Origin of the sequence: Comamonas sp. MYb396 (genome assembly GCF_037479555.1) — a bacterium.
GTDB lineage: Bacteria > Pseudomonadota > Gammaproteobacteria > Burkholderiales > Burkholderiaceae_C > Comamonas.
On sequence record NZ_JBBGYU010000004.1, the window covers coordinates 326,596 to 369,968 of the forward strand.

General features: G+C 62.7%; 42 protein-coding genes (1 of these 42 running past the window's edge). 20 read left to right on the forward strand and 22 right to left on the reverse strand.

Going from position 1 to position 43,373, the window contains the following annotated elements; translation table 11 throughout:
• From prmB to WH265_RS11795, 9 genes are all read right to left on the reverse strand, one after another.
• A protein-coding gene (gene prmB / locus WH265_RS11755) for a 50S ribosomal protein L3 N(5)-glutamine methyltransferase (RefSeq protein ID WP_339558383.1) crosses the window boundary here: on the reverse strand, window positions 1-491 show its 5' portion. It extends 421 nt beyond the left edge of the window; 491 of the gene's 912 nt are visible here — the first part of the coding sequence; it begins with the start codon at window positions 489-491; its stop codon lies beyond the left edge, outside the window.
• A 98-nt stretch (window positions 492-589) separates the two neighbouring features.
• The gene (gene dapE / locus WH265_RS11760) at window positions 590-1,738 is read right to left on the reverse strand and encodes a succinyl-diaminopimelate desuccinylase (RefSeq protein WP_339558384.1); all 1,149 of its coding nucleotides are present in this window, start codon (window positions 1,736-1,738) and stop codon (window positions 590-592) included.
• Window positions 1,739-2,014: 276 nt separating this feature from the next.
• Complete coding sequence (locus WH265_RS11765; RefSeq protein WP_021028493.1) at window positions 2,015-3,175, reverse strand: PilT/PilU family type 4a pilus ATPase; 1,161 nt, start codon at window positions 3,173-3,175, stop codon at window positions 2,015-2,017.
• 158 nt (window positions 3,176-3,333) lie between these two features.
• Complete coding sequence (gene dapD / locus WH265_RS11770) at window positions 3,334-4,158, reverse strand: 2,3,4,5-tetrahydropyridine-2,6-dicarboxylate N-succinyltransferase (RefSeq protein WP_339518024.1); 825 nt, start codon at window positions 4,156-4,158, stop codon at window positions 3,334-3,336.
• A 3-nt stretch (window positions 4,159-4,161) separates the two neighbouring features.
• On the reverse strand, window positions 4,162-5,370 hold the full coding sequence (gene dapC, locus WH265_RS11775; RefSeq protein WP_339558385.1) for a succinyldiaminopimelate transaminase: 1,209 nt from the start codon (window positions 5,368-5,370) through the stop codon (window positions 4,162-4,164).
• 115 nt (window positions 5,371-5,485) lie between these two features.
• Complete coding sequence (locus WH265_RS11780) at window positions 5,486-6,256, reverse strand: RnfABCDGE type electron transport complex subunit B (RefSeq protein WP_339558499.1); 771 nt, start codon at window positions 6,254-6,256, stop codon at window positions 5,486-5,488.
• Window positions 6,256-7,587 (reverse strand): polyhydroxyalkanoate depolymerase, encoded by a 1,332-nt coding sequence (locus WH265_RS11785; RefSeq protein ID WP_021028490.1) that lies wholly within the window; start codon window positions 7,585-7,587, stop codon window positions 6,256-6,258. The genes WH265_RS11780 and WH265_RS11785 overlap by 1 nt, the downstream gene beginning before the upstream one ends.
• Before the next feature lie 528 nt (window positions 7,588-8,115).
• Window positions 8,116-9,186, reverse strand: coding sequence for a GTP pyrophosphokinase (locus WH265_RS11790; RefSeq protein WP_021028489.1), 1,071 nt, complete (start codon window positions 9,184-9,186; stop codon window positions 8,116-8,118).
• 53 nt (window positions 9,187-9,239) lie between these two features.
• Window positions 9,240-10,325, reverse strand: coding sequence for an AI-2E family transporter (locus WH265_RS11795; protein ID WP_339558386.1), 1,086 nt, complete (start codon window positions 10,323-10,325; stop codon window positions 9,240-9,242).
• A 248-nt stretch (window positions 10,326-10,573) separates the two neighbouring features.
• On the opposite strand from WH265_RS11795, the gene WH265_RS11800 reads away from it, so the two are divergent.
• From WH265_RS11800 to WH265_RS11840, 9 genes are all read left to right on the forward strand, one after another.
• Window positions 10,574-13,453: a 2-oxoglutarate dehydrogenase E1 component gene (locus WH265_RS11800; protein ID WP_312987576.1), complete on the forward strand. Its 2,880-nt coding sequence runs from the start codon at window positions 10,574-10,576 to the stop codon at window positions 13,451-13,453.
• Window positions 13,454-13,492: 39 nt separating this feature from the next.
• Window positions 13,493-14,755, forward strand: coding sequence for a 2-oxoglutarate dehydrogenase complex dihydrolipoyllysine-residue succinyltransferase (gene odhB, locus WH265_RS11805; RefSeq protein ID WP_312987577.1), 1,263 nt, complete (start codon window positions 13,493-13,495; stop codon window positions 14,753-14,755).
• Between the two features lie 33 nt (window positions 14,756-14,788).
• Window positions 14,789-15,283 carry a hypothetical protein gene (locus WH265_RS11810; protein WP_339558387.1) on the forward strand — a complete coding sequence of 165 codons (495 nt, stop codon included), beginning with the start codon at window positions 14,789-14,791 and terminating at the stop codon, window positions 15,281-15,283.
• A gap of 2 nt (window positions 15,284-15,285) precedes the next feature.
• Window positions 15,286-16,713, forward strand: coding sequence for a dihydrolipoyl dehydrogenase (lpdA, locus tag WH265_RS11815; RefSeq protein WP_339558388.1), 1,428 nt, complete (start codon window positions 15,286-15,288; stop codon window positions 16,711-16,713).
• A gap of 91 nt (window positions 16,714-16,804) precedes the next feature.
• Window positions 16,805-17,908, forward strand: a complete 1,104-nt coding sequence (gene zapE / locus WH265_RS11820; protein WP_021028483.1) for a cell division protein ZapE — start codon at window positions 16,805-16,807, stop codon at window positions 17,906-17,908.
• Window positions 17,909-17,922: 14 nt separating this feature from the next.
• Window positions 17,923-18,630: a hypothetical protein gene (locus tag WH265_RS11825; RefSeq protein ID WP_339558389.1), complete on the forward strand. Its 708-nt coding sequence runs from the start codon at window positions 17,923-17,925 to the stop codon at window positions 18,628-18,630.
• A 142-nt stretch (window positions 18,631-18,772) separates the two neighbouring features.
• Complete coding sequence (alaS, locus tag WH265_RS11830; RefSeq protein WP_339558390.1) at window positions 18,773-21,397, forward strand: alanine--tRNA ligase; 2,625 nt, start codon at window positions 18,773-18,775, stop codon at window positions 21,395-21,397.
• 195 nt (window positions 21,398-21,592) lie between these two features.
• Window positions 21,593-23,011 carry a short-chain fatty acid transporter gene (locus WH265_RS11835; RefSeq protein ID WP_021028480.1) on the forward strand — a complete coding sequence of 473 codons (1,419 nt, stop codon included), beginning with the start codon at window positions 21,593-21,595 and terminating at the stop codon, window positions 23,009-23,011.
• 133 nt (window positions 23,012-23,144) lie between these two features.
• Window positions 23,145-23,885, forward strand: coding sequence for a DUF3011 domain-containing protein (locus WH265_RS11840; protein ID WP_021028479.1), 741 nt, complete (start codon window positions 23,145-23,147; stop codon window positions 23,883-23,885).
• 30 nt (window positions 23,886-23,915) lie between these two features.
• Here WH265_RS11840 and WH265_RS11845 read toward each other — a convergent pair whose 3' ends face one another.
• Complete coding sequence (locus tag WH265_RS11845; RefSeq protein ID WP_339558391.1) at window positions 23,916-25,334, reverse strand: glycerate kinase type-2 family protein; 1,419 nt, start codon at window positions 25,332-25,334, stop codon at window positions 23,916-23,918.
• Window positions 25,335-25,479: 145 nt separating this feature from the next.
• Between WH265_RS11845 and rlmB the strand changes: the two genes are divergently transcribed.
• Window positions 25,480-26,241, forward strand: a complete 762-nt coding sequence (gene rlmB, locus WH265_RS11850; protein WP_116925577.1) for a 23S rRNA (guanosine(2251)-2'-O)-methyltransferase RlmB — start codon at window positions 25,480-25,482, stop codon at window positions 26,239-26,241.
• A 93-nt stretch (window positions 26,242-26,334) separates the two neighbouring features.
• On the opposite strand, the gene WH265_RS11855 is transcribed toward rlmB, so the two are convergent.
• Window positions 26,335-26,985, reverse strand: a complete 651-nt coding sequence (locus WH265_RS11855; protein ID WP_339558392.1) for a PepSY domain-containing protein — start codon at window positions 26,983-26,985, stop codon at window positions 26,335-26,337.
• Window positions 26,986-27,126: 141 nt separating this feature from the next.
• On the opposite strand from WH265_RS11855, the gene WH265_RS11860 reads away from it, so the two are divergent.
• From WH265_RS11860 to WH265_RS11870, 3 genes are read left to right on the forward strand one after another with little or no spacing between them, the layout of a single operon-like run.
• Complete coding sequence (locus tag WH265_RS11860) at window positions 27,127-27,867, forward strand: PepSY domain-containing protein (RefSeq protein WP_339558393.1); 741 nt, start codon at window positions 27,127-27,129, stop codon at window positions 27,865-27,867.
• Window positions 27,868-27,873: 6 nt separating this feature from the next.
• Window positions 27,874-28,539, forward strand: a complete 666-nt coding sequence (locus WH265_RS11865; protein ID WP_312987589.1) for a response regulator transcription factor — start codon at window positions 27,874-27,876, stop codon at window positions 28,537-28,539.
• 23 nt (window positions 28,540-28,562) lie between these two features.
• Complete coding sequence (locus WH265_RS11870; RefSeq protein WP_339558394.1) at window positions 28,563-30,011, forward strand: sensor histidine kinase; 1,449 nt, start codon at window positions 28,563-28,565, stop codon at window positions 30,009-30,011.
• 56 nt (window positions 30,012-30,067) lie between these two features.
• On the opposite strand, the gene WH265_RS11875 is transcribed toward WH265_RS11870, so the two are convergent.
• From WH265_RS11875 to WH265_RS11885, 3 genes are all read right to left on the reverse strand, one after another.
• Window positions 30,068-30,430, reverse strand: a complete 363-nt coding sequence (locus WH265_RS11875; RefSeq protein WP_339518040.1) for a DUF1428 domain-containing protein — start codon at window positions 30,428-30,430, stop codon at window positions 30,068-30,070.
• A gap of 67 nt (window positions 30,431-30,497) precedes the next feature.
• Entirely contained in the window at window positions 30,498-30,965 is a 468-nt protein-coding gene (locus tag WH265_RS11880; protein WP_339518042.1) for an SRPBCC family protein, read from the reverse strand.
• A gap of 51 nt (window positions 30,966-31,016) precedes the next feature.
• Window positions 31,017-31,475 carry a VOC family protein gene (locus WH265_RS11885; protein ID WP_339518043.1) on the reverse strand — a complete coding sequence of 153 codons (459 nt, stop codon included), beginning with the start codon at window positions 31,473-31,475 and terminating at the stop codon, window positions 31,017-31,019.
• A 184-nt stretch (window positions 31,476-31,659) separates the two neighbouring features.
• Here WH265_RS11885 and WH265_RS11890 point away from each other — a divergent pair, with 184 nt between their 5' ends.
• A complete protein-coding gene (locus WH265_RS11890) occupies window positions 31,660-32,433 on the forward strand; it encodes an SIR2 family NAD-dependent protein deacylase (RefSeq protein ID WP_339558395.1) in 774 nt (257 codons plus the stop codon).
• Window positions 32,434-32,452: 19 nt separating this feature from the next.
• Here the strand turns inward: WH265_RS11890 and WH265_RS11895 are convergent, their stop codons facing one another.
• A complete protein-coding gene (locus WH265_RS11895) occupies window positions 32,453-33,415 on the reverse strand; it encodes an aldo/keto reductase (protein WP_339558396.1) in 963 nt (320 codons plus the stop codon).
• Window positions 33,416-33,609: 194 nt separating this feature from the next.
• Between WH265_RS11895 and WH265_RS11900 the strand changes: the two genes are divergently transcribed.
• Both WH265_RS11900 and WH265_RS11905 read left to right on the forward strand, forming a co-directional pair.
• On the forward strand, window positions 33,610-34,047 hold the full coding sequence (locus WH265_RS11900) for a universal stress protein (protein WP_021028467.1): 438 nt from the start codon (window positions 33,610-33,612) through the stop codon (window positions 34,045-34,047).
• 138 nt (window positions 34,048-34,185) lie between these two features.
• Window positions 34,186-34,935, forward strand: coding sequence for a 2OG-Fe dioxygenase family protein (locus tag WH265_RS11905; protein WP_339535071.1), 750 nt, complete (start codon window positions 34,186-34,188; stop codon window positions 34,933-34,935).
• Between the two features lie 92 nt (window positions 34,936-35,027).
• On the opposite strand, the gene WH265_RS11910 is transcribed toward WH265_RS11905, so the two are convergent.
• Window positions 35,028-36,014 carry a Bug family tripartite tricarboxylate transporter substrate binding protein gene (locus WH265_RS11910; protein WP_339558397.1) on the reverse strand — a complete coding sequence of 329 codons (987 nt, stop codon included), beginning with the start codon at window positions 36,012-36,014 and terminating at the stop codon, window positions 35,028-35,030.
• 220 nt (window positions 36,015-36,234) lie between these two features.
• Between WH265_RS11910 and WH265_RS11915 the strand changes: the two genes are divergently transcribed.
• Both WH265_RS11915 and WH265_RS11920 read left to right on the forward strand, forming a co-directional pair.
• The gene (locus WH265_RS11915) at window positions 36,235-36,792 is read left to right on the forward strand and encodes a peroxiredoxin (RefSeq protein ID WP_445228519.1); all 558 of its coding nucleotides are present in this window, start codon (window positions 36,235-36,237) and stop codon (window positions 36,790-36,792) included.
• A 93-nt stretch (window positions 36,793-36,885) separates the two neighbouring features.
• A complete protein-coding gene (locus WH265_RS11920; RefSeq protein ID WP_027011264.1) occupies window positions 36,886-37,701 on the forward strand; it encodes an MlaE family ABC transporter permease in 816 nt (271 codons plus the stop codon).
• A gap of 75 nt (window positions 37,702-37,776) precedes the next feature.
• On the opposite strand, the gene WH265_RS11925 is transcribed toward WH265_RS11920, so the two are convergent.
• From WH265_RS11925 to WH265_RS11940, 4 genes are all read right to left on the reverse strand, one after another.
• Window positions 37,777-38,352: an immunity 22 family protein gene (locus WH265_RS11925; RefSeq protein ID WP_339558398.1), complete on the reverse strand. Its 576-nt coding sequence runs from the start codon at window positions 38,350-38,352 to the stop codon at window positions 37,777-37,779.
• Between the two features lie 447 nt (window positions 38,353-38,799).
• Window positions 38,800-39,078, reverse strand: a complete 279-nt coding sequence (locus WH265_RS11930; RefSeq protein WP_239812139.1) for a pyocin activator PrtN family protein — start codon at window positions 39,076-39,078, stop codon at window positions 38,800-38,802.
• A gap of 97 nt (window positions 39,079-39,175) precedes the next feature.
• Window positions 39,176-39,955, reverse strand: a complete 780-nt coding sequence (locus tag WH265_RS11935) for a YoaK family protein (protein ID WP_339558399.1) — start codon at window positions 39,953-39,955, stop codon at window positions 39,176-39,178.
• A 105-nt stretch (window positions 39,956-40,060) separates the two neighbouring features.
• Window positions 40,061-40,300 carry an ASCH domain-containing protein gene (locus WH265_RS11940; RefSeq protein ID WP_339558400.1) on the reverse strand — a complete coding sequence of 80 codons (240 nt, stop codon included), beginning with the start codon at window positions 40,298-40,300 and terminating at the stop codon, window positions 40,061-40,063.
• 106 nt (window positions 40,301-40,406) lie between these two features.
• Here WH265_RS11940 and WH265_RS11945 point away from each other — a divergent pair, with 106 nt between their 5' ends.
• A complete protein-coding gene (locus WH265_RS11945; protein WP_339558401.1) occupies window positions 40,407-40,808 on the forward strand; it encodes a BLUF domain-containing protein in 402 nt (133 codons plus the stop codon).
• Here the strand turns inward: WH265_RS11945 and WH265_RS11950 are convergent.
• Window positions 40,786-41,622 (reverse strand): hypothetical protein, encoded by an 837-nt coding sequence (locus WH265_RS11950; protein ID WP_339558402.1) that lies wholly within the window; start codon window positions 41,620-41,622, stop codon window positions 40,786-40,788. The genes WH265_RS11945 and WH265_RS11950 overlap by 23 nt on opposite strands.
• 76 nt (window positions 41,623-41,698) lie before the next feature.
• Here WH265_RS11950 and WH265_RS11955 point away from each other — a divergent pair, with 76 nt between their 5' ends.
• Complete coding sequence (locus tag WH265_RS11955) at window positions 41,699-42,334, forward strand: hypothetical protein (protein WP_339558403.1); 636 nt, start codon at window positions 41,699-41,701, stop codon at window positions 42,332-42,334.
• Window positions 42,335-42,352: 18 nt separating this feature from the next.
• Here the strand turns inward: WH265_RS11955 and WH265_RS11960 are convergent, their stop codons facing one another.
• Complete coding sequence (locus WH265_RS11960; RefSeq protein ID WP_339558404.1) at window positions 42,353-43,276, reverse strand: recombination-associated protein RdgC; 924 nt, start codon at window positions 43,274-43,276, stop codon at window positions 42,353-42,355.
• Window positions 43,277-43,373: the final 97 nt, after the last annotated feature.

Sequence of the window (43,373 nt, forward strand, 5' to 3'; positions counted from 1 at the left end):
AGCGCATCGGCCGACAGATCGGCGCCGGTGACCTGCACATCGGGGTAGGCCATGGCGGCCAGGCATGCGAGGCTGCCATTGCCGGTACACAGGTCCAGCACCTGGCGGGTCTTGTCGCTCAGCCAGTCGTCAATGCTGCCATCGGCCAGCAGCTCGGCAATCAGGCTGCGCGGCACGATGGAGCGCTCGTCGATGTAGAAGGGCACGCCTTGCAGCCAGGCCTGCTGGGTCAGGTAGGCGGCGGGCTTGCGGCTGCGGATGCGCTCGGCCACAAGCGCTTCGAGCTTTTGGCGCTGTTCATCGCCGACGGTTTGGTTCGCCACCGATTCAGCGCCATCCGGGCTGGTGTCGCTGTCCACCGGCAGGCCCAGTGACCACAGCACCAGCCAGCTCGCTTCGTCCTGCGCATTGGTCGTTCCATGGCCAAAATGCACACCAGCAGCGCTGAGCGCTGCTGCGCTGTCATCAATCAGGGTGCGGATGGTGGTCATGGCTCAACTCAGGCAAAAATCAAAGACCGCCATTGTAGGCTTGATGACAGCCGCACGGCGCCAGGCAAGGCTGGCGCCAGGGCTATCTGGGTACTGGCTTAGCGCGCCAGGTTTTCCAGAATGCGGCGGTAGATGTTTTTCAGCGGCTCGATATCGGCCACGGCCACGCACTCGTCGATCTTGTGGATGGTGGCGTTCGACGGGCCGATCTCGATGACTTCCGGGCAGATATCGGCGACAAAACGGCCGTCGCTCGTGCCGCCGGTGGTCGACAAGGTGGTCTCGAGCCCCACTTCGTCGCGGATCGCCTGCTGCACGGCGGTGACCAGCACGCCGGGTGTGGTCAGGAAGGGCTTGCCGCCCAGGGTCCACTTCAGGTCGTACTCGAGCGCATGGCGCTCCAGGGTGGACTTGACGCGGGCCTTGAGGTTCTCGGCCGTCGATTCGGTGCTGAAGCGGAAGTTGAAGTCCACCACCATCTGGCCCGGGATCACATTGCCCGCGCCCGTGCCCGCATGGATATTGCTCATCTGGAAGCTGGTGGGCGGGAAGAAGGCATTGCCCTCGTCCCACACGGTGCTGGCCAGCTCGCCCAGCGCGCCCAGGCCCTGGTGGATGGGGTTGCGGGCCAGCTGCGGGTAGGCGATATGGCCTTGCACACCATGGACGGTGAGCTTGCCCGTCAGGCTGCCGCGCCGGCCGTTCTTGACCATGTCGCCGAGCTTTTGCACGGCGGTGGGTTCGCCCACCAGGCAGTAGTCCAGCACCTGGCCGCGCTGGCGCAACTGCTCGACGACGACGGCAGTGCCGTCCACGCTCGGGCCTTCTTCGTCACTGGTCAGCAAAAGCGCGATATCCAGCGGCGCTGCAGCGTTCTGGGCGACAAACTCCTCGGCGGCCACGACAAAGGCGGCGATCGAGGTCTTCATGTCGCTGGCGCCACGGCCATACAGCTTGCCATCGCGGTGCGAGGGGGTGAAGGGGTGCGAGTTCCACTGCTCCAGCGGACCGGTGGGCACCACATCGGTGTGGCCGACAAAGACCACGGTCTTGGCACCGGCCACGCCGCTGCGGCGCAGCGCCCAGAGGTTGCTCACCCGAAAGCTGTCGGGGCCGCTGTCCATGCGCTCGCAGGCAAAACCCAGCGGCTGGAGCAGGTCGGAAACCATGTCCAGACAGCCTTCGTCATGGGGCGTCACGGAAGGACGGGCGATCAGTTGCTCGGTCAGTTGCAGGGTGCGGGACATGGCGTCTAAAGGGTGGGGCGGAGAGGTCAACAACAATGCGGCCCGCAGGCCGCATTCAGGGCATATGGCCACGGCGTCGTGGCGCGCTGCCCTAGGGACCTCTGCAAAACTCCCTGCCGTGGTCTGAACGCGGGCTCGGGCGATCCGCTGCGTTGTCTTCCTTGTCAATAGCTACGGCTATTGACTGCAAAAGACGCCTTGCGGCTCATCCCGATCCACGTCCATCCCGCTTGGCGAGGGTTTTGCAGAGCATCCCTAGGGGCAACGGCCGCTATCTTACTCTTGGTTCACGTCGAGCACGATTTCGGTGAACGAGGCCGCGTCGTCGAGCTCGGGCTTGGCCGCGACCTGGGCCTTGGCGGCATTGGCCGCCATCTGGAAGTCGTTTTGCAGGCGCCACATCAGGTTGGTTGGCGAGTCGGAGTTGGCCAGGCCTTCTTCGCGGCTGATCTTGCCGCTGTGGATGAGTGCGGCCAGCGCCCCTTCAAAGGTGACCGAGCCTTCGGCCATCGACTTTTCCATCGCCTCGCGCACCGCAGAGAAGTTGCCTTGCTCGATCATCTCGCCCACCAGCTTGGTGTTGAGCATCACCTCGATGGCAGCGGTGCGTTTGCCCGAGACCGTCTTGACCAGGCGCTGCGAGACCACGGCACGCAGCGCTGATGACAAGTCGCCCAGCATCGTGGGGCGCACCTCGACCGGGTAGAAGCTCAGGATCCGGTTGAGCGCGTGGTAGCTGTTGTTGCCGTGCAAGGTGGCCAGGCACAGGTGGCCGGATTGCGCGTAGGCAATGGCCGCCGACATGGTTTCGCGGTCGCGGATTTCGCCAATCATGATCACATCGGGCGCCTGGCGCAGCGCGTTCTTCAGCGCGGTCTGCAGCGAGGCGGTGTCGCTGCCGACTTCGCGCTGGTTGATGATGGAGCGGCGGTTGGAGAACTGGTACTCGATCGGGTCTTCCACCGTCAGGATATGGCCGCTTTGCTGGCCGTTGCGGTGGTCGATCATTGCGGCGAGCGACGTGCTCTTGCCCGAGCCGGTGGCGCCGACAAACAGCACCAGGCCGCGCCGGGCCATGATGAGGTCCTGGAAGATCTCGGGCAGCTCCAGCTGCTCCAGGCTGGGGATGTCCTGGGGCACATAGCGGATGACCACGGCGCAGCTGCCGCGCTGGTGCATGGCGCTGACGCGGAAGCGGCCCACGCCTTCGAGCGGCACGCCGATGTTGAGCTCACCGGTTTCGTCCAACTCTTCGATGCGCTCGGGCGGCACGATCTCGGCGAGCAGGGTGCGCGGCGCATCCGGCGTCAAGGTCTGGTTGTTGAGGGGGATGCATTCGCCCTGGATCTTGACCAGCGCGGGCGCATTGGCTGACAGATAGACATCCGAGGCTTTGTTGTCCGCCATCAGGCGCAAGATTCGCTCCATGGTTCCCATGTCAGTTCCCTCTGTTAATTTGTGCAGAGATTGTAGGCTTAGCTACGCAGTCAATAAACGATGTTGCGTCCTCGCAGCAGCCCAACGTGGCGCAAGCGGCCAGAAAAAAGCCCTGCAGCGCAAGGCTTGCAGGGCTTGTGGATCGCCTAGACGGCAGATCAGTCGCGCAGCAGGTCGTTGATGCTGGTCTTGGCGCGGGTCTCGGGCGTCACTTGCTTGACGATCACCGCGCAGTACAGGCTGTGGCTGCCGTCCTTGGCAGGCATGGAGCCGCTGACCACCACCGAACCCGAAGGCACGCGGCCGTAAGTGACTTCGCCGGTCATGCGGTTGTAGATCTTGGTGGACTGGCTGATGTAGACGCCCATCGAGATGACCGAGTTTTCTTCGACGATCACGCCTTCGACGATTTCGGAGCGGGCGCCGATAAAGCAGTTGTCTTCAATGATCGTGGGGTTGGCTTGCAGCGGTTCGAGCACGCCGCCCAGGCCTACGCCGCCCGAGAGGTGGACGTTCTTGCCCACTTGTGCGCAGGAGCCCACGGTCGCCCAGGTGTCGACCATGGTGCCTTCGCCCACATAGGCGCCGATGTTGACGTAGGAAGGCATCAGGATGGCGCCCTTGGCCACAAAGCTGCCGCGGCGGGCCACAGCGGGCGGCACCACGCGCACGCCGGTGGCAGCGATATCGGCCTCGGACATGCCGGCGTACTTGGTGGGCACCTTGTCGTAGAAGTTCAGGTCGCCGGCTTGCACCAGCGCGTTGTCCTTCAAGCGGAACGACAGCAGCACGGCCTTCTTGATCCACTGGTGCACGGTCCACTGGCCCACGCCTTCACGCGTGGCCACGCGCAGCTCGCCCTTGTCCAGGGCGTTGATCACATGGTCGACCGCATCGACGATTTCTTTGGGTGCCGAGGCAGGCGAGAGCGTCGTGCGGGCTTCCCAGGCGGATTCGATGATGGTTTGCAGTTGTTGCGTCATGGTTTAGGCTTTTTTCCAGGATTGAATGAATTGGGCAATGCGCTGTGCGGCTTCCAGGCATTCGGCGGTCTGGGCCACCAGGGCCATGCGGATGCGGCCAGCGCCTGGGTTGCTGCCGTTGAAGTCACGGGCCAGATAGCTGCCTGGCACAACCGTGACATTGTATTGGGCATAGAGTTCGCGCGCGAACTCGGTGTCGGACAAGCCCATCTCTGGGGGCACGCCGGCCCAGAGGTAGAAGCTGGCGTCTGGCAGCTGCACATCCATCACGGCCGACAGCACGGGCGTGACTTCGGCAAACTTGCGGCGGTATTGCTCGCGGTTGTCTTCGACATGGCGCTCATCGCCCCAGGCCGCAATGCTGGCCGCCTGCACCGGCGGGCTCATCGCGCCGCCCTGGTAGGTGCGGTAGAGCGTGAAGGCCTTGATCAGCTCGGCGTCGCCCGCGACAAAACCGCTGCGCAGGCCCGGCACATTGCTGCGCTTGGACAGGCTGGTGAAGGACACCAGGCGGCGAAAATCGCTGCGGCCCAGTTGCGCCGCTGCCTGCATGCCGCCCAGAGGCGGCTCGTCGCGGAAGTAGATTTCGCTGTAGCACTCGTCAGACGCAATGACAAAGCCATAGCGGTCGGACAGCTCAAACAGCTTTTTCCACTCGTCAAGCGGCATCACGGCGCCGGTGGGGTTGCCCGGCGAGCAGACAAAGATCAGCTGGGTGCGCTGCCAGATGTCCTCGGGCACGCTGGCCCAGTCGACGGCAAAGTTCTTGCTGGCGATGCTGGGCACGTAGTAGGGCGTGGCGCCTGCAAGCAGGGCCGCGCCTTCGTAAATTTGGTAGAACGGGTTGGGGCAGAGCACGACCGGGCCTGGCTTGCTGCTGTCAACCACCGTCTGCGTGAACGCAAACAGTGCTTCGCGGCTGCCATTGACCGGCAAGGTATGCTTTTGCCCATCCACCTGCAGGCCGTAGCGCGTGGACAGCCAGGCGGCAAAAGCCTCGCGCAGGGCGGGCGCGCCGGCGGTGGCGGGGTAGACCGAGAGGCCGGCCAGGTTGTCCGAGAGCGCCTGCTCGATAAAGGCGGGCGTGGGGTGGCGGGGCTCGCCGATACCCAGGCTGATGGGCGACTTGTCTGCGGGTGGCGTGACACCGGCAAACAACTGGCGCAGGCGCTCAAACGGGTAGGGCTGCAGTTTCTGGAGCAAGGGGTTCATAAGCCAGCCATTATGGTGCAGCAGCACCGGTTTTTTTGTGCCGTTCTGTCATACCCGGTAGCGGCTTGGCGGCCTTTTGGCGGTCTTTTAGCGGCCCCCAGGCGCTGCGCAGCCATTAAGACGACGGCTTGCCGCCTTGTTGCTGCTTGGCTTTGGCCAAAATGGCGGCCAGGATTGCCTTTTTGTCGGCCGCGGCCGGCGCCGCCAATGTGGCCTTGCTGGCCGCGTTATTTTGCGATGCCGCTGCACTGACGGCGGCAGCCTGGGCCGCTTGGGCGCTGAGCCCTGCGGGAGCTGCGCGAGGCGCACTGGTTGCGCTTGCAGCCGGGGCGGATGCCTGCGGGCGGTGGGCGCCGTCCAGGCGCTGCTGGTGCCTGTGGTAGCGCAGCCGCGCCTCATCGGCTTGCGCCGGGCTCCAGGCGGCCCAGCCGGTGGCCTCGCCGCTGGCGTTGTCCAGTTCGATGCAATCGACCGGGCAGACCGGCAGGCACAGCTCGCAGCCGGTGCAGGCTTCGGTAATGACGGTGTGCATGCGCTTGTTCGCGCCCAGGATGGCATCGGTCGGGCAGGCCTTGATGCACAAGGTGCAGCCGATGCACCAGTTCTCATCGATACGGGCAACAACGCGCACGGCTTCGAGGCCGTTGTCCGGGTTCAGCGGCAGCGCAGGCTGGCCGGTGATGGCCGCCAGCCGTGCTACGCCTTCCTGGCCGCCGGGCGGGCATTGGTTGATCTGCGCCTCGCCCTGCGCAATGGCCTGGGCATAGTGGCGGCAGTCGGGGTAGCCGCAGCGCGTGCACTGGGTCTGCGGCAAGGCCGCATCAATGGCGCCAATGAAAACAGCCAGCGCTGAGGCTGGCTGGTCGCTGGTTTTGGGGGTATCAATCACACCGTGTGCAAAGTATTCTGCTTGGAAGTGGCCGATTTTACGCTGCCTGCAGGGCGGTCCTCGATGCGGTTGTTGGCGAGGATGAAATCCTTGAGCATCGGGTAGACCATGGTGCGCCAGCGCTTGCCGCTGAAGATGCCGTAGTGGCCCGCGCCCTTGACTTCGAAGTGCCGGGTGTCGACCGCCTTGAGGCCGGTGCACAGGTCATGCGCGGCCTGGGTCTGGCCCGAGCCCGAGATGTCATCGAGCTCGCCTTCGACCGTCAGCAGCGCGCTGTGGCGGATGTCCTGCGGCTTGACCAGCTCCAGGTTGCCTTCGGGCGAGCGCACCTCCCAGGTGCCCTTGACCAGCGCAAAGTCCTGGAACACGGTCTTGATGGTTTCCAGGTAGTAGGCGGCATCCATGTCGAGCACGGCGTTGTACTCGTCGTAGAACTTGCGGTGGTGCTCGGCGCTGTCTTCGTTGCCCTTGAGCAGGTCCTTGAAGTAGTCGTAGTGGCTCATCGCATGGCGGTCAGGGTTCATGCTGACAAAGCCCATGTGCTGCAAAAAGCCGGGGTAGACCAGGCGGCCGGCACCGGGGAAGTTGCCGGGCACCGAATGGATCACATTCGACTCGAACCACTGCAGATCGTGCGTGGTGGCCAGGTTGTTCACCGTGGTGGGTGACTTGCGCGCATCGATGGGGCCACCCATCATGGTCATCGACAGCGGGGTCTTCTCGCCGCGGCTGGCCATCAGCGAGACGGCTGCGAGCACCGGGACGGTGGGCTGGCAGACGCTCACCACATGGCAGTTGCCATAGATGCCCTGGATGTGGCGGATGAACTCCTGCACATAGTTGACGTAGTCATCGAGGTGGAACACACCTTCGGTCTGCGGCACCAGGCGCGCATTGGTCCAGTCGGTGATGTAGACCTTGTGGTCGGCCAGCATGGTGCGCACGGTCTCGCGCAGCAAGGTGGCGTAGTGGCCCGACAGCGGCGCCACCACCAGCACCACGGGCTGCTGCTTCATCGCCGCCAGGCTGGTCTGGTCGTCGGAGAAGCGCTTGAAGCGGCGCAGTTCGCAAAAGGGCTTGGTCAGCTCGACACGCTCGTGGATCGCGATCTCATGGCCATTGGCCTCGATGGTGTTGATGCCAAAGGCGGGCTTTTCATAGTCCTTGCCCAGCCGGTAGAACAGGTCAAAGCCCGCCGAGGCGCGCTGGGCAGTGTTCGTCTGGCTGATCGGCCACAGCGGATTGCTCAGCATCTTCGAGGTGGCGTGGGCGTATTCTGCAAAGGGCTCCATCAGGGCCCGCTGGGTTTCATACAGTTGGTACAGCATCAAAACTCCGTGATTGTTGCAATGCAATATAGCAGCAGCGCGTGTCAGAAAGTGGGGCCAGGCATGCTCGTAAACACGGGGAGGGGGCGTAACGCGAGGTTAGCGCGCCGCTCCGCACTGTGTTACACCCGCCTGCAACCCGCATGCCCGCTGCAATCGAGCCTGGCGGGCGGTGCGTGTTACAAGCATTGATTTTAACTAATGGTTGATAGGCTTGCTCGAATATTTTGGGCTGGGGCTATCCCTTAGAACCTGTTCAAAGTCTCCTCGCGCCGCGACAGTGTCTTTGCGGGATGGGATGCTAGGCGCAACACCGCAGCAATAGCCCAGCTATTGCGAGGATTTGCAACAACGCAGACCGCCCCTGCCCGGGCGGCCGCAAAGCCACTGTCCCTACGGGTTGGAGTGAAATCGGGCGATTTATGCGCGCTGGCCCTTGCTTGCACCCCGGTGCAAGCTACGTTCCATCCCTTCGAACTCATCCCGATTGCACTCCAACGCGGCTGCGTAGAGACTTTGAACAGGTTCTTAGTCTTCGCTGGTGCTGTTGGCTGGCTGGCGCTGCAGCCATTCCTCAAAGGCCTCGCGGGCCGAGTTGCGCAGCGTTTTGCGAAAACGCTGCTTGTCCTCCAGGTAGAGGCAGTGGCGCATCACCGTGAAGGGGTTGAAGCTGCTCGACGGGTAGCGGTGCTGGAAATCGGCCTTGTAGTGGCGCACGGTGGTGACATGCTTTTGCACCACGGCAAACAGCCAGCCTGCGTGGCGCACGGCAAAGTCGTGCAGCAGCTCGTCGAGGAAGAACTCGACCTTTTGCGGATCGAACTCATAGCCGGGAAAGTGCTTGTGGCCAAAGGCGACGAAGCTGAAGGCATCGAGCGGCTCGTTGCTGTCGCCCAGGCCATCGCCAAAGGGGCCGTCGATCTCGTCTTCGGCGCGCGAGAGCGCCAGCGCCTGGCTGGTCTCATTGCGGATCTGCAAGAACTCGCGGTCGGCCAATTCAAACAGCGCAGACAGGATGTTGATGCGGCGCTTAAGGTTGGTCGGGATGGATTTCTTGTACTTGATCTTGTGGTCCAGCTCGCTCCAGGAGTCCTGGATGATGGTGCGGATCTGCAGCTCGAAAGCCTGGTCGGCATAGGCCTGGTGCTCGGTCAGCTGCGCCTGCTGCTGGTTGAGCCGCAGGTCCATGTGGATGCCCTTGTAGCCGAACTCGGACTCCGAGTCCTCCATCGGCGAGGTCTTGTCGGTGATCTCGATCACATCGAAATACTCACGTACCCGGGACATGATGGCCGGTGGCTCGTCCTCATACAGACACACCACGCGCACGCCGATCAGGTCGGTGATGTAGTCCTGGATCGCATAGTCCTCGGACTGGTCCTCGACAAAGTTGCGGTACTTGCGCTTGAACTTGCGCACGCATTCGTCGGCAGTCTTCACCCGGCACTCGAACTTGGCGATGTTGACGCCCTCCAGGTTGCTCAGGATGGCGTGGATCAGCGCATTGAACGAGGCCGCTGCTGCCTTGAGGGTGGGCAACTGGGCGGCGTAGAAATCCAGGAACTCCTGTTTGCGGGATTCAAAATCGCGAGCGGGCATGGGGCAGGGCAGCAAAGAAGGGGCAGGCGCGGCGCGCCCGCCAAAAGAAGAGATTACTTGGCGCTATTGTCCACCTCAGCGGAGTCGCTGATGTGGGCCTGGGGCGCAAAAAGATCCCAGACCGCGATGAACAGCGCGGCAATCAGGGGCCCGATGACAAAGCCGGTAAGCCCGAACAGCGACAGTCCGCCCAGTGTGGAGATGAGGATCAGGTAGTCGGGCATCTTGGTGTCCTTGCCAACCAAAAGCGGGCGCAGCACGTTGTCGACCATGCCCATGATGCCGGCACCATAGGCGGCCAGAACCACCCCTTCGGTGGTGGAGCCGGTGGCAATGTAATAAATGGCAACTGGCGCCCAGACGATGGCCGCGCCCACGGCGGGCAGCAGCGACAAAAAGGCCATCACCACGCCCCACAGCAGCGAAGCCTCGATGCCCAGAATCCAGAAGATGATGCCGCCCAGCGCGCCCTGGGTTGCAGCCACGGCCAGGTTGCCCTTGACGGTGGCGCGCACCACGGTGATGAACTTGGCGCCGAGCTTTTTCTTGTGGGCATCGTCGAGCGGGGTGGCCGCCAGGATCTTGCGAATCAGGGTCTTGCCGTCGCGCAGGAAGAAGAACAGCAGGTAGAGCATGATGCAGAAGCTCACCAGAAAGCCCATGGTGTTCTGGCCAATGGTCAGCACCTTGGTGGCCACATACTGGCTGGCCTGCACCGAGATGCCGGAGATCTTCTCCTGGATCACCTTGGGGTCGTTGAGGTTGAAGCGGGTCAGCAGGTCCAGCACCCACTGGGGCATGGCGTTGTAGATCTGCTGGAAGTACTGGCCGAAATTCATCTCGCCCGAGTGCACGCTCTCATAGATGGTGGCCGCTTCCTTGGCCAACGAGATCGACAGCAGGATCAGCGGCAGGATCACCAGCACCAGGCAGAGCACCAGCGTAATCAAGGCCGCAATAGTCGGGTATTTGGGGAGGCGGACCAGGATTTTTTTGTGTAGAGGCGTAAACACAACAGCGAAGATCACGGCCCAGAAAACGGCGCCCTGAAAGGGGAAAAGCACGGCAAAAAAGGCAATGGTGACGCCTATTAGCAGCAAGATGAATGCTTTGTCGTGAAGAGAGTGGTTGTTGAACATCAAGCGCATCGGTGTGAATGGATAGCGCAAATGTATATGGTTCCAGCATCCACCTGCTCCATTGAGGGCAGGCTGCCGCAGGCGCCAAGGCCATCGAAGGACAAGCCCGGGCGGAAGTGGCACAATACCGGTTGATCGGCCCTTCCCAGCCACAGTCGCATCCGCCAATCGGTTCAGCCGTGTCGCGGAAGGTTGTTTATATGCACCAGCTAATGCTTTCCAGAGGAAAGCGGAGGTCAGCGGAGAAAATGAGCGATACGAATTCTGTGTATCAAGCCTACCAAGGCAACACCTATCTCTTCGGCGGCAATGCCCCGTATGTCGAAGAGATGTATGAGAACTATCTCGATAACCCAGGCAGCGTACCAGACACCTGGCGCGCTTACTTTGATGCACTGCAAAACGTCCCCGCATTGGACGGCAGCAATGCCAAGGACGTCCCTCATCTCCCCGTCGTCAACGCCTTTGCTGAGCGCGCCAAACAAGGCGTGACCAAGGTGGTGGTCGCCTCCGGTGCTGATTCTGAGCTGGGCCGCAAGCGCACCGCCGTGCAGCAGCTGATTGCCGCGTACCGCAATGTGGGCGCACGCTGGGCTGATCTGGACCCCTTGAAGCGCCAAGAGCGCCCCGAAATTCCTGAGCTCGATCCAGCCTTCTACGGCTTTACCGACGCTGACCAGGAAACCGTGTTCAACATCAGCAACACGTTCTTCGGCAAGGAATCGATGACCCTGCGCGAGCTGCTCAATGCACTGCGCGAGACCTACTGCGGCACGCTGGGCGCGGAGTACATGTACACCGCCGAGCAGAACCAGAAGCGCTGGTGGCAGCAAAAGCTCGAGAGCATTCGCAGCAAGCCCGCCTTCAACGCCGACCAGAAAAAGCGCATTCTCGACCGCCTGACCGCGGCCGAAGGCCTGGAGCGTTTCCTGCATACCAAGTATGTGGGCCAAAAGCGCTTCTCGCTCGAAGGTGGCGAGTCCTTCATCGTGGCGATGGACCAGCTGATCAACGCCGCTGGCGTGACCGGCGTGCAGGAAATCGTCATCGGCATGGCCCACCGTGGCCGCCTGAACGTGCTGGTCAACACCCTGGGCAAGATGCCCAAGGACCTGTTTGCCGAGTTCGACCACACCGCCCCTGAAGAGCTGACTGCCGGTGACGTGAAGTACCACCAGGGCTTCAGCTCGGACGTGTCGACCATTGGCGGCCCGGTGCACCTGTCGCTGGCCTTCAACCCCTCGCACCTGGAAATCGTCAACCCCGTGGTCGAAGGCTCGGTGCGCTCGCGCATGGACCGCCGCAACGACCCACAGGGCAAGCAAGTGCTGCCCGTGCTGGTGCACGGTGACGCGGCCTTTGCCGGCCAGGGCGTGAACCAGGAAACGCTGGCACTGTCCGAAACCCGTGGCTACACCACGGGCGGCACGGTGCACATCATCATCAACAACCAGATTGGTTTCACGACCTCCGATCCTCGCGATCTGCGCTCGACCACGTATTGCACGGACATCGTCAAGATGATCGACTCGCCCGTGCTGCACGTCAACGGCGACGATCCCGAAGCGGTGGCCCTGGCCATGCAGATGGCTTTGGACTTCCGCATGGAATTCTCCAAGGACATCGTGGTGGACATCATCTGCTACCGCAAGCTCGGTCACAACGAACAGGACACGCCTGCGCTGACCCAGCCGCTGATGTACAAGAAGATTGCCCAGCACCCCGGCACGCGCAAGCTCTACGCCGACAAGCTGGCCACGCAAGGCCTGGGCGAGACGCTGGGCGATGACATGGTCAAGGCCTACCGCGCTGCCATGGATGCGGGCAAGCACACGGTCGATCCGGTGCTGACCAACTTCAAGAGCCAGTACGCCGTGGACTGGAGCCCCTTCCTCAAGCAGAAGTGGACCGACAGCGCAGACACCGCCATTCCTGTGGCAGAGTGGAAGCGTCTGGCCGAGCGCGTCACGACCCTGCCTGAGTCGGTGAACCCGCACCAGCTGGTCAAGAAGGTCTATGACGACCGCGCAGCGATGGGCCGTGGCGACATCAACGTGGACTGGGGCATGGGTGAGACCATGGCCTACGCCTCGCTGGTGGCCTCGGGCTACCCGATCCGCCTCTCGGGCGAAGACAGCGGACGCGGCACCTTTACCCACCGCCACTCGGTCGTGCACGACCAGAAGCGTGAAAAGTGGGACGAGGGCACCTACATCCCTCTGCAGAACGTCGCTGACAACCAGGCTCCGTTCACCGTGATCGACTCCATCCTGTCCGAAGAGGCAGTGCTGGGCTTCGAATACGGCTACGCCTCCAACGATCCCAACACCCTGGTGATCTGGGAAGCGCAGTTCGGCGACTTCGCCAACGGTGCGCAAGTGGTGATCGACCAGTTCATCGCCTCCGGTGAAGTCAAGTGGGGCCGTATCAACGGTCTGACTCTGATGCTGCCGCACGGCTATGAAGGCCAGGGCCCTGAGCACAGCTCGGCACGCCTGGAGCGTTTCATGCAGCTGTCGGCTGACCAGAACATGCAAGTGACCCAGCCGACCACGGCTGCGCAGATCTTCCATTTGCTGCGTCGCCAGATGGTGCGTCCGCTGCGCAAGCCGCTGATCATCATGACGCCCAAGTCGCTGCTGCGTAACAAGGATGCGACCTCGCCCGTGTCGGAATTCACCTCCGGTGGCTTCCAGACCGTGATCGGCGAGCGCGATGAGGCCATCGTTGCCAAGGCCGACAAGGTCAAGCGCGTGATCGCCTGCTCGGGCAAGGTCTACTACGACCTGGTCAAGAAGCGCACCGAAGAAGGCAGCACCGATGTGGCCATCATCCGTATCGAGCAGCTCTATCCGTTCCCGCACAAGGCCTTTGCCGCTGAACTGAAGAAGTACAGCGCCGCCAAGGAAGTGGTGTGGTGCCAGGACGAGCCGCAAAACCAGGGTGCATGGTTCTTCGTGCAGCACTACATCCACGAGAACATGCTCGACGGCCAAAAGCTGGGCTACTCCGGCCGCGCCGCTTCGGCATCGCCTGCCGTGGGCTATTCGCACCTGCACCAAGAGCAGCAAAAGGCGCTGGTCGAAGGCGCATTCGGCAAGCTCAAGGGCTTTGTGCTGACCAAGTAAGCACGACCTCAGCATTTAACGAATACAGAAAGAATTGTTATGGCAATCGTAGAAGTCAAAGTCCCCCAGCTGTCCGAGTCGGTCGCTGAAGCCACCATGCTCACCTGGAAGAAGAAGGCCGGTGAAGCTGTTGCTGTCGACGAAATCCTGATCGAGATCGAAACCGACAAGGTCGTGCTCGAAGTGCCAGCGCCTGCCGCTGGTGTGCTGACCGAGATCGTGCAAGGCGACGGCGCAACCGTCATCGCTGACCAGCTGATCGCCAAGATCGACACCGAAGCCGTGGCCGGCGCCGCTGCAGCTCCTGCTGCCGCAGCACCTGCACCCGCTGCTGCCGCTCCCGCCCCTGCTGCTGCGCCTGCAGCTGCCGGTGGCAACAAGGGCGACGTCGCCATGCCAGCTGCAGCCAAGCTGCTGGCGGACAACAACCTGGCAGTCGGCGCTGTGGCCGGCTCCGGCAAGGATGGCCGCGTCACCAAGGGTGATGTGCTGGCCGCCGTGGCCGGTGGCGTCAAGTCCACCGCCGCCGTGATCCCCACCGGTGCACCGACCAAGTCGCTGCCACAGGTGGCGTCGCCCGCCGCTGCCCAAGACCTGGGCGAGCGTCCAGAGCAGCGCGTGCCGATGAGCCGTCTGCGTGCCCGTATCGCCGAGCGCCTGCTGCAATCGCAGTCGACCAACGCGATCCTGACCACGTTCAACGAAGTGAACATGGCGCCCGTGATGGCCCTGCGCAAGAAGTTCCAGGACGACTTCACCAAGGAACACGGCGTCAAGCTCGGCTTCATGTCCTTCTTCGTGAAGGCCGCCGTGCATGCCTTGAAGAAGTACCCCGTGCTGAACGCGTCGGTCGATGGCACCGACATCATCTACCACGGTTACTTCGACATCGGTATCGCCGTGGGCTCGCCACGCGGTCTGGTGGTGCCCATCCTGCGCAATGCAGACCAGATGAGCTTCGCCGACATCGAAAAGAAGATCGCCGAATTCGGCAAGAAGGCTGCTGACGGCAAGCTGGGCATCGAAGACATGACCGGCGGCACGTTCTCCATCTCCAACGGTGGCACCTTCGGCTCGATGATGTCTACCCCCATCATCAACCCGCCACAATCGGCCATCCTGGGCGTGCACGCGACCAAGGACCGTGCTGTGGTCGAAAACGGCCAAGTGGTGGTGCGTCCGATGAACTACTTCGCGATGTCCTATGACCACCGCATCATCGACGGCCGCGAAGCCGTGCTGGGTCTGGTGGCAATGAAGGATGCGCTGGAAGATCCATCGCGTCTGCTGTTCGACCTGTAATCGGGTCACCGGGCAGTGATGCTACGCGTTTTGGTGGCTGCAGCGTCCGCACTCGTGCTGGGCGCCTGTGGCACCTTGCCCCGCCCTGCAGCGCAGGATGTGGCCACGCAAAGCTGGAGCGGGGACTACCGCTTCCAGTGGGCAGCAGGCACCCAGGCTGCACGCCGGGGCTTGCCCGCTCCATCACAGGTTCGCATCCGCCCGATCACCTCCGCCAAGGAGGTGCCCGGCGCGAAGGCGGACGGACATGGCCCGCAATGGGCCATTTCGTTTGTCGGCGAGCCCGGCGCGCCGCTGCCGCTCATCCCCTTCAAGGCCCAGGGCTATGAAGAGATGGGCTGGGCGGTGATGCGCGCTGGCGGCAAGATTGCATGTCTGGAGTCCGGCTCCTTCATGTTCGTCTGCCGCACCCATCCCGGCACCACCTTGTCGTTTGGTCGTCAAAACGACGAACAACTGACCACCAAAACGGGCCTCTTCGGTGTGGCATTGCACCAGGGCAGTTTTGAACTAACACCATTGGATTAATCATGAGCAAGCAATTTGATGTCGTCGTGATCGGCGGCGGCCCCGGCGGCTACGTAGCGGCCATCCGTGCAGCCCAACTGGGCATGCAAGTGGCCTGTATCGACGAGTGGAAGAACGCGGCCGGCGGCCCAGCCCTGGGCGGCACCTGCACCAATGTGGGTTGCATTCCCTCGAAGGCCCTGCTGCAGTCGTCCGAGCATTTCGAGCACGCCAACCTGCACTTTGCCGACCACGGCATCTCGACTGGCAAGGTCACGATGGATGTGGCCAAGATGATTGCCCGCAAGGACACTGTCGTCAAGCAAAACAACGACGGCATCCAGTACCTGTTCAAGAAGAACAAGGTCACTTTCTTCCACGGCCGTGGCTCCTTCGTGAAGGCCGCTGATGGCGGTTACGAAATCAAGGTCGAGGGCAAGGAAGAAGAATCCATCACCGGCAAGCAGATCATTGTGGCCACCGGCTCCAATGCCCGCGCACTGCCCGGCGTGCCTTTCGACGAGGACAAAATTCTGTCGAACGACGGCGCACTGCGCCTGGGCGCCGTGCCCAAGAAGCTGGCGCTGATCGGCGCTGGCGTGATCGGCCTGGAAATGGGCTCGGTCTGGCGCCGTCTGGGCACCGAAGTGACCGTGCTCGAAGGCATGGACAAGTTCCTGCCCGCCGTGGACGAGCAAATCGCCAAGGAAGCCAAGAAGTCCTTCGACAAGCAAGGTCTGAAGATCGAGCTGGGCGTGAAGGTTGGCGACATCAAGGCCGACAAGAAGGGCGTGCAGATCAGCTACACCAATGCCAAGGGCGAAGCCCAGCAGCTGGATGTGGACCGTCTGATCGTGTCCATCGGCCGCGTGGCCAACACCATCGGCCTGAACCCCGAAGCCGTGGGCCTGGCCCTGGACGAGCGTGGTGCTATCGTCGTGGACGAGAACTGCAAGACCAACCTGCCTGGCGTCTGGGCCGTGGGCGATGTGGTGCGCGGCCCAATGCTGGCCCACAAGGCTGAGGAAGAGGGCGTTGCCGTGGCCGAGCGCATTGCCGGCCAACACGGCCATGTGAACTTCGCCACCCTGCCATCGGTGATCTACACCAGCCCCGAAGTGGCATGGGTGGGCCGCACTGAGCAGCAGCTCAAGGCCGATGGCGTGGCTTACAAGGCAGGCACCTTCCCGTTCCTGGCCAACGGCCGCGCACGTGCATTGGGTGACACCACCGGTATGGTCAAGTTCCTGGCGGACGCCACGACCGACGAAATCCTGGGTGTGCACATGGTCGGCCCGATGGTCTCGGAGCTGATCTCCGAAGCCGTGGTGGCGATGGAGTTCAAGGCATCGAGCGAAGACATCGCCCGTATCTGCCACGCCCACCCATCGCTGTCGGAATCGACCAAGGAAGCGGCACTGGCCGTGGACAAGCGCACCCTGAACTTCTGATCCTGAAGTTTTAGGCGAAAATGGCCTCTGGTGCAGATTGGTTCTGCGCCAGAGGCTATGTCATTTATAGCAACAAGAGATTGAGACACCCATGGGTACAGCGGTAAGAGATGCATACGAGGCCGAACTCAAGGCCAAGGGTTTTCAGAGTGATCCTGCACAGATGCGTGCGGTGGACGCCTTGCAGCGCTGTGCCGATGAGTGGGAGCAGTACAAGAACAAGCGCTCCAACCCGATCAAGAAGCTGATCAACCACCCCGACATCCCGCGCGGGGTGTACATGTATGGCGGGGTGGGGCGCGGCAAGAGCTTCATCATGGATTGCTTCTTCAACGCCGTGCCGCTGCGCCGCAAGGTGCGTTTGCATTTCCATGAGTTCATGCGCGAGGTGCAGCGCGAGCTGACCTTGCTCAAGGGCACGCAGGACCCGCTCGATGTGCTGGGCGCCAAGATCGCCAAGAAGTACAAGCTCATCTGCTTTGACGAGTTCCATGTGGCGGACATCACCGATGCGATGATCCTCTACCGCCTGCTGCTGGCGCTGTTCAACAACGGCGTGGGCTTTGTCACCACCTCCAACTTCACGCCCGATGGCCTCTACCCCGATGGCCTGCACCGCGACCGCATTCTGCCAGCCATCGACCTGCTCAACGCGCGCATGGATGTGATCAACGTCGACAACGGCACCGACTACCGCCGCCGCGCGCTGGAGCTGGCCCAGCTCTACCACTGCCCGCTGGGCCCGCAGGCCGATGCGGCGATGGAGCAGACCTTTGGCCAGTTGGCCGAGGTGCCCGATGAGAAGCCGGTATTCAAGATCGAGTCGCGCGAGCTCAAGCCGCGCCGCCGTGCGGGTGGCGTGATCTGGTTTGATTTCCATGAGCTCTGCGTCAACCCGCGCTCACAGAACGACTACCTGGAGCTGGCCACCCAGTTCCACACCGTGCTGCTGTCCAATGTGCCGCAGATGTTCGTCAACATGGCCTCGCCCGCCCGCCGCTTTACCTGGCTGGTCGATGTGCTCTATGACCGCCGGGTCAAGCTCATCATGTCGGCTGCGGTGCCGCCCGAGCAGCTCTACACCGAAGGGCCGCTGTCCCATGAGTTTCCGCGCACCGTCTCGCGCCTCAACGAGATGCAGTCGCAGGAGTATTTGTCGCTGGAGCGACGCGTGGTCGATACCGCGCTGACCTGAGAAGAGAGGGCCCTATGCCTCGTTTGAACACCCTGAGCCTGTTGCTGCTGCTGGCCGCCAGCAGTTTTGCCCATGCGGCATCCGACAAGCCTGCGAATGCCAAGGAGCGCACGCAGGCGCGTGCCCAGATCACGCTGGAGCGCAAGGACAGCGAAGCGCGCCTGGCCAACAACGAAAAGATCTGCTACCAGCACTTTGCGGTGACCGACTGCCTGCAGAAGGTGCGCCGCCAGTACAACACCGAAGAGCGCGCGCTACGCCAGCGCGAGCTGGCCATCAATGCGCAGGAACGCGACGAGAAAACCGCGAACCAGCGCGATGCCCGCGCCAACAAGCAAAGCGATTTTGAGCGCAAGCACCCCACACTGGATGGAGGTGCCCTGAACCAGCCCGATCTGGAGCAGCGCCAGAAAGAGCACGACGAGCAGGCTGCCCAGCGCAGCAGCCATGCGCCCAAGCGCAATGCCGAGAGCATTGCCGAGCAGCAGCAGCGCCGCGAGCAGGATGCCGCCCGCCGCGCCACCAGCCAGGCCGGCAAGTTGGACAGCAAGCAGCGCACCCAGCAGCGCCACAACGAAGAGCGCCCCGACAACATCAGTGCCGCGCAAGAGGAATACGACGCCAAGCAGGAGGCCGCGCAGCGCAAGCTCGAAGCCCATGAAAAGCGCATGAAGGAGCTGGAAGGCAAGCGCAAGGCGGCGCCACTGCCCGTGCCCCAGTAAGGCCGCCAAAACGCGTATCCCGCCCCAGGGGGCCTTGCTCGGGCTCCCCAGGCGCTGTAGTTCAGCCCAAACCCTATAATGGAAGATTCGCGCCCGCACCGCTTCAGGGGAAGCCGGACAGGCGCCACCACTGCATCACACCATGAGTACACCCACTTTTTCCGTCGCTGAGATCCGCAAGACCTTCTTGGACTTTTTCGCGTCCAAGGGGCACACCATTGTTCCGTCCAGCCCGCTGGTGCCGGGCAACGATCCGACGCTGATGTTCACCAACTCCGGCATGGTGCAGTTCAAGGATGTGTTCCTGGGCACCGACAAGCGCCCCTACACCCGGGCGACCAGCGTGCAGACCTGCCTGCGTGCGGGCGGCAAGCACAACGACCTGGAAAACGTGGGCTACACCGCGCGCCACCACACCTTTTTCGAAATGCTGGGCAACTGGTCCTTTGGCGACTACTTCAAGCGCGAATCGCTGAAATGGGCCTGGGAGCTGCTGACCGAGGTCTACAAGCTGCCGGCCGAGAAGCTGCTGGCCACCGTCTATGAAGAAGACGACGAGGCCTACGACATCTGGACCAAGGAGATCGGCCTGCCCCCAGAGCGCGTGATCCGCATCGGCGACAACAAGGGCGGCCGCTACAAGAGCGACAACTTCTGGATGATGGCCGACACCGGCCCTTGCGGCCCTTGCTCGGAGATCTTCTACGACCACGGCCCGCACATTGCCGGCGGCCCTCCAGGCTCGCCCGATGAAGACGGTGACCGTTTCATCGAAATCTGGAACAACGTGTTCATGCAGTTCGACATGGCCGAAGACGGCTCGGTCAAACCACTGCCAGCCCCTTGCGTTGATACCGGCATGGGCCTGGAGCGCCTGGCTGCCATCTTGCAGCATGTGCACAGCAACTACGAGATCGACCTGTTCCAGGCACTGATCAAGGCCGCTGCACGCGAGACCCATATCGACGATCTGGAAACCCCCTCGCTCAAGGTGATCGCCGACCACATCCGCGCGACCGCCTTCCTGGTGGCCGATGGCGTGATCCCGTCGAACGAAGGCCGGGGCTATGTGCAGCGCCGCATCATCCGCCGCGCTATCCGCCACGGCTACAAGCTGGGCCAGAAGACGCCGTTCTTCCACAAGCTGGTCAAGGACCTGGTCGCTGTGATGGGCGATGCCTACCCCAAGATCCGCGAGCAGGAAGCGCGCATCACCGAGGTGCTCAAGGTCGAGGAAGAGCGCTTCTTCGAGACCCTGGCCAACGGCATGGACATCCTGGACAGCGCACTGGCTGGCGGCGCCAAGGTGCTGCCCGGTGATGTGGCCTTCAAGCTGCACGACACCTACGGCTTCCCGCTGGACCTGTCCAACGACGTGGCGCGCGAACGCGGCCTGAGCGTGGACGAGGCCGGCTTCCATGCCGCGATGGAGCAGCAAAAGAGCCAGGCCCGCGCCGCAGGCAAGTTCAAGATGGACCGCGCACTGGAATACACCGGCGCGGCCAATGCCTTCACCGGTTACACGCAGCTGAGCGAAGCCGCCAAGGTCGTGGCGCTGTATGTCGATGGCAGCAGCGTCAACGCGATCAACGCCGGCCAGACCGCCGTGGTCGTGCTGGACACCACGCCGTTCTACGCCGAATCGGGTGGCCAGGTGGGCGACCAGGGCGTGATCTCGGCCGGTGCCAACCGCTTTGTCGTGGAAGACACCTTGAAGATCAAGGCCGATGTGTTCGGCCACCATGGCCAACTGGCTGCGGGCAGCCTCAAGGTGGGCGATGCGGTGCAAGCCGAGGTGGATACCGCCTTGCGCGCCGCCACCATGCGCAACCACTCGGTCACCCACATCATGCACAAGGCACTGCGGGAAGTGCTGGGCGACCATGTGCAGCAAAAGGGCAGCCTGGTCAATGCGGAACGCACCCGTTTTGACTTTGCCCACAACAGCCCGGTGACCGACGCGCAAAAGCGCGAGATCGAAAAGCGCGTGAATGCCGAGATCCTGGCGAACACCGAAACCGGCGCGCGCGTGATGGACATCGAGAGCGCACAAAAGACCGGCGCAATGATGCTGTTTGGCGAAAAGTACGGCGAGACCGTGCGCGTGCTGGACATCGGCTCAAGCCGTGAACTCTGCGGCGGCACCCATGTGCAGCGCACCGGCGATATCGGCCTGTTCAAGGTCGTCGCCGAAGGCGGCGTGGCTGCGGGCGTGCGCCGTATTGAGGCGGTGACCGGCGAGAACGCGCTGGCTTATCTGCAGTCGCTCGAATCAACCGTGGACGAAGCCGCTTCGACCTTGAAGGCCCCAGTGGCCGAGCTGAACCACCGCATCGGTGGTGCGCTCGACCAGATCAAGGCGCTGGAGAAGGAATTGGCCCAGCTCAAGGGCAAGCTGGCGTCGAGCCAGGGCGACGAGCTGGCCGGCCAAGCGGTGGACGTCAAGGGCATCAAAGTGCTGGCGGCCACCCTGGATGGCGCCGATGCGAAAGCGCTGCGCGACACCATGGACAAGCTCAAGGACAAGCTGGGCACCGCTGCCATCGTGTTGGCGGCTGTAGACGGCGACAAGGTACAGCTGGCCGCAGGCGTGACCAAGGACAGCATTGGCAAGGTCAAGGCCGGTGAGTTGGTGAACTTTGTCGCCCAGCAAGTGGGTGGCAAGGGCGGCGGCAAGCCCGACATGGCGATGGCTGGCGGCACCAACCCAGCGGGCCTCGCGCAAGCGCTGGCGGGCGTTCAGGCCTGGGTGGCCGAGCGGGCCTGATAGCGGTTTAAGCGGTTTCGCAATCTCCAACGAGCCTCCTGCCATGCAGGGGGCTTTTTTGCGTCCGCACAGCAGCCAGCACTTCGCCGCTCTGACCATTTCGCATGGCGGTACGTAGTCGCACTTAACGAAATTGACCTTCCCGCATGAGAAGATCGCCGCGCTTTGAAATTAACGCGAGACAGAAAGGTGACTATGTCGGTGCAATTGGAAGAGAGCCGCTCGGCGCGGTTTGCGATGCGGTGTGCGGCCTGGGCCGAGAAGTGGTTTCCCGATTCCTGGGTGTTTGCCGTGGTGGGGATTGCGATTGTGGTGGCAGCGGCATTGGCCATTGGCGTGCCGGTGCAAGAGACCAGCAAGGCCTTTGGCAAGGGTTTTTGGAGCCTGATCCCGTTCACGATGCAGATGGCCTTTGTGGTGATTGGCGGCTATGTGGTGGCCAGCTCCAAGCCTGCGTCGCGCCTGATTGAAGCGCTGGCCAAGGTGCCGGGCAATGGCCGCAGTGCGGTGGCCTGGGTGGCACTGATCTCGATGGTGGCCTCGCTGCTCAACTGGGGACTGAGCCTGGTGTTTGGTGGCCTGCTGGTCAAGGCGCTGGCCCGCCGCACCGATCTGAAAATGGACTACCGCGCAGCCGGCGCTGCGGCCTACCTGGGCCTGGGCGCCGTCTGGGCGCTGGGCATTTCCTCGTCGGCTGCGCAGCTGCAGGCCAACCCGGCCAGCCTGCCGCCGTCGATCCTGGCGATCACCGGTGTGATCCCGTTCACCGAGACGATTTTCCTGTGGCAATCGGGCGTGATGCTGCTGGCCCTGGTGCTGATCTCGCTGCTGATTGCCTATGTGACGGCGCCGGGCGCAGCCAACGCCAAGGATGCGGCCGCCTGCCAGGTGGACATCAGCGCCGAGGCGCAACCGGTGACCAAGCCCACGCGCCCCGGTGAATGGCTGGAGCACAGCCCGCTGCTGATCATTTTTCTGGTGCTGCTGGCAGTCGGCTGGATGGTCGAAGAGTTCTCCAGCAAGCCGGCGATCCAGGCGATCTCGGGCCTCAACACCTACAACCTGATTTTTCTGATGGTGGGGGCCTTGCTGCACTGGCGCCCGCGCAGCTTTCTGGATGCGGTGGCGCGCGCCGTGCCCACCACCACCGGTGTGCTGATCCAGTTTCCGCTCTACGGCTCGATCGCCGCGATCATGACCGAGGTCAAGGGTGTGGATGGCCACACGATTGCGCACTATATCTCGACCTTTTTCACCCAGATCGCCACGCATGACACCTATGCGCTGCTGATGGGCGTGTACTCGGCCATTCTGGGCTTCTTCATCCCCTCGGGCGGCGGCAAGTGGATCATCGAGGCGCCGTATGTGATGCAGGTGGCCAACGACCTGCAATACCACCTGGGCTGGGCTGTGCAGATCTACAACGCGGCCGAGGCACTGCCCAATCTGATCAACCCGTTCTACATGCTGCCGCTGTTGGGGGTGCTGGGTCTGAAGGCGCGCGACCTGATCGGCTTCACCTTTGTGCAGCTGCTGGTGCATATCCCGGTGGTGCTGTTCCTGCTGTGGTTCCTGGGCCAAACCCTGGCCTATATTCCGCCAGTGATGCCTTGAGCATCGTTGGGTGGCAACCCGCCATGACCCGGGCGAGCTACGGCTCGCCTTTTTTGCTGACTTTGCTTACAAAACCAGCTGCCATTTCGGGTTAACCTTGGCCCCCATCGAAGACCATAACGAGGAGAGAGCAATGGCGAAAACAACATGGAGTGGCGCTGCGCTGGGCGCACTGGCACTGGCTTTGGTGGCCATCGCCCCCACCGCGCAGGCCCAGTATGGGCGCGACGGCGAGGTGACCTGCGAGAGCCAGGATGGACGCACGCGTGAGTGCCGCACTCCGTTTCGTGACCCGGTCGTGAGCGAAACCTTGTCGAGTGCATCCTGCGTGGAAGGCCGCAGCTGGGGCCACCGCGGAGGCGGTGTGGTCTGGGTGACCGACGGTTGCCGCGCCCGCTTTGCCGATAGCCGAGGTGGCGGTGGCTGGGGCGGTGGCGGCAGCAACCAGCTGGTGCGCTGCGAGAGCAATGACGGCCGCATGCGTGAATGCGCCATTCCGCGTGGTGCCCGGGTCGAGGTTGCCCGCCAGCTCTCCGACGCGCGTTGCGACGAGGGCCGCAGCTGGGGCCAAAGCGGTGATTCTGTCTGGGTCAGCCGGGGCTGCCGTGCCGATTTCGCCATCAGCAGCGGTTACGGTGGCGGCTACGGCGGCGGCCGGCCCAACCCTGGCTATGGCCAGGGCCGTGAACTGACCTGCAGCAGCGATGACCGCCGCGACAACAGCTGCGACTGGAATGCGCGCTGGGGCCGCCCGGTGCTGCTCGAGCAGCTGTCCAGCGACAGCTGCCGCGAAGGCTATACCTGGGGCTATGACGACCGGGCTCGCCGCATCTGGGTCACGCGCGGTTGCCGTGGCCGTTTTGGCAGCCGTTGATCTCGGCAAGCCACGACAAAGCGGTCAGCATTAGCTGGCCGCTTTTTTCATGGGCGCATCCATCGGCTGCAGAACCAGCAGCGCCCGAAAATCATTCACATTGGTGTGGGTCGGGCCGGTCACCACCAGATCGCCCAGCGGGCCAAAAAAGCCATAGCTGTCATTGCGGTCCTGGTAGGCGGCGGGTTTGAGTTGCAGCGCAGCGGCACGGGCCAGGGTGTCCGGTGTCACCACCGCGCCGGCATTGTCTTCCACCCCATCAATGCCGTCGGTGTCGGCCGCCAGCGCCCATACGCCGGGCACGGCCTGCAGTGCCTGGGCCAGGCCCAGGCAGAACTCACCCGCACGGCCGCCCCGGCCCCGCGCAGCACCTTCGGCCGGTTGGCGCAGTGTCACCGTGGTCTCACCCCCAGACAGAATCACGCAGGGCCGGGCAAAGGGCTGGCCATGCAGGGCCACAGCACGGGCCAGCGCGGCATGCACCTTGGCCACTTCGCGGGATTCGCCCTCCATCTCGTCGCTGAGCACATGGCAGGCAATGCCCGCGTCACGCGCGGCAGCGGCCGCTGCCTGCAAGGACTGCTGCGGGGTGGCAATCAGCTGCACCTGGTGGCCGGCAAAGCGTGGGTCGCCGGGCTTGGGGGTTTCCAGCAAGCCGCTGCGCAGTGCTGCACGCACGGGTTCGGGTACCGCAATCGCATAGCGCTCCAGGATCGCCAGCGCATCGGCGCAAGTGCTGGGGTCTGGCACCGTCGGGCCGCTGGCGATGATGGCCGGCGAATCACCAGGTACATCGCTGATCAGCAGGCTGACCACCTGCGCCGGATGGCAGGCGGCACCCAGGCGCCCGCCCTTGATGCGAGAGAGATGCTTGCGCACGCAGTTCATCTCGCCAATGTGGGCGCCGCTCTCGAGCAGCTCGCGGTTGATGCGCTGCTTGTCGGCCAGGGTCAGGCCCTCGGCCGGCAAGCTGAGCAGCGCCGAGCCGCCGCCCGAGATCAGGCAAATCACCAGGTCATCGGCGCTGAGCCCTTCGGTCAAGGCCAGCATGCGCTCGGCCGCTTGCAGGCCGGCGGCATCGGGCACGGGGTGGGCCGCTTCCACCACCTCGATGCGCTGGGCCAGGCCCAGCGGGCGCGGCGGAACATGCCCATAGCGCGTGACGACCAGGCCCGACAGCGGCGCCTGCGCGGGCCAGAGCTGCTCGAGCGCCTGCGCCATGGCCGCGCTGGCCTTGCCCGCGCCAACCACCACGGTGCGGCCCTTGGGTACGGCTGGCAAATGCCTGCGCAGGCCTTCGAGCGGCAGTGCATCGCGCACGGCGACCCGGTACAGGTGCTGCAAAAACTGCAAGGGCTGCAAATGGGGCTCGGGCACGGGCGCGGCAGCATCGCTGCCATGCACATCGATCAGGTGGGCCGCAAAGCCCTCGGAAGCGCTAAAGGTCATGGGAATTGGAAACCTAGGCAAGCGTTTCAAGGTCGCTGCAAGCGTCGCAGATAAAGCCGGGTTTGCCAAGGCGCGGCGTGTCGCGCCTGCGGGGCATGGTCGCTGCGCCCCCCGGGGTATGGGCAAGCAGCGATAATGCTGCCCTATGTCATCCCCCAAAGTGTTGTTCGGCTTCCATGCCGTTGGTGTGCGCATGAAGACTGCGCCCAAATCGATCATCGAAGTCTATTTCGAGTCCACGCGCCGCGATGCGCGCATGCGCCAATTTCTGGAGCGCGCCAAAGAGGCGGGGGTGCGGCTGATCGAGGCAGATGCACCGCGCATCGCCAAGCTGGCCGGCTCGCACGGCCACCAGGGCGTGGCTGCCCGTGTTGAAGAGATCAAGGACACCCGCACCCTGGATGAGCTGCTCGACGACCTGGAAGAAGCTGGCGTCACCTCGCCACTGCTGCTGGTGCTCGACGGCGTGACCGATCCGCACAACCTGGGTGCCTGCCTGCGCGTGGCCGATGGTGCCGGCGCCCATGCGGTGATTGCGCCCAAGGACCATGCCGTGGGCATCAATGCCACCGTAGCCAAGGTGGCCAGTGGCGCTGCCGAGACGGTGCCATACTTCATGGTGACCAACCTGGCGCGTACCTTGAAAGAGCTCAAGGAGCGCAATGTCTGGATCATCGGCACCAGCGATGACGCCCCCAACACCTTGTACCAGGTGGACCTCAAGGGCCCCGTGGCCCTGGTGCTGGGCGCCGAAGGCGATGGCATGCGCCAGCTCACCCGCAAGACCTGCGATGAGCTGATCGGCATCCCGATGATGGGGGCCGTGTCCAGCCTCAATGTGTCGGTGGCCAGCGGCGTGTGCCTGTATGAGGCGCTGCGCCAGCGCACGCCTGCCAAGGCTGGTTAACAAACCCTTCCCACTGGCAAGCGTCCCAGGCGCTGCACCCAAAAAAAGGCTGAACCCCATCGGGCTCAGCCTTTTGCTTTTGGCCCAATCGACTTAGTCGTCCAGTTTCTCGCGCAGCACCGCACCGGTTTCGGGGTGGATCTTCAGATCGACGCGGAAACCCTGGGCATTGATCGCATCGGCTTCCCAGATACCGTCATCGAGCTCCAGGTCATGGATGTGGGTGTAGCCCGCCTGGGTCAGCAGCTTCTGGATTTGCGCTGCGCTCAAAATGGCGCTGCCCGCACCGGCGCCCGGGGTAGGGGCAGGCTGGCCGGGTTGGGACAGCACATCCAGGCTTACCGGGTGCAGCACCAGCTTTTGCTTAACGCCATTGGCGCCGCGCACCTTGGCTTCCCAGAAGCCGTCGTCAAACTCCACTTCCTTGATCTGGCCGTAACCCATGGCTTGCAGCTTGGCAGCAACCTGGCTGGCGCCGGGGTAGGTGGTGCCCAGCTCGGCCTTGCGCAGGGCCAGCAGGCTGCCGTCGGCATCGCTCACCAGCACATAGGCGCGGCTGCCGTCTTGCTGGGTGACCTTGGCGGTCCAGTAGCCGTATTGCTTTTCCAGGTCTTGCGGGGCGACCAGGCCGCTGGCGCTGATGCTGTTGAGCACTTCCTGGGCGTTGTAGGCCTGGGCAGCAAATGGCAGGCTGGCAGCGAGGCCGGCGGCACCCAGGATCCAGGCGATGGTGGTCTTCTTCATGGTTCAATCCCTTCAATGATGTGGCATGCAAACCAGCAGCTGGCTGATTCGTCATGGACTGAAGTATTGAAAACCTTGCCTAAACGCAGTGTGAAGTGTTCGTTCATGGTCTGTTTAGTCGCGCTTGTCATAATGCCTGCCATGGCGCAAATTCAACCCCGCTTTTCTCGCATCGCTGCCTGGCCCCTGGCCTGCAGTTTGCTGCTGGGCGGCGTCAGCCAGGCGGCCGAGCATGACGCCGTGCGTGCGGCGGTGGCCACCGGCCAGTACAAGCCCTTGTCGGCCATCCTGAGCGACATTGCCACCAGCCAGGCCGGCCGTGTGGTGGATGTCGAGACCAAGCGCGGCCCCCAGGGCGAACTGCGCTACGAGATCAAGCTGGTGGACAACCAGGGCCTCAAGCAAGAGCTGCTGATCGACGCGGCCAGCGGCCAGACCGTGCAGCGCGTGGCCAAGGACCGCTCGCAGGCGCTGGGCATGCGGGAGCTGGCGCAGTACCTGGCCAAGCTGGCGCAGCAGCACGCGAGCCGTATCACCGATGTGGAGTTTGAGCGCGACAGCCAGGGCCGGGGCGTCTACGAAATCAAGCTCAGCGCGGACCAGCAGGGCTACCGCAAGCTGGTGATGGATGCGGCCACGGGTGCGGTGCTGCCAATGGCCCCGGCCAAGGCCCGCAACCCCGCGCCGCTCAAGCGCGTGGACGAGGTTCTGCAGGCACTGGCACCCCGGTTCTCGGGCCAGGTGCTGGAGGTGGAGCTGGAGCACGATGAAGGCCAGGCCTCTTATTACGAGATCGAGTTGCTGCAGAGCAATGGCAGCACCTTGGAGCTCAAGGTCGATGCGCGCAGCTTGCAGGTGATCCAACAAAAGCTGGAGGACTGAGCGCAGATGCGAATCCTGGTGGTGGAAGACGATGCCGAGCTGGCCGCGCAAATGGAGCAGGCGCTGGTGCGTGCCGGGTTTTCGGTCGATGTGGAGGCCGATGGCGATGCCGCATCGTTTGCGGGCAGCACCGAGCCCTACGACGCGGCCGTGCTGGACCTGGGTCTGCCCCAGCGCGATGGGCTGACGGTGTTGCGCGATTGGCGCGAGGCGGGTTGCCAGTGGCCGGTGCTGATCCTGACGGCGCGCAACCGTTGGAGCGACAAGGTGGCCGGCTTTGGCGCGGGGGCCGATGACTACCTGACCAAGCCCTTCATGCTCGACGAGGTGGTGCTGCGCCTGCGCGCCATGCTGCGCCGCAGCGCCGGCAGTGCGGCCACGGTGCTGCGCGCGGGCTGCCTGGAATACGACGTAACGGCCGGCCGCTTTTTGCAGGATGGCCAGGGTTTGCAGCTGACGGCGCAGGAGCACAAGATTCTGGCCTATTTGATGCACCACCCCAACCGCGTGCTCACACGCACCGAGATCAGCGAGCATGTCTATGCCCGCGATCTGGACCCGGACTCCAACACGCTTGATGTGCTGATCGGCCGCATACGGCGCAAGCTGCGCCAGTCCGATCTGCTGGTGACCGAGCGCGGCCAGGGTTTTCGGTTGAACGCGCCCAGCTAGACGCACTGTAGATACCCAGCGCCATGGTCTTGCCCCTCAGCCCTGCCTCCCAGCGCCTGCCTGCGCGGCGCTGGTCGCTGGCTGCGCGCATAGCCGCCTTGGTCATCGTGCCCAGTTTGCTGGTGATGGGGCTGGGCGGCTGGTGGCTGCGTTACGAGGTGCATGCCAGCTTGCTGGGCAGCATGTCGCGCAGCCTGGAGGAAAAATCCGAGCGCATCCACGCGCGCCTGGCGCTGCTGCCCGATGGCCGGGTGCAAGAGGCGGCGGGCGGCAGCGACGAGTTCAGCGCCATTTTCTCGGGCTGGTACTGGCAGTTGCAGGGCCAGGCGCCTGCGCAGCTGCGCACGGCTGCTGCGCCGGTCGTGTTGGCGCGTTCGCGCTCGCTGTGGGACCAGCCCGACCTGGTGGTGAACCGGGCGGGGCTCTGGGGCAGCGAGCGCTTGCAGCAGGCCCTGGGACCGCAGCAGGAGCCGCTGTGGGTGCAGCATTTTTCGCTGCAGCTGGCAGCGGGCGCCGCGCCGATGCACCTGCAGGTCTTTGGCCCCGCCCAGCCGTTGATCGCCAGCCTGCGCCGCATTGACCAGATTCTCTGGATCACCGGCGCCATGCTGCTCTTGCTGATTGGCGCGCTGGTCTGGCTGCAGCTGCGCGTGGGCCTGGCGCCGCTCAAGCGCCTGGTCGATGTGATTGCCGGCCTGGGCAAGCCGCTGCCCGGCGCGGCGCCCGCCACCGAGCAGATTGCCCAGCTGCCGCTGGGCGCTGACCTGCAGCCCTTGCAGCAGGAGCTGGCCGCCTTGCTGGCGCGCAATACCCAGGTGGTGGAACGCTCACGCTCGCACGCGGCCGACCTGAACCATGCGCTGAAAAAACCCTTGTCGCTGCTGATGGCCCATGCCGGCAGTGGAGCAGCCCTGCCGGCGGACCTGGTGCTGCAGCAGACCACGGCGATGGCGCGGCTGATTGACCGCTACCAGGCCCGCACCTTCAGCGATGCCACCTTGGTGCACGGCCCAAGCGCCGGCCTGCCTGTGGATGTGCTGGCCTGCGCGCGGCAGATGCTGGCGATGCTGCGCCAGCTGCACCAGGCCAGCGACCTGGACTGGCAGCTGGTGGAAGAGGGCAACGCCTTGTGGTGGCGGGGCGAGCGCGCCGATCTGGAAGAGCTGCTGGGCAATCTGCTGGATAACGCGGGCAAATGGGCTGCCTCGCAGGTGCGGCTGACGGTGCAGCGCAACGCCAGCCAAGGCCTGGTGCTGCAGGTGGAAGACGATGGCCCGGGCATGACAGCCGCGCAAATGCAGGCAGCTGGCGCGCGGGGCCAGCGTTTTGATGAAACGGTGGCCGGCACGGGCCTGGGCCTGTCGATTGCCCAGCAGATCGTGCAAGGCTACGAAGGCCAGTTGCAATTGCGCAAGAGCGAGGCCCTGAAGGGGCTGCTGGTACATGTGGAGGTGGCCGGCGTAGTGGCCTGATACGGCGCAGCGGCTCTAGGTGGCCCTAGGTGGTCCAGGTGGCCCGGGTGGCCTTGTCAAGTCCCCAACTGCACGACCGGCGCGAATCCGCCAAAGATCATCCGCTTGGCATCAAACGGCATATTGGCCGGTTGCAGGTCCGCCAGGCGCGGGTCGGCCATCACTGCAGCATTGATACGGTCGCGCTCGGCGCGCGAGGTGTAGACGATCCAGGAAAAGCAGGCGACCTCGTCCGCCTGAAGCTTGACCGCCATCGGAAACGAGGTGACTTCGCCATCGGGCACATCGTCCCCTACGCACTCCCAGTACTGCAGCGCGCCGTGCTCCATCCAGACCTTGCCAGCGGCCTCGGCCATCGCGCGGTAGGCATCGAGATTGGCGCGGGGCACGGGCAGTACAAATCCATCGACATAGGGCATGGTGGTCTCCTGGGCGCTCAACGGCGCCGTTATGCGTGGGCGCTACATCGCAGCGATCGAGCCTTTGCTACAGCGTGGCGGCCAGGGCGACCAGCTGGTCGGTGGCCGTGCCCCAACCGGTGTGGAAGCCCATGGCCTCGTGCTGCTTGCGGCTCTCTTCGCTCCAATGCCGCACGGTCGCGGTGTAGCGCGTCTGGCCGCCATCGGGCTCAAACTCGATGATGGCGGTCATAAAGGGTTTGGCACTGGGCACCCAGCCAGCGGTATAGGCGTCGGTAAACACCAGTCTGCGCTCGGGCACCACCTCCAGGTACACGCCGGCATTGGGGTATTCGTTGCCTTGCGGGTCGCACATGACGATCTGGCTGCCGCCGCCCACGCGTACATCGATGTCGGCGCTGGCAATCGTCCAGGGTTTGGGCACAAACCATTGGGCCAGCAGTGCAGGCTCGGTCCAGCAGCGGTAGAGGGTGGCGGCGGGGGCGTTGATCAGGCGGCTGAGCACCAGATCGTGGAGATGGGGCTGTACGGACATGGTGGCTGGCTTGGTGCGTTTTGCTGGTCTGGCAGTGGGATGGGGAGGGCCTCAGGCCGCGGGCTGCGTTTGGACATTCACCATCCAGGGCGTGCCAAAACGGTCGGTCACCATGCCAAAGCCGGGCGACCAGAAGGTGGCAGAAAACGGCATCGCAACCTGGCCACCGTCCGCCAGACCGTTGAAGATGCGCTCGCCATCGGCTGCGGAATCCACACCGATGGAGACCCACATGCCCTGGGGTTTGGCATAGCCGCCGCCGCAGGTCTCGGCGCTGGCGCCGGGCATCGCAGGCATGGTGTCCGAGGCCATGATCGCCTGGCTGCCCACTTGCAGATGGGCATGCATCAGGCGGGATTGCGCCTCAGGCGGGAGCGGTGGCATGCCTTCGCCAGGCGGCATGTCGCTAAAGCGCATCTGGTGCATGATCTGGCCGCCAAACAGCTGGGCGTAAAAGGCCATGGCTTCGGCGCAATCGCCATCAAAGTTCAGATAGGGGATGAATTGCATTCTTGTCTCCTGGTCGTGGGTCAGCCATTCTGGGCTCGGCCCGTCCATCGTGTCCATCTCCAAATCGTGATGACCGTTTCTGAATGTAAGCCGCTAGAGCTCGCCCTGCACGGCGATGCTGGACTGGAGCGGTGGAGCCCAAGCCTTGCCGTATGCTGGGCGCCTGTTCTTCACTGCCGCCTCTATGTCTTTTGATCCCTTGGATACCTCCGCAGCGCTGCCGCTTGCCGATACAGAAATTGCCAGCCTGCGACAGCTCTTGCACAATGCGCGGCATCTGCTGGTGCTGACGGGGGCAGGGGCCAGTGCGGAGTCCGGCGTGCCCACCTTCCGCGATGCGCAGACGGGCTACTGGGCGCAGTTCAGCCCCGAGGAGATGGCCAGCGAGGCGGGTTTTCTGGCCCATCCGCAGCGGGTCTGGGACTGGTACCAGTACCGCCGTGAGCTGGTCCGCCAAGTGATGCCCAATGCCGGCCATGTGGCGCTGGCCCAATGGCAGGCGCGCCACCCCGGCCGGATGACCCTGGTCACGCAGAACGTCGATGGCCTGCACCAGCGTGCGGGCAGTGCGCCAGTGCTGTGCCTGCATGGCAATCTGATGGACAACCGCTGGCTGCTGCCGCCCAAGCCCTGTTGCGATGCCCGCTTTACCGAAGGCGATGCGCCGCCGCAGTGCCCTGGTTGCGGCAACTACCTGCGCCCTGGCGTGGTCTGGTTTGGGGAGGCGCTGCCACTGGCCGAGCTGCAGCAGGCCCAGGATGCGGCCAAGGGCTGTGACCTGGTGCTGGTGATTGGCACCTCCGGCCATGTCTACCCAGCGGCGGGCCTGGCCCATATTGCGGCCCGGGGTGGCGCCCATGTGGTGGTCATCAACCCCGAACCGACTGAACTGGACACTGTGGCTGACCAGTGCTGGCGCCTGCCTTCGGCGCAGATTTTGCCGGTTTTGCTGGCCTAGGCTATCTGGCCTATGGGCTTCAAGCCTCGGCGCTGGCGGCGTTGAGCGTGGCCATCGCATCGGCATCCAGCTGCAACTGGCTGGCGCGGATCAACGACTGCAGCTGCTCCAGGTTGCTGGCGCTGGCGATCGGCGAGGCAATGGCCGGCTGGCGCATCACCCAGGCGACGGCCACTTCGCCCATCGGTGCATCGATACGGGCGCTGACCTGTTCCAGCGCAGCCAGAATGCGCATGCCCCGGTCATTGAGGTAGAGCTGGGTGGTCTTGGCGCCGCGCGGGCTTTTGCTGGCGTCCTCGGCCTTGCGGTACTTGCCGGTCAAAAAGCCGGCAGCCAGGCTGTAGAAATTGATGACGCCCACGCCCTGCGCAACGCACAGCGGCTGCAGCTCTTGCTCGAACACGGCACGGTCGTAGAGGTTGAAAAGCGGCTGCAGGCTCTCATAGCGCGCCAGGCCATGCTGCTCGCTGGTCTGCAGCGCCTGGGCCAAACGCGCTGCGCTGTAGTTGCTGGCGCCCACGGCGCGCAGCTTGCCCTCGGCAATCAGCTCGCCAAAGGTGCCCATCACATCGGCCAGCGGTACCTGCGCGTCGTCGTCATGCGATTGGTAGAGATCGATGTAATCGGTCTGCAGGCGCTGCAAGGAGGCATCGACCGCCTGGCGGATGTACTCCGGGCGCAGGCCGACCTTGCCATCGCCCATGTCCTTGCCGACCTTGGTGGCCAACACCACCTGCGCGCGCTTGCCCGAGCTGCGCAGCCATTTGCCGATCACGCGCTCCGATTCACCGCCGCTGTGGCCAGGCGCCCAGCGCGAGTACACGTCAGCGGTATCGACAAAGTTCATGCCGGCATCCAGCCAGGCATCGAGTAGGCGAAAGCTGGTGGCCTCGTCAGCCGTCCAGCCAAACACATTGCCGCCCAGGCACAGCGGCGAGACTTGCAGGGGGGATCGGCCCAGGGAACGCAGGGATGTTGTCATAGCGAATACGCGCGTCAGTGCCCAGCAGGGCGGAGCAAACATTATGCGGCGCGGGCTGGCGCAGTGCTATGGTTGATGCAGCGCAAACCGCTCGCAATTGCCGCATAGGTGGCAGTGCTGCTGGGCCTGCCAGGTTTGCCGGGCCCTGCGTTTTAGAGTAAGTTATGCATGCAACAACAAAAAGGAGTGACACTATGTTCAAACATATTCTGGTGCCGGTCGATGGGTCTGCCACCTCCATGCTCGCCGTCAACAAAGCCGCCGGTCTTGCCAAGGCCTTTGGCAGCCAGGTCACTGCGGTGTATGTGATCGATCCCTATCCCTTCACCGGCGTGGGCGCCGATTTTGCCTATGGCCAGGCGCAGTACCTGTCTGCCGCCACTGCCGATGCGCACACTGCCTTGGATGCTGTCAAAACTGCGATGGAGCAGGCGGGCATCCCCGTCGATACCGTCATGGGCGAGGGCCACTCCGTGCACGACGGCGTGATGGAAGCCGTCAAAACCACGGGGGCCGACCTGATCGTCATGGGATCGCATGGCCGCAAGGGCCTGGAAAAGCTGGTGCTGGGCAGCGTGACCCAGCGCGTGCTGAGCGACAGTCTGATCCCTGTGTTGGTGGTGCGCCAGTAACCTCTGCGGCGGCACCCGGCTTGCTGCCGTTTTCATTGATTGGATGGCTACCGGGCAGCGCTGCGGCGCTGCCCAAAGTTGTGTAGCACGCAATGCTTTTGTGACCGCCGTAAGCTCGCCCGCTTGACGGAGTTTTACATGCAGTCCTTTCCTCCTCCTTATTGTGATGCCGACCAGGTGGACGGCACCTTGCGCGCCTATGGCTATGCGGTGCTCAGCCCTGCGGCCGTGGCGCAGTGGGCAGCCTGCCCACCCGATGCGCTGGCAGCACTCAGCAGCCACTGGGAGGCCATGCCCCATGATGCCTACCTGAAAGACGGTGGCCGCTACCGCAAGCGCCGCCATTCCTGCTATGTGGTGCAGCACGACCAGGTGCAGGCGGTGACGCACCGCGCCCACTGGCAGCCGGTGGAATACAACGCCTTGCATGGCGGCATGCAGCGCTGGTTTGAGCCCGTCGCAGCCAGCACCCAGGCGCTGCCCGCCTGGCGCCAGATCATGCGGGCGCTGGGGCATACCGCGCAGGCGCTGTTTCCCAGCACTGGGCAGGCACCCTGGTACACCGAGGCCCACCAGTTCCGCATCGACACCGCCGAAGGCATTGGCAGGCCCACCCCCGAAGGCGCGCACCGCGATGGCGTGGACCTGGTGGCCGTGTTTCTCGTGGCACGCGAAGGCATCAAGGGCGGGGAGACCCGGGTGTTTGATGCCCAGGGCCCGCAAGGCCTGCGCTTTACCTTGACCGAGCCCTGGTCGCTGATGCTGCTCGACGATGCCCGCATGATTCATGAGAGCACACCGATCCAACCAGTGGGTGAGGAACCGGGCCACCGCGATACGCTGGTGGTGACCCTGCGCCGCGAGGCTTTCCAGGGAGACGGCGCCTGAAGGCTGGCATCGCCATTAGCCATTCGGGCCTTTGGCCTGGCCACAAAAAAGGGCACCTGCGAGGTGCCCTTGTCGTATCCCAGCCCTGGGGCTTACTGGATGGTCGCGCCCGAGGCCTCAACAATGGCCTTGGCGTCCTGGAAGTCCTTGTGGAAGAACTTGTCAAAGTCCGATACGGACATGGCCTGGGGCTCTGCGCCTTGGGCCAGGATGGAATCCTGCACTTCCTTTTGGCCCAGCAGTTTGTTGACCTCGGTGTTGAGCTTGCTGACGATGGGCGCGGGCAGGTTCTTGGGGCCAAACAGGCCGTACCAGGTGCTCACATCAAAGCCCTTCATGCCCAGTTCCGCAACGGTAGGCACATCGGGCAGCGAGCTGCTGCGCTTAGCCGAGGTAACAGCCAGCGGACGCAGCTTGCCAGCCTTGATCTGGCCAATGGCCGAGGGCACGGACGACACCAGCAGATCGACATTGCCGGACAGGGTGTCGAGTAGGGCGGGGTTGGAGCCCTTGTACGGCACGTGGGTCAGCTTGACGCCGGCCGCCTTCTCAAACAGCACGCCAGCGATATGGATGCTGGTGCCATTGCCGGGCGAGCCATAGGTGATCTTGCCGGGATCGGCCTTGGCGGCGGCGATCACATCGTTCAAGGTCTTGAACTTGCTGTTTTCCGAGGTGGCGATGATAACCGGCGAGTAGGCCACATGGGCGATCGGGGTCAGGTCCTTGGCGGGGTTCCAGGGCAGGCCCTTGTACAGGTAGTAGCCCAGCACCACGTTGTCCTTCTGGCCCATGACGATGTCATAGCCCGTTGGCTGGGCCTTGGCCACTTCGCTGATACCGATGGTGCCACCCGCGCCGGCACGGTTGTCAGCGACCACCGTCCAGTGGTTTTGCTCGCTGAGCTTTTGTGCAATGATGCGCGAGATGATGTCGGTGCCGCCGCCTGGCGGGAAGGGCACGACCATGCGGACGGGCTTGCTGCCGGGGTAGTCTGCCCCCGTACCCTGGGCCATGGCAGCCGAAGCGGCCCCCACCGTGAGCGCCACTGCGGCGCACTGCAGAATCTGTTTCATCATTTTGTTGTCTCCTTGAGAGTGACACCTTCGCATGGCTTTTGCAGAGTCGGCCAAGGAGGTAGTTGCATAAACGGTCAAAGGGGTGATGATGCATGCCATCACGCCAGGTGGCATATTCTAGGGGCTGTCGTGTGGAGCGATGGGCAGCAGGCACAAAACAGGATCTGTCGCCGATGGCCCAGGCTGGAGGCGTAGGTGGATGACAACAGAAGGATCGACTATGAAAGCAAAACTCGTGGGGGCTTTGGCCTCGGTGGTGATGGGCTGCGCGGCCCTGGTGAGCCTGCCCAGCCAGGCGGCGCTGGCCGTTGGTGCCCAGGCACCGATGTTCAGCACGCAGTCAGCATTGGCTGGCAAGGTGCAGCGCTTTGACATGGCCGAGGCCTTGAAGCGCGGCCCGGTGGTCCTGTACTTCTTCCCCAAGGCCTTCAGCCAGGGCTGCACGATCGAGGCCCATGCCTTTGCCGAGGCCACGCCTACTTTTGCGGCCTCCGGCGCGCAGGTCGTCGGCATCTCGCATGACGACATTGCCACGATGCAGCGCTTCTCGAGCGAAGCCTGCCGCGACCAGTTCAGCGTGGCCTCCGACCCCGATGCCAAGGCCATCCAGGCCTATGACGCGGGCTCCGCGGCACGGCCGGGTACTGCGTCACGCATCTCCTATGTGATCGCACCGGACGGCAAGGTGATCTATGCCCATGAGGGCAGCGATCCGCTCGAGCATGTGCAGCAGACCCTGAAGGCGGTGCAGGCCTGGAAGGCACGCCAGAAGTCTTGAGACGCACTGGCAGCGGGTGGCAGCAGCGCTCGGTCCTGCCAGCCATGCTTCTGAACACTGCCCATGCTGGCGTCTATCGCCTATGATCGGCTGATGCTGGCAAGTCTGCTCCAACCCCAATGGCCCCACCGGACCTGGCGCACGGCGCGCCGCTGGGCGGTGGCCTGGTGGCGCATTTTCTACCTGGGCGCCGTCGTGCTGGTGATGCTGATGTCGCCCAGCAGCTACGGCCCGCAAACCCGCGCGCGGCTGATGCGCCGCATGTATGTCGACACGGCGCCCATTCTGCTGGGCTTTACCGCGCTGGCCGCCTTGCTATGCCTGGTGGTGGCGCGCATCGTCTTTGTCACCGCCACCAGCTACGGCCTCTCGCGCGTCGCTGTCGAGATGGTCATCCGTGTGCTGGTGCTCGAGCTCATTCCGCTGACGGCGGCCTTGTTCGTGGCCATGCGCTGCTCCATCCCCGCTGGCGCGTCGCTGGCCAAGATGCGCGAGGACGGGCATTTTGAGCGCCTGCGCCAACATGGCTATGACCCTGTGCGCACGGAGATGCTGCCTCTGGTCGTGGCCAGCATGTATGCCTCCGTCACCTTGGCCGCGCTGTCCTGCGTGGTGTCGCTGGTCATGGTCTACCTGAGCGTCTATGGCCTGAGCTGGGTCGGGTTTGAGCTCTACACGCGCATGTTTGCCAGCGTGTTCACCCCCATGGTGACCTGGCTCTTTGGGCTCAAGACCCTGCTGTTTGGGTTGGCCGTGGCATTGATCCCCACCGCATCGGCGATGAACCGGCCCTACGGCATGCGCCGCGATGAGATGCTGGGCCCTGCCTCCGACCTGGGCGGCCTGGCCCGCATGTTTGCGGTGCTGGTGCTGATTGAGGTTGCGTCACTGCTGGGGAACTACTACTAGCGTGTCCTTGGCCTAAACCACGGGGGCAAAGCAGAGGGCGCCTTGCCTACCTGCGGCACTGCGCTGGTACTTCGCTTAGCGGGCAAACAGCCCCATATAGTGCAAACCGTTGTAGCGCTTGTCCAGGTCTGCCACCTGCCAAGACGGGTCTGAATAGACAAACATGGCGTTGGCCGACGCGAGGTGGTGGCGAGAGCAGGCCTCCATGACGGCAGCGACTGCCGTGTCTGAGCGGAATGCGCCCAAGCCCACGAGACCTGCCACGGGCATGGGTGCGCGCTTGTGGATGACGAGCAGCAGGTCCTCGTCGTACAAATAGCGGCTGCCCATATCCTGGCAGAAGCGGCAACCGGTCAGATCCTCGCTGCTATGCGCCAGGCGCTCATCGTCGATGCTCCAGTAGCCGGGGTCATAGTCAAAATAGCGGTTGAATGCTTGGGCATTGGTGGCGGAGTTGCCGATCCAGACATGCTGCGCAGTAAAGGCCGTGGGTGCCAGGTCGGTGCCAAACTCTGCCACCCAGTCGAACAGGGTGCCCGAACGCAGGCCATGGCGTTTTTCCAGTACCGAGAATCCGCCGGATGGGGTGCGGTTGAGCGCTTCATGAACCAATTGGCGGCGAAAGGCTTCGGAATGGGTTTTCTTCTTCATGGCAGTGGTGGTCACAAAAAGGAGGGCGCCTGACTCAGTGCCTGTGCCCGTGGGGACAGCGATGCAAAGAGAGCGCACGGCCGCGTCATTTTTATCTGATTTTTGCCGCTCCTGGATTTTTACCCTCCGAGGTCAAACAGGGTATTGCTGGTGGTTTCAATCCGGCAATCCATCCTTGCACCGAGGCGGCATCTGCAGGCCATTTTTCGTGCTGGCCAGCAGCCTCTTTCGGAAGATTTAAAATAGCCGATTGCCTGCCCATGCTGCCACCACCTGCGCAGGCCACCCATTTTCGGGCCAGCCTTTGGCCGCGCTACCACCATGACCGAATCTCTACCCCACAGCCCTTGGCGCATGTCCGTCGCGCCGATGATGGATCGGACAGACAAACTAAAAAAATCCCCATAAGTACAAAGACTTACGGGGATTCTCTTTTTGCATGTTGCTTTATTGTTGCACCCGTTCGCCATTTAGCTGCTTCGATTCCTTTACACCGGCTGCTCGTTGAGCATCGATGTAGGTGGCCAGATCAGTGAGATGGACCCCCTTTGCCCCCTTCTGTGAATTGGGCTCGATGCGGGTCAAAGGGAGCTTGATTTCGCCCGCTGCGATCTTGCGCAGGAACTTTTGCGTTCCCAGGTGCGGGAAGTAGTCCTTGACTACTTGATCAAGCGGAATCACCGCCATGGCGTTGTACTGAGCCATGAGCAGAAATGCCGTATTCATATGGATTCCTTCGTTGAAAGCCGCCCGACGGCGGAGTAGGGCAACAAAAAACCCGCACTAGGCGGGTTTGCTGTTTAAGACGGTGGTGATTCAGTGATCACAACCTTTTTTGGAAAAATGCGCGCATCTCGTTGGAGTGCTTGGCATCATGAATAAATGGCGGCACTGACACCGCGAGCAGTAGCGCGGCCAGCGGCACCACACAGAAAAAACCGATGTAGCTGAAGCCAACTGCACCCGTAATGCTTCCCAGCACAAACATGCCAATCAGACCAGCAGAGGCACGCATGCGCACCCAGTTATGCTGCACTCGGCTTGTTGGAACCCTAAAAGCAGTGCCACTACGCTTCCAAAAGAATAGCTTGCCCAATTCCATTCCCAGGTCCGTGAAGTTCCCAGTCATATGGGTTGTGCGAATGCTTCCACCAGAGGTCTTTGAGCCCACAGCGTTTTGAAGTCCCATCATGAATGAGAGCAGCAGAACCGTGATGGGAACAGCGAATGGTGTGTTCCAGGAGAGGGTGACAGCGCCCATCAGACCGAAGGGCAAGAGCATCAATGCCTCCAGCATTAGTGGCAGCGCGTAAACGCTGTAGAGATGCTTTTCTCGACCCCAGTTCACCAAAACAGCACACACGGCTGCGCCGGTCATGAAGGACAAGATGGCGCCCAGCGCATTCAGAAGCATCTTCATGTTTTCCAGGACCAGGCCATCAGCTATCTGTGACGCGAATCCTGTCATGTGCGAGGTGTACATGTGCAGGACTAGAAAGCCACCCGCATTAACTGCACCAGCGTTGAAAGCCAGTAGCCATCCAAGAGCCAAGTTGGTGGAATTTGCTCGATGTCGGTTTGTCAGGTGTCGAATTCTTCTCATCAAAAATGCTCCACGAACCAAGATGCAATAGATGCCAGTGACCGACTCGGAAAAGTGAATTGGTCACGTATGTTGCTTCACATCGATAGCATAGACCCGCACAGGTTAAGGGCCGAAGTGCGGGTGGATGATCGTCTTCACCATTAAGCCGCGCCAAGGAGTTATCAGGCGCCGAGCAAGATCGTCGCGGGCGGGGTAGCCCAAGGTGAGGATGATCTGGTCATACTCGCGGTCCTCCAGGCGCTTGGCCCAGTATGGTGTGCACAAGCGGAATTCCTCGAGCTTGGTGCCGTCGCGTATGGCCTGGAAGTATTGGCGCTTGAGCGGTAGGAGCAAGGTGGTCATGGTGCAACCTTGGTTAGGTTTCGTGTGTTTTCCAAAGGCATTTGCATAAAAGCAAAGATGTAATTCGGGAGGGTGTACAGTGGATCAGTCAATGAAAGGTGCTGCTATGTCCACTCCACTGAGTTTTTTCCTCTATTCAAGTCGGCTGGCACCTGACTGCGATCCCACTGAGGTGGGGAACATCGTGAAGGTGGCGCGTGAGTTCAACGCCTCGCACGGCATCACTGGCATTCTGGTTTTCGATGGTGAGCGCTTTACGCAATACATTGAAGGGCCGGTCAGCGAGATCGATGCGTTGGTTGCAAAGCTCCCCAAAGACCGCAGGCATACAGACTTCCTGCAACTGAATGCAGGTGATGATCTGGAAGAGCGCCGCTACGCGACCTGGTCCATGGGGTACAGCGACGTTAGCCTTGACGAGCTGGACATCGATCTAATGGCCACAATTGATGGCGATGCTGCCTTGAATTTGTTCACTAAGGCTGTTACTGAGATAGATCGTCTGTAGCGTTCTCAACTTTCTTGGCCTTCACAGCTCTGCCACCTTCCTGGGCTGCAGCCATGGCGGCGTCGATGGTGGTTTTGACCCTTTGCACCGCTTCCCGCATTGACGCGGCTGGGTCAGGGCCTGCAACCTCCGCATAGGCTGATGGCGTGCGCGGCTTGCTGGACTGAGCGCACCCGCCATAAAAGCGGAGGGTGAGGCCGAGCTTGGCAGCGGTCCGAAACGCCTCGCCATCAGCATCCAGCGCATCAGCTGGCTGGGCCTGCGGTGCTGTGCGGACAGAAACCGGCTCCACTTCATAGTCGTCACTGGTTTCATCGGGCACTTTGGTGACGCGGAATGTTTCTGACCATGAGCGAACAGAAGCCTGCAGCTCGAATTCTTCGCCAAGCTTGCGGCCCTGTACAAAGTCGATATCGCTTGGCAAATCGCGCCAGGTATCGCCGTCATCGTCTGAGTAGCAATCTGCCACCGGCTCGGCCTGTGCCTCTGCCTGGTCACGAAACACTGTGCCAAGAGCTTTTGAGAGCCAAGCTTTTTCTGCCTCGCTCCATGGTTTCGGCGTCTCTCCGCCACTGATTTGGCTCAAGTCAGCCTCTGCCAGGTCACCTGCCGAGGAATCCTCGGTCGCTGGAAGTGCTGGGGTGGCAGAGCGGGCGGCCACTGCCTGGGCCGCGTAGGCGCGCATCTGCTCGGCGCTGTAGCTCCAAACGTCCCGACCTGTGTCCTCGTCGTGGCAATGGGTGTCAGGTGCAGGCAGTGCTGGATAAGCCCCCTCGGCAGTCTTGAGGGGAGCGGAAGAGTTGTTTTCAGCCATGTTTGGCTCCAGAAATGGAAATGCCCGCTCAGGGCGGGCATGTTATCGGGTAGGATTCGCGACCAGGGAGATGCGCATGGACACGAATCAGTTGATAAAAGCGATTGGAGAGGCTGCAGTCAGTACAAAACTACCCCAAGAATACTGTCTATTCTGGAGGGATGATTGGTGGTTTATGTGTATGTCTAAAAGCGAATGGAGTAGTTGGGCTGGCGTACTGTGTACGTTGGTTATCGGCATTCTTGCACTATATTTACCTTGGAGGCAGCGTCGTCATGATTTGCTGATTAATTTAAGGAAAGAGCAGGAGCTCTTAGAGTCTAAAACTATTACAGCATTTGAATATTCCAGGGAAGCCTGCATTGGATTATTTAATAGCTATCAGAAATTTAATGGAAATAGTTTGCTGAGCCCGAGGTCAAGTCTTGAAAGGCTTAAGTCTCTTGAGCGAATTGGCCAGTCTCTGATTAGTCAAGGATATCCTGATAATCTTTTGGTTTCAATAATGCGCGTTCAACGTGAGTTGGCCCTTTCTATACAAGCGATAGAGGATATTAAAGATATAAGTTTTGATAATTATACTGAAAGTGAATCTTTTAGGGCTGCTAATAGATTAAAAAATGCACGAGAGCAAAGAGAGAATTTGCGCGGCATGTTGAAAAGTAAAATTGAACCTCGAGAAGAAGAATTTACTTCTACACATCTACCATGATCTAAGACTAAGGCAATACTAATTTTGTATTAGAGCAATTGCTGGAGCGCCCAGCTCAGTGCGGCCTTCGCCGCCCAGCGCGTCGATCAGATCGGGGATCAGCTTGGCCAGCTCGCCGGTGGCAATTGCCACGTCAGCATCAAGGCCGCTTTCGTCGGCTTTGTCTTCCAGCACCACGCCTAGCAGCTCCACCTTTTTGAGCTGCAGGCCTTCGGTCAGCACGAAGCTCACCCGGTCATCCCAGGTCAAGGCCAGCTTGGTGGGCAGCTTGCCCTGGTCAATGTGCTCGCGGACTTCGTCAATGCCCAGCGGGTGGCGGCCGTAGCGCACAACCGCTTTGGCTTCGTCAGTGCCCTTGAGCTCGCACTCCTGGTCGATGCTGAAGCCCGCCGGCGCGTCGTAGCTGTGCAGCCAGGCGGCCATTGCGCCTTGCGGGCTGGCCTTGGTGTCCAGCAGTGCCACGGCAAAACCGGGCGAGGCCTCCACCAGCATGGTCACCACTGTGTCGGCCCGGCCCTGCGCGCTGGCGTCGATCACCAGCAGGCGCGCCGCAGGGTCGATCCATACCCAGGTGCCCGCCTGCTTGGTGAAGGCCATTGGCAGCAGGTCCAGCTTGCACTCTTCCTTCAGGTCTTGGCGCTCTTTCCGGCCAGGCTTGCGGCCCTCGGATTTCTCGATGTGGGCCAGCTTCTCATCGAACTCGCGGCTGAGCACGCTGGCGGGCAGCATCTTGCTTTCGCTCATCAGGCGCAGGATCCAGTGGCCGCCCACGGATTCAACCATGGCGCCGTGCTCTTCGCCGCGCGGCGGCACCCAGCCGGTGGACTGCTCTTGCGTGGCGCCGCACACCTCAAATTGCTGCTTGGCGAGCGCCTGCTCGAGTTGCACCAGGTCGGGCTGCCAGGATTCGGAAATGCGGTAGATGATCAGATTTTTAAACATTGGGGTTCCAAAAATGCAGCGGGCCCCCCCGCGGGGGGGGCCGGGGGGGGTGGGGGGGAGTGAGGCCGGTTATGACAGTTGAATGTGCAGGGTGGGC

Bases quoted from the DNA above. Each gene is read 5' to 3' on its own strand.
- dapE (WP_339558384.1), bottom strand. From the start codon at position 1,738: ATGTCCCGCACCCTGCAACTGACCGAGCAACTGATCGCCCGTCCTTCC.
- WH265_RS11765 (WP_021028493.1), bottom strand. From the start codon at position 3,175: ATGGGAACCATGGAGCGAATCTTGCGCCTGATGGCGGACAACAAAGCC.
- dapD (WP_339518024.1), bottom strand. From the start codon at position 4,158: ATGACGCAACAACTGCAAACCATCATCGAATCCGCCTGGGAAGCCCGC.
- dapC (WP_339558385.1), bottom strand. From the start codon at position 5,370: ATGAACCCCTTGCTCCAGAAACTGCAGCCCTACCCGTTTGAGCGCCTG.
- WH265_RS11785 (WP_021028490.1), bottom strand. From the start codon at position 7,587: ATGCTGTACCAACTGTATGAAACCCAGCGGGCCCTGATGGAGCCCTTT.
- WH265_RS11790 (WP_021028489.1), bottom strand. From the start codon at position 9,186: ATGCCCGCTCGCGATTTTGAATCCCGCAAACAGGAGTTCCTGGATTTC.
- WH265_RS11795 (WP_339558386.1), bottom strand. From the start codon at position 10,325: ATGTTCAACAACCACTCTCTTCACGACAAAGCATTCATCTTGCTGCTA.
- WH265_RS11800 (WP_312987576.1), top strand. From the start codon at position 10,574: ATGAGCGATACGAATTCTGTGTATCAAGCCTACCAAGGCAACACCTAT.
- odhB (WP_312987577.1), top strand. From the start codon at position 13,493: ATGGCAATCGTAGAAGTCAAAGTCCCCCAGCTGTCCGAGTCGGTCGCT.
- lpdA (WP_339558388.1), top strand. From the start codon at position 15,286: ATGAGCAAGCAATTTGATGTCGTCGTGATCGGCGGCGGCCCCGGCGGC.
- zapE (WP_021028483.1), top strand. From the start codon at position 16,805: ATGGGTACAGCGGTAAGAGATGCATACGAGGCCGAACTCAAGGCCAAG.
- WH265_RS11825 (WP_339558389.1), top strand. From the start codon at position 17,923: ATGCCTCGTTTGAACACCCTGAGCCTGTTGCTGCTGCTGGCCGCCAGC.
- alaS (WP_339558390.1), top strand. From the start codon at position 18,773: ATGAGTACACCCACTTTTTCCGTCGCTGAGATCCGCAAGACCTTCTTG.
- WH265_RS11835 (WP_021028480.1), top strand. From the start codon at position 21,593: ATGTCGGTGCAATTGGAAGAGAGCCGCTCGGCGCGGTTTGCGATGCGG.
- WH265_RS11840 (WP_021028479.1), top strand. From the start codon at position 23,145: ATGGCGAAAACAACATGGAGTGGCGCTGCGCTGGGCGCACTGGCACTG.
- WH265_RS11845 (WP_339558391.1), bottom strand. From the start codon at position 25,334: ATGACCTTTAGCGCTTCCGAGGGCTTTGCGGCCCACCTGATCGATGTG.
- rlmB (WP_116925577.1), top strand. From the start codon at position 25,480: ATGTCATCCCCCAAAGTGTTGTTCGGCTTCCATGCCGTTGGTGTGCGC.
- WH265_RS11855 (WP_339558392.1), bottom strand. From the start codon at position 26,985: ATGAAGAAGACCACCATCGCCTGGATCCTGGGTGCCGCCGGCCTCGCT.
- WH265_RS11860 (WP_339558393.1), top strand. From the start codon at position 27,127: ATGGCGCAAATTCAACCCCGCTTTTCTCGCATCGCTGCCTGGCCCCTG.
- WH265_RS11865 (WP_312987589.1), top strand. From the start codon at position 27,874: ATGCGAATCCTGGTGGTGGAAGACGATGCCGAGCTGGCCGCGCAAATG.
- WH265_RS11870 (WP_339558394.1), top strand. From the start codon at position 28,563: ATGGTCTTGCCCCTCAGCCCTGCCTCCCAGCGCCTGCCTGCGCGGCGC.
- WH265_RS11875 (WP_339518040.1), bottom strand. From the start codon at position 30,430: ATGCCCTATGTCGATGGATTTGTACTGCCCGTGCCCCGCGCCAATCTC.
- WH265_RS11880 (WP_339518042.1), bottom strand. From the start codon at position 30,965: ATGTCCGTACAGCCCCATCTCCACGATCTGGTGCTCAGCCGCCTGATC.
- WH265_RS11885 (WP_339518043.1), bottom strand. From the start codon at position 31,475: ATGCAATTCATCCCCTATCTGAACTTTGATGGCGATTGCGCCGAAGCC.
- WH265_RS11890 (WP_339558395.1), top strand. From the start codon at position 31,660: ATGTCTTTTGATCCCTTGGATACCTCCGCAGCGCTGCCGCTTGCCGAT.
- WH265_RS11895 (WP_339558396.1), bottom strand. From the start codon at position 33,415: ATGACAACATCCCTGCGTTCCCTGGGCCGATCCCCCCTGCAAGTCTCG.
- WH265_RS11900 (WP_021028467.1), top strand. From the start codon at position 33,610: ATGTTCAAACATATTCTGGTGCCGGTCGATGGGTCTGCCACCTCCATG.
- WH265_RS11905 (WP_339535071.1), top strand. From the start codon at position 34,186: ATGCAGTCCTTTCCTCCTCCTTATTGTGATGCCGACCAGGTGGACGGC.
- WH265_RS11910 (WP_339558397.1), bottom strand. From the start codon at position 36,014: ATGATGAAACAGATTCTGCAGTGCGCCGCAGTGGCGCTCACGGTGGGG.
- WH265_RS11915 (WP_445228519.1), top strand. From the start codon at position 36,235: ATGAAAGCAAAACTCGTGGGGGCTTTGGCCTCGGTGGTGATGGGCTGC.
- WH265_RS11920 (WP_027011264.1), top strand. From the start codon at position 36,886: ATGCTGGCAAGTCTGCTCCAACCCCAATGGCCCCACCGGACCTGGCGC.
- WH265_RS11925 (WP_339558398.1), bottom strand. From the start codon at position 38,352: ATGAAGAAGAAAACCCATTCCGAAGCCTTTCGCCGCCAATTGGTTCAT.
- WH265_RS11930 (WP_239812139.1), bottom strand. From the start codon at position 39,078: ATGAATACGGCATTTCTGCTCATGGCTCAGTACAACGCCATGGCGGTG.
- WH265_RS11935 (WP_339558399.1), bottom strand. From the start codon at position 39,955: ATGAGAAGAATTCGACACCTGACAAACCGACATCGAGCAAATTCCACC.
- WH265_RS11940 (WP_339558400.1), bottom strand. From the start codon at position 40,300: ATGACCACCTTGCTCCTACCGCTCAAGCGCCAATACTTCCAGGCCATA.
- WH265_RS11945 (WP_339558401.1), top strand. From the start codon at position 40,407: ATGTCCACTCCACTGAGTTTTTTCCTCTATTCAAGTCGGCTGGCACCT.
- WH265_RS11950 (WP_339558402.1), bottom strand. From the start codon at position 41,622: ATGGCTGAAAACAACTCTTCCGCTCCCCTCAAGACTGCCGAGGGGGCT.
- WH265_RS11955 (WP_339558403.1), top strand. From the start codon at position 41,699: ATGGACACGAATCAGTTGATAAAAGCGATTGGAGAGGCTGCAGTCAGT.
- WH265_RS11960 (WP_339558404.1), bottom strand. From the start codon at position 43,276: ATGTTTAAAAATCTGATCATCTACCGCATTTCCGAATCCTGGCAGCCC.